This window comes from Neobacillus niacini, assembly GCF_031457145.1.
Classification (GTDB): domain Bacteria; phylum Bacillota; class Bacilli; order Bacillales; family Cytobacillaceae; genus Neobacillus; species Neobacillus niacini_J.
Genome location: NZ_JAVDVZ010000001.1, coordinates 634,387 through 692,057 on the forward strand (window position 1 = coordinate 634,387; position 57,671 = coordinate 692,057).

The window sequence follows — 57,671 nt, forward strand, 5'->3', positions numbered from 1 at the left end:
AAGACCGTGTTGTTCCTGTGGAGGTGGGTCAACGACTAGTTAGTGATTTACCGGATGCTCAGTTAATTACGTATGAAAAAACAGGACATTTAATTACCGAGGAACGACCAGAACTTGTTTTTAACAATATAATGATGCATACATTCTGAACATTAAAATGAACGATGATGTTTTAGGCGTTAAGGAAAAGGAAAAAAGCTAACTTAAAAAAGTGGTTCATCAAGAACCTTTTAAGTTAGCTCATTCCTATAAATGCCATTTAAGAATGTTTTTCTTTTGCCTCTTCATAGTAAGGATCTCCAACCTTTAGAATGAATTGCAGAATGTCCTCTGCTGCATTTGTATTTATAAAATTCCTTTGACTGATTATCATTTCATTTATTTTTTCGCCATTATTTTCGAGCAAATCGGTTAGTGTATATTTAATTTCCTTTGGATTTTTGCATACCACTCCCAAATTCAAATTCTCGGCAAAAGTAGGGTTATCCTCTTCCTGACCTGGCAAAGCCCCAGTAATGATTAACGGTGTATTGGTAGCTATTGCCTCAAACATGACATTGGGACTGCCTCTGGTAAAGGCAATATCAGAAGTTAGCATTAAATCTTGGATATTTTGGGTGAACCCATAAATCTCTACTCGATCACCATATTTGGCTTTTAAGGACATTTCCAGCTTGGTTTTAAGATTTACATTTTTTCCAGCTACTATTTTGACTGTACAATCAAAATGATTCAGGAGATTTTCGGCTATTTTCTTCATATTTCCTACACCTTCACCACCACTCATGACCAAGCATGTTAAAGATTGCCCAGGACTATAAAATTTTCGTTGATTATTGCTCTTAGGAAAAAATCGGGATCGGACTGGAAAACCGGAAACCTTTATTTTCTCATCTGGAATCCCAAATGCAATACACTTCGTTTGGGCTTCGAAAGTAGGGCTAATAATGTAATTGGCCCTCTTGTCTGCCCAAAGAGGAAAAATGTTTACAAGATCGGCAATGAGAGTAAAGAATGGGATATGGATATTTTGCTTTTCTAAAATGTTTAAGATGGAGCCATTAAAATTAGGATGAACAGATAAAATCATATCTGGCTTCACTTCTTCCAGTAATTTTAAAAAGTTATCCTTTATCAGTGATTCAATCATATTGTCTACTAAGTGGGGCTTCATAGCGGATAGTTTCCAAATCATTTTCCAAAGATTTTCTGAATTTCTGGTGATAGGACCGTAGGATTGGCCGATTTTTAAAAGCAATCGTTTACCAAGAGAAAACCCATCTACTACAAAAACTTTTACTCCATTATAAGTTTGGACTTTCTCACACAGAGATTCTGTGATACTTTTATGCCCGTGCCCGGTAACATCAGAGGAAATAATCAGTAATTTCTTTTCCATAAAATCACTCCTTTTTTAAGATTGAAGTATTTTTCAATTGTCTTATTACCTGCTTGTATTGTTTTAAGGAGTGTAATGTACCGATAAAACAATTCATAATCTTGTAATCGGACGATACAGCGATGATGGTAAGATTGGGAAAAAACTTATTGGTACGAAAACGAAGGTCCTTCCAATAGATTAAATAGCCACTTTTTCTTATGTGAACAAATGGATAAGCATAATGGGTACTAGAAAGAAAATCAGAAACAACAGGGTGTCTTTTACTGTCAGAGACTAGTTCAGGAAAGTCTATTTTCTTTGAAAGCGAATGATCGACCTTTAGTCTGCCTTTTGAGAAAACGCCAAATAAGTATTCTTCTTTAGTCTCAATGATTACGTCCCAATGAAACAAGAAAATGCGTGGGATCAATTTAATTCGGATTGAATTGTGGAATTGGAGATGTACATTTCTCTTTGTTACCACTGTCGATAGAGTCCGGACAGCAAGGTAAAGAAAAATAAATATATATATGATGAAAAAAACTTTACCCATTTGGAAAAATGAAAGAAGGAAAAAACCTAGCAAATGTACCAATAGAATAATAGGGTCCACTAATGGGAGCGAGTCAAACGCAATCCATTTTTTTGAGAAGGGAAGTAAAACTTGAGTTCCATGTACATTAAATAAATCAAAAAATACATGTAGAATAACAGCTATGAATGTCCAAAAAAATAAATGGAGAAAAGATGACGCCGGAAAAAAAGAATAAATAATACCCGAAACGGCGATACTCCATAGAGGCAATGCCAGAAAGGAATGAGAAAAGGCACGGTGATTCCGAATATAGCTGCCCTTTCCTTTCATTCGATAGATGAAGTCAAAATCAGGGGAATTCGAACCAATTACTGTACCGAACATGACGGCTTGTGACAGGGCAGAATGATTAGCGACAACTGGATCAATTTGAGCAAGGGCAGCTAATCCTAAACCCATAACGATGTGAGAACTCGTATCCATACAATCACTCCTTTATTTTGCTTGACAAACTCACAGCTATAGTAATGATTTTTTGGATCGAAACTAATGTACAATTGATATTAATATTTAAACGGTGCTATTATCCAAAGAATATTGATAAAACCACTTAGGAAATGTGTAATTCCTCTTAATTATACTTGGTGTTTGTTCCTTCATTCATAATTTAATGTAAAGATTATGTATAGATTCTGTATATTGGTATTGGTTCTTCATAGTTTGATATATGGGTTTGGTGAGGGGATCATTAGTATTTACTCCAGCCAAGATAACAGCACAATCTCGACGAGCTAAACTTTATAAAATAAATAATGAATGCCTTGCAAACAACTATGCAGTTTATGTAGTGAATGAATCACTTAATACGATTTTAAACAGCAACTTTGTGTACGAAAAGAGCATAAAGAAAAAAGGAAACTGCCTTTCTGGGCAGTTTTTCTTATGGCTTTTCCAAGGCAGACAAAGTCTAAATGTCTTTGTAGTTGTTGTATTTTTCCACTGTTCGTAATAGTTTGCTTAGGTGGATTCCTTCTATTCAAATTAGAAGATAGGATAGGAATTAGGAGGAGGAAATAATCACCATCTTGATATCACCTACATTATAATATTGATAAAATACAGTAACCGTTAAGGTGTGAAGGGGTTGGAAGTGGGGGTTAAATGGGGATGTAGTGAGAATGAAACCACAAAGAATGAGACTTGAAGAGCAGAATTTAAGGAGCTGTACAATAGAATACAAAAAAAGGGGCTAAAGGTATGCACTGGGGAAAAGTAGTGATGCATAGTTTGAGCTTAATTATCTTGTTTTTGGCAGCGGCTATGTTTGTGAATCCATTGACCGATGGGATTGATAACAGTACAATTCGAGTTGTTGTTAAAGAACTAATACGTATTGGCGTTACTGTTGGTCTGCTTTGGCTGTACGCGAAGCGATTCTTTAAAAAGCCGAATTCATACTATCGAATCCCAAAAAGATTCAAACTGAGTAAACTTTGGTTCTTGGTTGGATTTTCACTTCCACTTATCGTGGTCGTCTTTTATTTACTTACGGAAAATGTCGTGTTCGATCAGCAAAACAATCTTCCTATTACAACTTTACTAACGTTTATCATTGGAGCACTTGTAACGGCGTTTTCTGCTGGAGTGATCGAAGAGATTTTGTTCCGTTGCTATTTGTTTAAGCTAATCGAAGACAAATGGAATGTGGCGACTGCTATTTTCGTAACTTCTATCCTTTTTGGCGCTTTACATTTAATTACGGTCAATGGGCTTAAGATCCTTGATGTGTGCTTAATCCTGACCGCAGGTACATTGGCAGGTATATTGTTTTCACTTATTGTTTATAAGACAGGGAATGTATGGAATGCGGTTGTCGTCCATATAATATGGAACTTTTTTTTGAATTCTAAAATGGTACAATTTGTTTCCGAAACAGATAGAAATTCCTCACTGGTATTGTTAAGGCTTAAATCAGACAACGTATGGATAACAGGTGGAACTTTTGGAATAGAAGCTGCTCTTCCTGTTGTCGTACTGTATATTCTCACAATCGGCTGGCTCGTCAATCGCAAACCAGGATTCATGAAGCATGATAAAACTAAAACGTATGAATAAAAATATAACCATTTTTTTGGCTGTTTAGACAAGTTACCTTTTAGATTCCCAAAGCTGTCCGAATCGAAGTGAGAAGGCGGAGAGATTTTCAGTCACTATAGCCATAAGATGACAAAAACTTGTCTGAAATCTCCTTTATATGGACGTATTAGTACTGAGAGCATCAAAGTATACGAAAACAGCCTTTCTTTAAATTCTTAATCGTTTTTTATAAAGTTAGAGACACCAAGATATCAAATTGTCTTGGTGTCTCTTTTTTTTAGACTGTCCAACATTTCACATTCTGGCGGAGAAATGGAACTCAGTAATATCTATTTTTAAAGTTATTTTTATTTTGCTGATTAAACTAAAGCACCACATTAGTGAACTAGGGCAATTTTACATCTGATCTTTATTCATAAAATCAATTTCTTCTACGCGACCATCAGGATGAATGATTGTCTTCCTTGCGAATCCTTTCGCTGCCTTCTTCATTGTGTCATTAAGCATATTTTTTAGTTTGGTTGTAAGTGGGTGACTAGACGGACCAGAATGTTTTTCATGGCATTGTGTGACAGATAGATTCTCATCATCAACAATAACTGCAGTTGAGGCAAAAGTAAATCCACCTCCAGGGCTAGTACCAGAAAAAGTAAAATGTGCTATGTCAGGGCCACTTAATGTTTCAAATAGTCCCAGAGTATAAACTCCAAATGCATTCCCCATAACACCGGATCCCCCAGTCACCAGAATGGAACCCTGTGGCGTGAATTCACAAATTGGAGGATTTATGGACGTTGCAAGAAATTCATAAACCGGAACCGTAATCGTGCTGCCGGCAAATTTACAATTCGGACAAATATTCGCTACAATGTTGTCACTATCCACAAACCCTTTGCACTCACACTTATTTTTCTTTTTATCATGACATCCGCAATTTAAATCTATCACTGGCCTAAATTCTATGAGTGGCATATTTGCATCTTCTTTGTACTTTATCTTTTTATCATCATCAGACATTTTTCCCCTTCTCCTTTCACACACATTCTTTTTAAAATATGAAGATGTGAAAGAAAAGGCTTGTGCTAAATAAATATCCTTTATACAAATAGTGGTAACCTATAGTAGTGCGAGAAATTCAATTAAGAATGTAGCCCATTATGAATCACTGTCACTTCACAAAAAAGAATAATTTATTTCCTTTGAATATGTATTGAAGCAATAGATGGAGTAAGGTAATCTTTTTCACCTGTGGAAAAATCAAATTGTTGGCGATTTATTGCCCCATTTTTGAACAACCTCATCCCCCCTTTAGAAAAACCAATAGATAGATGTCATCTCTACTATCAATATTACTTTGGTCTATAAAATCAACAGCCAATTTTTCGTTAATACCTTCTTGAGTAGTATAGGGTGTAAAATGGAAAGCGAACAGTGACAGGCATCCCAAATCTATCATATAGTCTGAGACAATAATTTTGATTTAGTCTTAGTCGATATAGTGAAATTTTGCAAATCTTCAGACCTAAGTCGATAGGATATAACTTTTTTCTTGAACTGCTTGGCTACATCAACGTAATCAGCGTAACAAAACACAAAGATATTAATATCTTTCTTGCCTCTTTTTTTGTTGATCACAAATGGAGTAACATTTGTCTTTGGATGTAAATAATTTTTCATTGCCTATAAAATAACTACAAAAAAATAAAACTACCATCGCAGCAACAAGTACTAGTATTTGTTTATTTGTGTGATTATCAACACATTATGATCGATACTTTGGGCGTATGCTATAAGAAGTTACAAGCCATCATGATGATAAGAATCTCTTATGAATGGCGAAGGAAGGCTTAGGAGGTTTGACGATGGAGGCTTCGAACACTGAATTAAGTGCTCCACTACAACAATTAATGGACGAGCATGTGTCGCTCCGGGCAGATATGGATGATTTCTATGAAATCACGGAAGATATAGAATTCGAATCGGGTCCTGCTGTCGTTCTACTGTTTGCGAAATTGTATGAGCGGGTTTCGGCTTTCACTGATAAGCTAAAGGCACATTCCAAACGAGAGGAGGAAGGGTTGTTTCCTATGATGAACCTCCACCTCGGAGAGAATGATCGAACCATCGAAGTGATGGAATTTGAACATGAGAAAGCGGAGCAGCACCTACAGGACTTTCTGACGGAAACTGGTAAGAAGGGATTGAGCATTGATGAAAACACAGCACAATGGATTGCCGTTTACGCTGTCCAGGCTCATGCTACCTTAACTCAACACTTTGCGAAAGAAGAAAAAGTGCTATTTCCGTTGGCGGAGAATATCCTGTCGACTGAGGAAAAGGAGGAACTGGAACGATTTTTTCTGGCTTGATAGTATTGAACTTACGGGGCAGGCAAATTTCCAGATTAAGTACGGAGAGCCTTTTCATAAGTAAATGAGGTTTCTTGCCGAATGCCTCTCCTTAAGGTTGGAGAGGCTAGAACATAATAAGTTTTTTAACGGAAATAGAAATGATAAGAATGGTATTGCCGAATGATAAAGAATATGGATTGACAAATGTAATAATTCTATTAAACTAAAAATAGTTCTATCCTCAAAATATTCCTTTTATCTTAGCGACTCCGCAAGTCTTTATTTGTCGTTTACAATTCTCCAAACCTCTTTTTTTCACTCGCATTAACACTCATTAATTTTCAAAATCCGTTCGAAGTTCAAATGAATAAATAATGGAGATGATTCATTCGGGGCATCGATTATGTACCCTATTAAATGCCCATGTTGTGGATGTTCTACATCTTTTTGATATATTGTCTATCGTATATAAAGGGTGCTGTAAAAGACATGACCATTAGATAGGAGGAGGGATGCTATGGGATTTGAAGAAGAATACCAGACCTTTTTGAATACTCACTTGCAGGCAAGAACCGGTGAACGGTTGCGGCGTTTACAAGAAGGTCACAACCAGGCTGAAATGTTGTTTTTGAAGCAAGTGTGGTGGCCCTCATTTTCCCACTTTCGGTATCTTCATCCAGAGTATGAAGTTGATGATTTCAAAGATGGAAAAAGGTATTTGGATTTTGCTTATATTCGACCCGCCATCCGGATTTGTCTTGAGGTTGACGGGTATGGCCCTCATCTAAAGAACATAAGCAGATGGCAATTTTCAGACAACCTGGAACGTCAAAACCAGCTGGTGATTGATGGATGGACCGTGATCCGTTTTTCTTATGATCAAGTTAATGAGAAGCCTCGTCGATGCCAACAGATTGTTCAGCAAGTGATTGGCCGATGTCTGGGGGATGAATTGGACCAGACCTCTCTGTCCTTTCTCGAAAAGGAAGTGCTTCGGCTAGCGATTCGAAAAGGAGAAGCCATATCCCCTATAGAAGTCGAGAAGTATTTGAAGTTAAGTGACAAGACGTTAAAAAAAGTACTTTCTCAACTAGTCGATAAAAAGATGCTGATTCCCGCATCTGGAATCAGAAGGGTCCGCTCTTATCGATTGGGGGATCAGGTTAAGCACCCAATCTGTTAAATAGACGGAAAAATCCGCTTAATTATTAAATAAAATAAAAACTAGCTTAAATAGACGGAGAGATTCCGCCTATTGACTCGAAAAACGTGAAAATGGGGGATTTTGCTTTGCATAAGCGGAAAATCTCCCCTTATTTACCCCGAAACGAGCTTCATTCTGAATATAACCGGAAAATCTCCGCTTATTTTACGTTTGCTGGGTTCCTCAATAGAGGAAAGACTCCTTATTTAAAAGGAAGTGAGATGTTTTTGTTTACTCATTAAGGCTGTAGCAGGTTAGTATAATTCCTTATTCAATACAAAAACAGTTCAACTACAAAAACTGAAAAACTGGCCAATAGGGCAACACTCACCAGGCTGGCCCCCCGGTAGGCAAAAAGAATTGCAACAATAAAGCCAACTAGTGCGGACCATGGCGAAGCCGTTGCGTCTAAAATTGCTGGAAAAACCATCACTGCCAATGTCACATATGGAACATAGTATAAAAATGATCGGATAAAGACATTTTTGATTTCTTTTCTGATGATTGTAAGCGGCAGAACTCTAATGAGATACGTGACAACTGCCATCACCAAGATATAAAAAATAGCATTATTCATATTCATGAGTATGCTCCTTTACCGGAAAGACAACCGCTGCGATACCTGCAATCAAAATGGTTAAGATGATAATTTTTACTCCGGATGAGATAGACTGGAGGATTTGCAGCTCAGCAAATACCAGGCTTAGTACCATAGAAATGACAATCAGTCCCGTAAGGATTTTATTCCCTTTTGCCGGAGGGATAATGACAGCAAGTAGCATTCCGAACAGTGCAATACTTAATGCACTAATCATTCTTGGCGGCAGAATATTTCCGGAAATAACGCCAAATAATGTACCGAGTGCCCATCCTGGCACCGCAACACTCATCAAGCCATAAGCGTAATAAGGGCTTAACTTTCCAGGAACCGCAATGGACACTCCGAATACCTCATCTGTAATCCCATATGCCATGATTAATCGATGGAAAACGGGCGTGTTTGGATCGATCTTTTGAGATAAAGCAAAGGACATTAGAAAATATCTAGAGTTGATAATTAGCTGTGTGACAGCAATTTCGACAATTGCTGCGGCACTGGCAATAAGCGTAAGCCCAGCAAACTGTCCAGCGGATGTTAAATTAGTCACGGACATCAATACCGCTTCAAACGGATTTAGCCCGGCTTGCTTGGCAAGAATGCCAAAGGTAAACGAAACCGCAAAATAACCCATTGCAATGGGAATTCCGTTCTTTATCCCACTTTTCCATTCTCCTATTTTCGTTTTCATCTTCTCTCTTTCTCTCCTCTAATGATGCTACCATGAAAGGGTAATTTGATCAGAATTATTTCTATATCAATTGATTCGGTTGGCACTTTTTAATATAAAAATGATTCTAGCATACGTAATTGTATTAGTAAAATTAATAATTATAGTGTTATATAAGGAAATCAATCGCTTTAAAAGTATTAGTTTTAATTTTTCCAATACAAATATTTCAGATTTATAATCTAACATTAACTAAAAAGACTAAGCTAAATCATAAAGTTGTGGCTTTTCTAATAGCTTTTTTATAGATAAATTCGATATCCGTATTTTGGAAACACTCTCGTTAGTTGGGTAAAAAGTAGTGAGAATAAAGTTCCGGGTACCGTCCAATTTTATGGAAGGTGCCTGGCACTTTTTTGCCTTTTTTACTAATGGTCAGATTTTCTAAGTAACAAAAGCTTGAATTTTGTGTTAGAGTTTTTTTATTAGATATTTTTGATAGCGGGGATAATACAATTTAAATGGAAAAAAATTTAGCTTGTTGACAAAAAGGGGATAATACTAGATGAATGAAGCTAGCAATTTACATAAAAGTGCGAGAAACATGTTGAAGGCGACAAGCCGGACCTTCTTTATACCTATTAGTTATCTACCGTCAGGATTACGAGAAGCAGTATCATCTGCTTACTTATGCATGAGAGCGATTGACGAGATTGAAGACCACCCTCAACTCCAATTGGAAACTAAACATAATCTATTACATGCAATCAGCCTGCTCTTGAAAAAGCCCTTCAATAATCAGGAGTTAATGACTTTATTTCACCCATACCACACCCTTCTGCCGGAGGTTACCTTGCGATTTGGAGATTGGATAAATCTTTGTCCACCGACAATTGTTGAGAACATTTCGAATGCTACATCTACTATGGCGAAGGGGATGGCGGACTGGGTTTTAAAAGAGTGGCGGATACAGACTGAAGAAGATTTAAATGAATATACATTTTACGTCGCAGGGTTGGTAGGAGTAATGCTCTCAGATATTTGGAAGTGGTACGACGATATTGAAACGGACAAGGATTTAGCTATAGCTTTTGGTCGTGGCTTACAGTCTGTCAATATACTTCGCAATCATGCTGAAGATTTAGAACGAGGTGTGGATTTCTTTCCCGATGGATGGGAGTTAGAGGATATGTATAGGTACGCCCGATGTAACCTAGCATTGGGTGACATTTATATGGAGGATATTAAACCCGGTCCGATACTTAATTTTTGCAAAATCCCGATAGCACTTGCTCATGGGACTCTTGACGCTTTAACAGAGGGGAAGGAAAAAATGAGTAGAGCTGCTGTAATTAAAATAGTTAGTCAAGTAGTAAATAGAAAATAAGATTCCACCCATTTGAAGGTGGATTTCTCAATATTTTTGAGAGTTTTTTGCATAGCAAGCAAATACCTTTTTAACTTTCTCGACCGTTGATAGATCAGATTTTTTGGCTTGAATTCAATATGATTTGTAGAGCCATTAACAGCCTTATCGTTTAAAAAGGAATATTTTATGCTATTCTTAAAGAGGCGCATTTCCATATTTATGCTTTCCGGAGAAGGACAAAATTCTATGTTTTTCATTGTAAGCAATTAAGGTCTAGTTGAAGAATGAGTAATCGGGTGGTTTTTTGTTTCTTACTTGTTTGTTTGTTAACTTTTTTAAAAACTAGTAGATTGTTATTGACAAAATATATAAATACTAATATTATTAGAAATTATTTAGAAATAGTTATCACAATTAAAAAATTTAATAATTAGCAAGCTATGACTGTTATGGATCACACTATAGCATGAGCAGCTTCTGGAGAGACCGCGGAAATTCCACGGCGCCGAAGGGTTCACAATCTCAGGCAAAAGGACAGAAGAGTACTGAATATCTATTTGTTGTGCATTTTTAGCATAACAATGTTATTTGCTATTCTTAGACCTAAGAGATTGGAGGACATCCAATCTCTTTTTTTGTGGAAAAATTTATTGCTTCACGTTTCACATTAATAGTATTTTAGGAGGAGTTAGCATTGGCACAACAAGAATTAAAGCGAGATTTAAAAAATCGGCATGTTCAACTAATCGCAATTGGCGGTACCATTGGCACAGGATTATTCTTAGGATCTGGGAAAGCTATACAACTGGCAGGTCCCTCTATCATTTTTGCCTATTTAATCGTGGGTATGGCTGTTTTTTTCATTATGCGGGCACTAGGAGAACTCCTTTTATCTAAAGCGGGTTATCAATCATTTACAGACATTGCCGAAGACTATCTTGGACCCCGGGCGGCATTTGTAACTGGATGGACATACTGGTTTTGTTGGATTATGGTGGCGATGGCGGATGTGATTGCGGTTGGTGTATACGTACAATACTGGTTTGATATCCCACAATGGATACCTGCCATCGTCTGCTTAATTATTATTTTAGGACTTAATCTATTAACGGTTAAGCTTTTTGGAGAATTAGAGTTTTGGTTTGCTTTAATAAAAGTAATCACAATTCTTGCATTAATAGCTATTGGGGTTATTATGCTGGTGTTGGGATGGAAGACGGATGCAGGAACGGTCACGATTGATAATCTTTGGAAACATGGAGGACTTTTTCCAAATGGCATTACTGGTTTCTTACTTTCATTCCAAATGGTTATATTTGCCTATGTAGGTGTAGAATTGGTGGGTGTATCAGCAACGGAAACATCCAATCCAGAAAAAAATATCCCATCGGCTATTAATAAGATTCCCTTAAGGATTTTATTTTTCTACGTGGGTGCACTGATCGTCCTATTATCGGTTAATCCTTGGACGGGGCTAAATGCAGCTGAAAGTCCTTTTGTTAAAACGTTTAGTTTAGTCGGAATTCCGATTGCGGCAGGAATTATTAATTTTGTCGTGTTAACTTCTGCAGCTTCTGCCTGTAACAGCGGGATGTTTTCAACCAGCAGAATCCTCTTTAATTTAAGCAAAAATAACAAGGGGCCATCCATTTTTGCGAAACTGAATAAAAATTATGTACCAAGTAAGGCGTTATGGATATCTGCACTTGTCGTTTCAGTGGGGGCGCTTTTAAGCAAACTGATTCCGGAACAAGCCTTTAGCATCGTGACAACGGTTAGTGCCATTTGTTTTATATGGGTCTGGGGTGTCATTCTCATTTGCCATTTAAGGTACAAGAAAACCCAGCCGAAATTACATGCAAAATCAACATTTAAGGCACCATTCACGCCATTTATTAATTATGCTGTCCTGATGTTGTTTGCTATGATTCTCGTTATTATGCTAATTGCTGAAGAAACACGTCCGGCCTTGTTGGTGACACCAATATGGTTTATTCTATTATTTATTTTGTATCCGGTTAGAAGGAAAAAGGAAAAAAATATCAAAATATCAGCATAATTCCAGTGCCTGTCACCATCCGCTATGCCTACAAATGCCGGGAAAGTAAAGAATTGAAGCACTTGTTGGGTAACTAAGGAAGTATCTGAAACTCCTGATTGTCAGTATTGCACTGACAATCAGAAGTTTTATTTTTTTGGCTTGAAATCATTATTTTTGGGTCAGTCCCCCTGTGCGTTAAAGCTTTACTTCGCCGGGGGACTGACCTATTTTTAAAGATTAGTTACTGTCTCGTAAAAATTTTTCAATCGTTTCCTTATTTCGCTGAAAATCAACTTCCAACACTTCCCCAACACTCTCATAACGTTCATTCTCAAAACTACCATCTTCCGGAATCCGTAATGTTTCTATTTCTCCACTTTTCTCCGTCAATATGTCTTTTCCAATCCTCAAAAGGGTAGAGGTATTCAAATTCGTATCTACGTATGTATGTAAAATCTCTAATAACTCGGGAAGATTCGCAATACTATTGACACTGACTGCTTCTTCCTTTAATTTCGATATCACTTCTTGCTGTCTTTGGATCCGTCCGAAGTCACTTAATCGATCCTGACGAAAACGGACATATCCTAACATTTCTTTACCATGAAGTACCTGCGTTCCTTTTTCTAACGTCATCCCAATCCCCTCAGTCATTTCATAGGGAATTTCAACTTCAATTCCATTTGGAGCAAGGATATCGACGGCTTTTACAAATCCTTGAAAATCTACTGTTGCATAATAATGAATATCAAGTCCAAAATTTTCTTTAATCGTTTCCCTTAGTAAATCTGGACCTCCCAACGTAAAGGCAGCATTTAATTTTTGTTGCTGATGATCTGGAATCGAGACATACATATCACGCATAAGAGACATCAATTTGACCTTATGTGTTTGTGGATTATAATGAGCAACCATAATAGTATCCGTTCGAGCTTGTTCTTCTCCGCGTGAATCGCTTCCTAGTAAAAGAACATTAATAGGATCCGATTTATGTTGATTTTGCTCTCCTTGAAATGATTGAGTTGCTTCTACTTTTTTAAGTGGTTGGTTCACAGCTCTAATCGTCTTTTCTACGTACTGCACAACATTGATAAGACCAATCATAAAAATTCCTATAAAAAAGAGGGCAACAAAAATTCGACCCCATCTAAATCTTACTTTCTTTTTCAACCGTGCCAACTCTGCACCACCTAATCTTAAAAATAATAAAACTACAAATCTATAAATAGTAACCAAATGACCATTACAGAAAAGGTTAATTAAAATCTGATGAGTTTCGATCTTTTATATAAAATCGTTGAATAGTAATTATTTCATAATTAGATTTCAACTTATCGTAATTATGGTTACATTATTGTGTAATTATGGTTACATTTATTTTTTAGATAGGAGAATAAAGGAAAAATTTATAACAAATAATTGAAAGATATTGGAGAAAAATATTTTAGAATCATATAATAGAGTGGATTGATAAATTAGTATATACAAGAAGGAGCTGTTTGTTTTGGTACAATCTTTAACTGGTAAGGTAGCTTTTATTACAGGTGCAGGAAGAGGGATTGGAAAAGCAACTGCCATCGCACTTGCGAATGAAGGAGTTAACCTGGGTTTACTGGCAACAACTGAATCAAATTTAAAACAAGTAGCAAGTGAAGTGGAAAGACTAGGAGTGAATGTTGCATACTCGGCAGTGGATGTTTCGAACTTTGAGCAAGTCCAACAGGCGATTGAAAAAATAACAACCCAATTAGGCAAAGCCGATATTTTGATTAACAGTGCGGGAACTAGCAAATTTGCTTCCCTTTTAGACATGGATCCTGCTGAATGGAAAAGGATCATTGATGTGAATCTAATGGGTACTTATTATGTAACACGTACCGTTCTTCCGCAATTAATTGAAAAAAATGGTGGGGACGTGATCAATATTTCCTCTACCAGCGGCTTGAATGGGGCTGCGACATCAAGTGCTTATAGTGCCTCCAAATTTGGTGTCATTGGATTAACGGAATCATTAGCACAAGAGGTTCGTCGAAATAATATCCGTGTAACGGCTTTAACTCCAAGTACAGTCGCAACGGACATGGCACTTGATTTGAAATTAATCCCAGAAAATGATGAGAAATATATGCAGCCAGAAGATATTGCTGAACTAATCGTTTCTCAATTGAAATTAAATCAAAGAATCTACATAAAAACAGCTAGTGTAATGGCTACGAATCCATTCTAATCCATATTGTTTAAGATAAATAGGTGACAGCACCATCCAAATATGGATGGTGCTTGTCGCTTTTTATGATGAAGACAAGAGTGGCGGTTTATTTCTAATCAATTTAAATTCTATAAGACAAAGGGGGAGAAGATGGTATGAGAAAGGTTGAAGTGTGTTCATACAATGAAAAGGCGAATGAAATGTTTGCGGAAGAAGCAGAAAAACTGAATCTCATATTTGGAAAAGAAATGGTAGATATTTATCATATTGGCAGTACAGCCGTTCAAGGATTAAAATCCAAGCCGATTATAGACATGTTGCCTGTCGTAAAAGATATTGAAAAAGTTGATCAGTACAATGATGAGATGAAGAAAATCGGCTATCAACCGAAAGGGGAGAATGGAATCCCTGGACGAAGATACTTTAAAAAAGGTGGAGACAATCGCACTCACCACGTACATATGTATCAGCTTGGAAGTGATGAAATAAAACGACATTTAGTCTTTCGTGATTACTTACGAAACCATCCAGATGTTATGAAAAGCTATGGTGATTTGAAAGAGAAATTGGCAAAACAATTTCCATATGATATTGATTCGTACATCAATGGTAAAGACCCTTTTGTTCGAGAAATAGAGGAAAAAGAACTGAACTGGTTTAATGAACTTATTTAAATTTAAACAACGTTTAAATTTAGAACGACATTCAAAAAAATTCTTGCAAAGTAGGTAAGGAGCTGGTAAATTATAGTTAATACAAAATATTCAGATAATTAAAAGGAGTTTAAAAATAATAATTGTAAGCGGTTATGGCGTACTAATTTTAATTAAGCGGTGATTCTATGAAACTTTCTGAAAAGAAAATTCTCCGAAAGAAAGAACAAATTCTTGCTTCTGCAATTGAAATCGTTAATAGAAGAGGCTACAGCGGCGCAACGATGGTGGAAATTGCTGCTGAGCTTTTAATGACTAAAGGGTCACTCTATTATTATTTTAAAAACAAAAGTGATTTAATGTACCAATGTCACAACTTTGTCCTTTCACAGGCAATAGAGGACTTGGAAGAAATTCTAAATGACGAGGACAGCAGTGCAACAGAAATTCTAAAAAAAATGATTGCTACCCACATGGAGTTTGCGATCGAAGAAAAAGAAGTGTTCAACCTAATTATAGAGCCAAAACGCTTTTTTAACGAGGAGCAGCTTGAACTAGTGTTAAAGCTTAGAAAGAAATATGAGGATTTATTCAACCAAATCATCAAAAGGGGGGCTGCTCGTGGAGAATTCCAAGCAGAGGAACCTTCGATTGTAAGGATGATCATACTTGGAGCCATGAACTGGGTGCAACAATGGTATAACCCAAAAGGTCGATTAAAGAAAGATGAAGTGGTTGACTTATATACAAAATATATTTTAAAAATATTAATTTAAGGAAGAAAGAAGGAGAAACAATGTTAAAAGAAGTGTCTAGTCAAACAAAACAGCTTCGATCACAACTTATTGAGTTCATGGAGGAGCATATTTATCCGTACGAAATGGTATTTGAAGAAGAGTTGAACCACCAAGAAAACAGGTGGGAAATTCCGCAGATGATTGAAGAATTGAAGGAGAAAGCAAAGGCACAGGGGCTATGGAATTTATTTATACCGGATGAAGAATACGGAAAGGGACTATCAAACTATGAATATGCCCATCTATGCGAAATTATGGGCCGCTCTCTTCTTGCACCGGAGATCTTTAACTGCAATGCCCCTGATACAGGTAATATGGAGGTGCTCATCAAATACGGTACCGAAGAGCAGAAGAAGCAGTGGCTTGAGCCGCTGTTAGACGGGAAGATTCGTTCCGTTTTCTCGATGACTGAACCGGATGTGGCATCTTCAGACGCAACGAATATTCAAAGCAGCATTGTTCGAGAAGGCGACGAATATGTAATAAATGCTAGAAAGTGGTGGTCAACGGGGGCGTTAGATCCACGATGCAAAGTCGCTATCGTAATGGGGAAAAGTGATCCTAATGCCGAACGTCACAAACAACAGTCTATGATTCTCGTTCCATTTGATACACCTGGAGTGGAAGTGATAAGAAATTTACCGGTGTTTGGCTACGATCATGCACCAAATGGACATGCTGAAGTCCACTACAACAATGTGCGCGTACCAGTTTCCAATATGTTATTAGGCGAAGGAAGAGGGTTTGAAATTGCTCAAGGCCGCTTAGGACCAGGGCGAATTCACCATTGTATGCGTGGAATTGGAGCTGCCGAACGGGCCCTGGATTTAATGATCAAGCGTGCCAATAGCCGGGAGGCGTTTCGTTCGAAACTAATTGATAAAGATACGATAAGGGAACAAATTGCAGAAAGCCGGATTGACATTGAGCAGGCAAGACTTCTTACTTTGCATGCGGCAAACAAGATTGATCAAGAAGGTGCGAAAGCAGCAAGAAAAGAAATTGCCATGATAAAAGTTGCTGTGCCGCGAGTATCCATTCGAGTCATTGATCGTGCCATCGAGGTATTTGGCGGAGCAGGTGTCTCCGAGGATTTCCCACTTGCCGCTCATTATGCCAATGCAAGAACGCTTAGGATTGTTGATGGACCGGACAAAGTCCATTTAAGAGATATTGCTAGAATGGAAATTAAAGAACAACTATAGGAGGTTGCACCGAATGAGATCTTGGTTCGTGACAACTGTAGGAGACCCGGAAGAGGCTCTTGAATTTGCCTTAAACCAACTGGGCAGCCGGGAAACTTGGGGGAAATTAGTAGTTGAGACGAAAGGGGTAAACAGATGAATGAATTCGTTGAAATAAAGGTTGAACAAGGAATTGGTCATATTGCTCTCAACAGGCCAAGCAAGTTAAATGCCTTATCAAGGGAGTTAGTGCAGGAATTACGGGAAGAGCTTCTGAAACTTGAGCACAATCAAGATGTGAAAGTAATCATTCTATCAGGCAGTGGTAAATCCTTCTGTGCTGGTGGAGACATCGATTCCATGAAGAAATTGAAAAATCAAGCAAAGGCAGCCGAGTGGGTTGAATTTGTTTCAGGACTGACCAGACAGATTCTTGAACTCAATAAATACGTGATTGCCGCTGTCCATGGCTATGCTGCTGGGGCAGGATTTAGCCTTGCGCTTGCATGCGATTTCATTGTGGCTGAAAAGGGAGCAAAATTCGCTTTGAGTTTTTCAAATATTGGGTTAATTCCTGATTTGGGATTAATTAAGGTTTTATCTGAAAGGGTTTCACCACCTTTGGTAAAAGAATGGATTTCCGCAGGCAGAATCATTACCGCAGAGGAAGCAATGTCGTATCAAATGATTAATCGCCTGGTTGAAGGGGATGTTGTTAAGGAAGCGGTTACTTTTGCTGAGTTCATTGTGAACGGACCTTCAATGGCAAACAAGTACGTTAAGTATCTCGTCAATACCGCCCCATCTCTACATCATGAAACAGCACTGATGCAGGAGAATTCGATTCAGGCAATGTTGCTTCAAACGGACGATCACAAAGAAGGGGTTTCAGCCTTTTTGGAGAAAAGAAAAGCTAGTTTTATAGGTTCATAATTAACAAGAGGGAATTAGGTATGAGAAAGAGAATAGAGTGGTATTACGGACACTCATTTTTTAAAAAACTGGTGGAGAAAGAACCCTCCTTCATATTTAAAATAGAAAGAAATGGTTAATAGAATGAGAAAAATCCATGTAATAACGCAAAAGGAATTAGTAGATTCCGAAAGAATTCGTAATTGTACGGCGGTAGTCATCGATGTCTTATTGGCCACCTCCACCATTACCTATCTTCTCGAAAAGGGCTATGAATCTGTGTACGCAGTCAAAGACGCTCTTTCGGCACTCGATATAGGGAAGAAGCAGGATGGACCCTATCTGTTAATGGGCGAATGGCAGGGGGAGCCGATAGAGAATTTTCTTTATCCAGACCCCACGTTAATCGAGACAACAGTATCAAAAAAAGTGGCAATCATTTGCTCAACAAATGGAACGATTGCGATTGAATCAGCTAAACAGGCAAAGACATTATATACGTCCACACTTTTAAACGGGCACCGTATCGCAAAACAAATTGGGGACCAGGAAGATAGCGCGTCTATCGTTCTCATATGTTCCGGAAATGCTGGCCGCTTTTCGATGGAAGATTTTATAGGAGCTGGACAAATCGTTGACCACCTTATGAGGAAGGAAGCTTGCCAACTTTCCGACGCAGCAAGGTTAGCAAGAGATGCATTCGTTCATGCTAAGGCCAAACATTATGTTAACCTTCTAGAAAGCGAAACAGCAAATTTGTTAAGAAGAACCGGTTACGAGCATAGCACGCAATGGGTGATTGACCATGTTGAAAAAGTAGATGTCGTGCCTATTTATAAGAATGGGAAAATTTATGCCATTGGTAAGGAGTGGTCAGACTGTTTGTTACATACAAACAAATAGGATTTGTCATAAGCTGACCATTGCATTACGGCAGATAAGCAGGGGTGAATGAAAAATAATGAAAACAGCGAACCAATCTATTGATTCCGAACATATTAATTGGGGGTTGCTGGAAACCTTGATTCGCGAAACGAATCCAGGCATTCCAAATGAAGCAATGAAGGTAAGGAAATTTTCCGAAGGCTATTCCAATCACACCTACCTTCTAACGTTTGGGAAATGGGAGGCAGTGTTAAGAAGGCCGCCATTTGGAGAGATTCCGGCGAAAGCCCATGATATCAAACGGGAGTATAAGATTCTGTCAAGACTTCATGGAGTCTATCCCCTTGCTCCAAAACCATACCTATACAGCGACGACCCTGCCATTATGGGGAAACATTTTTACCTTATGGAAAAAAAGCAAGGTGTAGTCATTAACGATGCTCTTCCTGAAACGTATGGATCATCTGACTTGGTTGGTCCGGCCATTTCAAAAAGTATCATTAATAGCTTAGTTGAGCTTCAAAAAGTAGATTACAAGAAAGCCAACTTAATGGATATCGGGAAACCAGAAGGGTTTTTAGAAAGACAAGTTCATGGCTGGATCAAGCGTTACAGCGTTTCCAAAACGCATGATATTGCTGAAGTCGCAGAACTAGAGGCATGGCTGGTAAAGCAAATCCCAAAAACCGTCGATACGACAATTGTTCATAATGACTTTAAACTAAACAACCTCGTTCTTGACCCGCATGACCCTGGGGAGGTAAATGGGGTACTCGACTGGGAAATGGCCACCATTGGCGATCCGATGTCAGATATCGGCGCTGTTCTTGCTTACTGGGGAGAAGCGGGCGATCCAGACATGGGGATTTCGCTGGTGACCAACCAGAAAGGCTTCTTCTCGAGACGGGAAATGGCTGAACTGTATGCAAAGGTGAGCGGCCGAGATATCTCACACATTGACTATTATACGGCATTTGGATTTTACAAGCTTGCCGTCATTTTACAGCAGCTCTATTATCGCTGGAAAAAAGGCGCAGCGGATGACGAACGGTTTGCGAAACTTCATATCCCAATCGCGAATTTATTTGACTTAGCGAATGTAACACGTACAAACAAAATCTTGTAAATAAGGATGAGATAAAAATGGAAAAAACTCATCACTACAAACCATTTGAAAAGATAGGAGTGTTAGAACATGACTGAAGTTTATTTAGTTGATGGTGCAAGAACCCCGTTTACGAAGTTTGGAGGGTCCTTTGCACAAACGGGTGCAACGGAACTTGGGAAGACAAGTGCCATAGAAGCACTGCGCCGCTCGAATGTTGATCCGCTGCAAATTGATCATGTCATCTTCGGAAACGTGATCCACACAGAAAAAAACGCTTCTTACATCTCAAGACACATCGGATTATACAGCGGTGTTCCGCAGGAGGTTCCGGCACTTACATTGAACCGGCTTTGCGGGTCTGGTCTGCAAGCAGTTGTTTCAGCTGCCCAGCATATTTTAGTCGGCGATGCCAACATTGTCCTTGCAGGCGGGGCGGAAAATATGTCGCAATCTCCTTACTCTACATTCACGCAGCGTTTCGCCGGCGCAAAAATGGGGAACCTTTCGTTTAATGATATGCTGTTGGAAACATTAATCGACCAATACACAGGCAGTGGTATGGGGCTTACGGCAGAAAAACTGGCTGAAATGTATGAAATTACGAGGGAAGAACAGGATGCATTTGCAGTGGAATCAAACCAAAGGGCAGTGAAAGCGGCAGCTGCATTCCAAGAAGAGATTGTCGCGGTTGAAGTGAAAACAAGAAAAGGCAGCTTGATTGTCCGTGAAGACGAACATATAAAACCGGACGTGAACATGGAATCCTTATCCAAGCTCAAGCCTTCTTTTAAAAAAGACGGTACGGTAACGGCGGGGAACGCCTCAGGTATTAATGACGGTGCAGTATCACTTGTGGCAGCCGGGAAACAAGCTGTACAAAAAAACAACCTAAAGCCAATCGCGCGTATTGTATCTTGGGCTGTTTCAGGAGTTGATCCATCCATCATGGGCATCGGACCTGTCCCAGCAATCCAACAGGCCCTTGATAGAGCAAAACTCACTCTCGATGACATGGATGTAATTGAAGTGAATGAAGCATTTGCTGCACAATACTTAGCCGTAGAAAAAGCGCTGGGTCTTGACCGCGAAAAAACCAATGTGAACGGCGGAGCAATTGCCTTAGGTCACCCGGTTGGCGCAAGCGGGGCAAGGGTGTTATTGTCTGCTGCTTACGAGTTAAGACGTAAGAATGCACGATTTGCGGTTGTAAGCTTATGTATTGGCGGTGGTCAGGGTATCGCAATGGTGATTGAGAATGTCTAAACTGCCATCGTTTTTTAAACGCTGTTAACCAGTTCTATTTGGTCAGCAGGGCATAGGGCGGCTAGAAAAACGCCCTGAGCATTTTCCATTAAAAAACAATGATGTTCCAAATTTTTTTCAGGGGGGAGAATAAAGTAGATGAAAATTGCAGTAATAGGGTCAGGAATTATGGGAAATGGGATTGCACAGGTGTTTGCGACTAGTGGACATCATGTCACAATTCTAGATATATCAAACGAAGTTCTCAGAAAAGCCGAAAATACAATCGCAAAAAGCCTTATCAAACTCTCGCAAAAGGATGCGAAGATTGTTCCAAGTGAGGTGTTAGCACGCCTGAATTATACAACCGACAAACAGGAGTTACGTGATGCAGATCTTGTTATTGAAGCGATCACTGAAAATATCGAAGTAAAGAAAAAGGTATTTCGAGAACTTGATGAGTTATGTGAGCCAAAGACAATATTAGCCTCGAACACGTCTAGTTTAGGAATAGGGGACATGGCTGCTGTCACTAACCGAAAGGATAGGGTATGCGGCATGCATTTCTTCAACCCTGTGCCACTTATGAAACTAGTAGAAATTACAGCGACCGATGAAACATCGGAAGAAACGATTCAAATAGCGGAAATGCTTGTGAAGCAAATGAATAAAGAAAGCATTCATGTAAAGGACACCCCATTGTTTGTGGTCAATCGGCTGCTTGTACCATTTATTTGTGAAGCTATTACACTTGTTGAGGAAGGTACCGCATCCCCAGCGGATATTGATAAAGCCATGCAACTGGGTGCTAACCATCCAATCGGCCCCCTATGGCTGGCTGATATAATCGGCCTTGATACAATGCTCCATATACAGGAAGCTCTTTTTGTAAAGACGAATGACTCCAAATATCGGGTGCCTGAGTTATTAAGAGAAATGGTAGCCAGAGGTGAATTAGGAAGAAAAAGTGGAAAAGGGTTTTATCAATACTAATAAAATTGCATAGATTTTAAGTTTAGTACACTTTTGGCATAACGAAATAACGGCATAGAAAAAATAGTAGGAAAAACAAGGGGCGTTTTGTTCGTTTCATTTAAATATGAAACGGACAAAACGCCCCCCTTGTTTCTGTTAAAAATTTCCAATCTTACTGTTATTAATAGCAGTCCGATATCAAAGATTGGTAACACTTTTTTGTTGTGTTTTTAGTAAGGCAGATTCCTCTTCATCGTGCTTTAATAGTTCAATAGAAATAAATAGTTCAAACAAGTACATTATTTTCCCCCTCCTATCCATAGATGTACGAAACTCTCTTGATAACTAAAGATGTACGCACTAACATCTCTAATTAATTATTCAAATATATAACATCATGAGATAATGACATTAAATTATTAATGCCCACATTTAAAGTACTAAATCGATCATCTGCAAGAAGCCCTTCCATCCATCTGTAATAGATCTGCTGTAAAATGACTGCAATTTTAAAATAGGCGAAAGCTAAGTAAAAAGGAAAATTAGAAAGATCTCTATTACTTTGCTTAGCATACCGCTCGATAAACTCTTCTCTAGAAATAAATCCGCCTAATGTTGTTACAGAATTAATGGCTGTAAATGGGTCATTTTCATCTTTCCAATAAGCAATTGCAGATGCTAAATCAGTCAGAGGATCCCCAATCGTAGACAATTCCCAGTCAAAGACCCCAACAATTCTTCCTGGATTGGTTGTCGAAAGCATCATATTATTAAGCTTGTAATCATTGTGGACGATGGTTGGGCTTGGTGAATGTGGGATATTTGCCATAATCCACTTTTCGATAGCAGGATAAACGTTAATTTCATCGGTTTTACAATTGTGATATCGTTTAATCCATCCATGTACTTGTCTTTCTAAATAGCCATCTGGTTTCCCCATATCTTGCAATCCAGCTTTTTGATAATCAATTTCGTGAAGCTGAACCAATGTATCAACGGTCGATTCAGAAATGGTTTTTTTAATATTTGGTATCGCACTATATCCAGTAGGGATTGTATCGTCAAGAACTACCCCATTTTTTTTCTCCATTACATAAAAAGGTTTATCCATAATTGCAGGATTGTGCATACAAAAGTATGGTTTTGGAGCAAGCGGGAAAACTGGGTTGATTTTCTTTAGCAAACGATACTCCCTTTCAACATCATGAGCTTTAGGCGGGATTTTTCCAAAAGGAGGCCGTCTCATGACCGATTCCCATTTCCCAATTTTAATAAGAAATGTTAAGTTTGAATATCCTTCTGAAAATTGTTTGACTTCCATTGGCGCAGCATCAAGCTGGATTTGACTCCTTAAATACGTTTCAAACTCCGTCCAGTTAATTTCACTTTCTGATTGAGCCGAAACATTAATTTTTTGTGTTAACATTGTTTAACCTCCTATAAAACCTTACTTTATATAAATCTATGCAAAAACCATGCCAATCTTTAAATTTTGGAATATAAACGTTATCTACGGGATTGATATGGAATTGGGATGGTACCATCCTAACCTTCCGTTGATTACTTTTCAGACAAAGTCCTATTTAGTGTGTTGCAATATCAAACAGTTTAGGATGTTGAAGTGTTTTTATCTTGACTATTCCCCATTTTCAACAGATACTTTAGGAAAATACATATGGATGAAGAAGGAGATGAATGATTTGGAAAACGTTAGAAACCTTATGACCCCAATACAAGAATATTTACAACCAAATCAAACCCTGCATGACGCCATCTTCCTTATGAATAAATATAGGTTGAACACATTACCGGTAGTTGATACGTCAGAAAAACTCATTGGCGTTTTTACTCGAAGTGTTTTATATCAACAGCTTTTATTAAATAAAGAAATGGAAACAGCCATCGGGAAATTTATTAAAAAAGATATCGGTACTATTTCCGAAGACATTTCTGTGAAAGAATTGGAAAAACAGATTGCAGTAAGTGAAGTGGGTACTGGTTTTGTTGTAGATAAAACTGGAAAGCCGATTGGGGTCATAGATAAAGCGGATGCTGTCAAAAGCTATCTTCAGAAGACACAACTGCTTACAGAGCAATTAAAATGGAAAAGCCTGCTTCAAACAGTGATTGAGAACTCATACGATGGCTTTGTCATGGTAAATGAAAAAGGAAACATCACTTTTGTAAGCCCTTCCTTAATAGAGCTTTTTGATCTTAACCCAAAAGAAATCGAAGAAGTTCCCATTGACTCTATTTTTCCTCATTTTGAATTAACAAAAGTATTTAAAACAGGGATTGCGGAAATAAGTGATTTTATGGAAATTAAAGGAATCAACTATATTGTTCATCGAATTCCTGTGTACCAAGATGATAAAATCATCGGTGCTATCGGAAAAATTGTTTATCGTCAGCTTCAAGAGGTTCGTGAGAGATTTAGAAGTTATGAAAAATTGGAAAAACAAAATGATTTTGCAGCCAAGAATGCTGAAGCATCACGATTTACCTTTAATGAGATTCTCTCCCACAATTCTCAAATGGAAAAATTGTTTCGAAGCGGGATGAAAGCGGCAAAAGGGAAAACAACGATTATGATTCGCGGTGAAAGTGGTACAGGAAAAGAACTATTTGCCCACGCGATTCACAGTGCCAGCAATCGGAAAAATGGCCCGTTCATTACTGTAAACTGTGCAGCGATACCTGAGCATTTATTAGAGTCAGAATTTTTCGGATATGACGAAGGAGCTTTTACAGGTGCAAAACAAAAAGGGAAAGCCGGAAAATTTGAAATGGCGCATGGAGGAACCCTTTTCCTGGATGAAGTTGGAGATATGTCTCATCAGCTTCAGGCAAAGTTACTTCGTGTGTTACAAGAAAGAGAGTTTTACCGTGTTGGTGGGACAAATAGAGTATCCGTCGATGTTCGAATTATTACAGCAACCCATCAAAAATTAGAAGAAATGGTTGAAGCAGGAACATTCAGAGAAGATTTATTTTATCGGCTAAATGTCATATCGATTGAGATTCCTCCTCTGCGAAAAAGAAAAGAAGATATTGTAATGTTAAGTCATGCATTTATTAGTGAATTAAATAAACAAAATGGCACAAGTATTATTGGTTGGGATCCATTAGTAGAACAAGCTTTAATGGAATATGATTGGCCGGGTAATATTCGTGAACTCCGCAATGTATTTGAACGAGCAATGGTTTTTGCGGAAAATGGAATGATCTCCTTAGAAGATTTACCTGATTATTTACTAAAGAAAATCGGGATGAGTATATTTTTAGAAGAAGAGAATGAAAACTGTGATAAAACATTGCTAGAAAAGGCCGAAGAGATGGCGATAAAAGTAGCTCTAAGGAAATCAGATGGGAACAAAAGTCAAGCATGCAAACTATTAGGCATTAGTCGTTCAGTGCTATATGATAAGCTAAAAAAATACGATGATATAAAATTGCCTTAATATTTGTTCCCCATAAATTCTCTAAAAAAAAGCACTTGTGAGTGCTTTTTTTTTGTCCCCAATACATGCCAATCTAGCAACTGTTTGATTTTCAAACACAAAGATCAATCTGTTACTATTTTTCCTACATTTGCTCACCGCTTGTTTCAGATTTTTACTTTTTCCATTCTCCTTCATTACTAGTTTGAAGAGTGTTATATCAAAGGATAAGTAATTTTTGTTTGAAAAATTGGATTAAACTAAAAAGCTGGCACAGAATTTGCATTATAAGAAGTGACGGCTTAGATATTTTAATTTTGAAAATAGGAATCTTGTCATTTAATTTGTTGAAGGAGGAAAAGTATGCGTGAAGTAGTGATAGTGGAAGCGGTTAGAACCCCTGTTGGAAAAAGAAAAGGTGTGTTGGGTAATATTCGTCCTGATGATTTGGCAGCTGAAGTGTTAAGAGAACTGGTGAACCGAGCGGGAGTGTCTCCCGATTTAATTGAGGATGTTATTTTAGGTTGTGTCACCCAAGTGGGAGAGCAGGGAGTAAACATCGCTCGTACAGCTGCACTTACTGCTGGATTCCCAATACATGTACCTGGGACGACCATCGATCGCCAATGTGGGTCTAGTCAACAGGCTGTCCATTTTGCGGCCCAGGCGATTTTAAGCGGTGATATGGATATCGTGATTGCAGGTGGGGTTGAAAGCATGACACGAGTTCCAATGATGTCAAATTTTACAGGAACTTCATGGAGTGAAAAGCTTACCTCTCAACACGAAATCATTCATCAAGGATTGTCAGCAGAGCGAATTGCCAAGAAATGGGGAATTACCCGCGGACAGGCCGATGAATTTGCATTAGAAAGTCACAAAAAAGCGATAAAAGCTCAAGAAGAAGGTCGGTTTGATCGAGAAATCATGCCAATTGAAGTGACATTAGAAGACGGGACAAAGCAAGTGATTTCACATGATGAAGGTCCACGTAAAGATACTACAATTGAAAAGCTTGGAAATTTAAAACCCGCTTTTATTGAAAACGGAGTCATTAGTGCAGGAAATGCCAGTCAAATGAGTGACGGGGCTTCAGCATTACTGCTAATGTCAAGAGAAAAGGCGTTAGAATTGGGTCTTCGGCCCCGTTTTAAAGTTTTAGCCCGCACTGTAGTTGGCTCCGATCCAACCTTAATGTTAACGGGTCCGATAGAAGCAACGAGACAAGTACTTAAGAAGGCAAAATTGGAAGTATCCGATATTGATATTTTTGAAGTAAATGAAGCGTTTGCTCCTGTCCCAATGGCTTGGCTAGAAGAAATTAAAGTGGATCCATCTAAGCTGAATCCAAATGGAGGGGCGATTGCACTCGGCCATCCATTAGGTGCAAGTGGAACCAGAGTGATGATAACCCTTATCCATGAGATGGAGAGAACAGGTAGTAAGTTTGGTCTTCAAACGATTTGCGAAGGAAACGGAATGGCTAATGCAACCATTCTTGAAAGAATTGAGTAACAGAAAGACTTGATTAATGGAAAGAATAAAATTTTTAAAGGAGGACTTATTTATGAAAATGAATGAAGTAATTGCAGTGGTAACAGGCGGAAGCTCTGGTTTAGGAGAAGCAACCGTAACACGAATTGTTGAAAACGGTGGAAAAGCGGTCATTATTGATTTATCAGAGGAAAGAGGAGCAGATATTATTGAAAAATTAGGATCAGATAATGTCCTATTTACAAAAGCAGATGTTTCAAATGAAGAAGAAGTTTCACAAGCGTTATCACAGGCAGTTGAAAAGTTTGGTCAAATCAATACAGTGGTGAATTGTGCAGGTATTGGACCGGCTAAAAAAATATTGGGTCGTGATGGTGTTCATGATCTTGCTGGTTATAACCAAATTATCCAGGTTAATTTGGTTGGTACGTTCAATGTTACTCGATTAGCAGCTGAGAAAATGGTGAACAATGAACCGAATAGTGAAGGTGAGCGCGGGGTAATTATTAATACGGCTTCTGTTGCTGCTTTTGAAGGACAAATCGGTCAGGTTGCTTATAGTGCTTCAAAAGGTGGAGTCGTAGCTATGACGCTGCCAATCGCAAGGGAGTTAGCTCGATATGGAATCAGGGTAATGACGATCGCACCAGGTCTTATCCAAACACCGTTATTTGATACGCTTCCAGAAAAAGCAAGAGATGCACTAGGAGCTATGGTCCCGTTCCCATCCCGTCTTGGATACCCAGCTGAATATGCGCAGCTTGCCCAAAGCGTCATCGAAAACCCAATGCTAAATGGAGAGGTAATCCGGTTGGATGGTGCCATTCGGATGCAGCCTAAGTGAGATAATAGTAAGATGATAGATTTGATTAAATGATGAAGGAAAGGGGAATCAGAATGAGTCAACTCGTTCAATTTACAAAACAAGATGGTGTTGCTACGGTAACAATTGATAATCCACCAATGAATGTATTAAGCACTCGTGTAGCTCAAGCGATAAAAGATGTTTTCCTTCAGATAAAAGAGGATCCAGAGGTTATTGCGGTCATTCTAACAGGGAATGGAGATCGGGCATTTATGGCCGGAGCTGATATCAAGGAATTTCCAAGTTGGATTCAATTAGGGAAAGAAGAGGTAAGAAAGATTGCGAAGGCGAATCACGAAGTCCTCAATTTGATTGAAGAAATTCAACAGCCCACCATTGCTATGTTAAACGGCTTTACATTTGGCGGAGGCTGCGAATTAGCATTGGCTTGCGATATTCGGATTGCAGAAGAACATGCAAAGCTTGGTTTACCAGAGGTGAATTTAGGTTTATTCCCTGGAGCCGGAGGTACCCAGAGGCTGCCTAAACTGGTTGGACTTGCAAAAGCAAAGGAAATCATGTTTTTAGGAGAAGCAATCTCAGCAAATGAATCCTTGAGTATTGGACTAGTGAACAAAGTTGTACCGAAGGGAGAAGGCATGGCAGCGGCAAAATCTATGGCCCAAAAAATTGCTGGGCAGTCGTTGCAAGCCTTAAGCCGAATCAAGAAGGCAGTGAATGAGGGAGCGGATCAATCTTTAGAATCAGCCCTTGAACTTGAATTAAATCTTTTTGTAGATATTTTTAGTACAGAGGATGTTCGCGAGGGAGTTCAAGCGTTTATTGAAAAGCGTCCTGCCAAATTTACACATAAATAGAAGTGTGATTTTTAAGATAAAATCTTTACTAAAAAAACAACAGGAAAGGTGATATAAAATGACTGAAACTATTAATAAAGTAAATATATTTAAGCAAATCATGGGTGAATATCCGACAGGGGTAACGATCGTAACAACGATGGATGCAGAAGGAACACCAGCTGGACTAACAGTCAATTCTTTTGCTTCTGTCTCGCTTGATCCCCTTATTGTACTATGGAGTATTGATAAAAAAGTCTCCTCTTTAAATGCATTTATGGAGGCAGAGGGGTTTGCAGTACACACATTAGCAACTGATCAAATTGATGCGTGTTGGGCATTTGCCGGAAAAGAAGCGGATCGTTTTTCAAAGGTAAATTGGAAGGTTTCTGAGAATGGTCTGCCGGTAATTACAGATTCATTAGGAACACTAGAGTGTAAAATGATTCAACAAATCGATGCAGGGGACCATGTCATCCTGCTTGGTGAAATAATTGAATTAAAGAAAGCAGATAAGAATCCATTACTATACTACAATAGAAATATAGCTCCGATTCCAGCCAATTGGCCTGAGAAATAGAGATTAGCTTAGTCACCTAAAACATGAATAGGTGCCAAAAATCTCAAACTAGGGGAGTAGTGATGTATGAAAATATTAGGGATTTCGGGAACGATAACTGGGTCTAAGACATCAATTGTTATCAAGAAGGTAATAGAAGAAATAAAAATACTAAACCCTGAAGCAGAAACAGAAATACTAGACCTTAAGCAGTTTAATGTTCAATTTTGTGATGGCCGTCCACCCGTAGAGTATACAGGTGATACGAAAAAAGCGATTAATTTAATATCCTCTGCTGATTCCTATGTGATTGGGACCCCTATTTTCCAGGGGTCCTTTACCGGGACATTAAAAAATTTGATTGATTTGGTGCCTCCAGTTGAATTTAAAAATAAGGTAATGGGGTTCGTTGCTACAGGAGGGAACCACCAGCATTATCTTGTGATTGAAAATCAATTAAAGCCAATCGCAAGCTACCTAAATGCCTATGTGACCCCCAGTTTCGTATTTGCACATAATGAACATTTTAGTGCTACTAATGAAATCGAAGATGCGGAACTATTGAAAAAGATTAGAGAGCTTTCTCATCAGATTGTCTACATGCACGATAAATTAATTTACTCTAAATAAGAAAGTGGATGGTGGAGTATGAATGTGTTGTCGGCGGTTAAACTTCCGGTAAGCCAATTAAAAGATGGCGGATTAATAATCATGTATGATGATATTAAAACACACATGGGATTCATAGTTGGTTTAGGTGAGTACGTAAATGGGGAAAAAGTTAATTTGATGACAAAAATCGGCAGAGGGTTGGTTTATGCTTGTATTACCGAGGAAAGAGCTAAACAACTAGATATCCCAAAAATGGATGATAACATGGATGATACTAAACCGTTCGCTGTTTCAATTGATTTTAAAGACACAACAACTGGAATATCCAGCTTTGAACGATCGGATACAATTAAAGCATTGACTTTTGCTGAGGTTGAAGCAAATGATTTCAAAAGGCCAGGCCATATTTTTCCCTTAATAAGTAAAGAAAGAGATTTATTGGACCGTGTTGATCTAACGGAAGCGGTTATTCATCTGACAAAGTTGGTATCAAATATTCATATTGGATATATGTCAGAAATTTTAAATATAAATGGGGATGTAGCAAGTGAGGCAGAGGTTGAAGAGGTTTCAAGGGTATATGATTTACCTATTATACAAATGAGTGAAGTACTTAAAATGACAAAAGACCAAGAAATATGTTCATTTCATGCGATGGTTATAAATGGGAGAAAGCTTGGCAGAGGTATCGGTTTCCCTACAGCAAATCTTAATCCGCAAAAACAAATTGTAGATTTGTTTAAAGGGGTTTATGGAGTGAAGGTTTATATTGACGGTCAAGAATTTACTGGCGTTATGAATGTTGGATCAAGACCAACATTTAATGAAAATGGAGAATCCATTCATTATGAGGTCCATATCCTGGATTTCGACCAAGATCTATATTGGAAAAATATTGAGGTCAAAGTATGTTTTTACCTAAGAGATGAAATCTCCTTTCCTAGTATTTCTAACTTGGTCTCTCAAATAAACAAGGATATTAAATCGGTCAAAAAAAGATTTAATTTATTTGTATAAGAATAATGGACAGTCTTCAGTATCAAGGAGACTATAATGCAGCGCCTACAAAATTAGGCGTTTTCTTGTTAATTATGATTAGATAGCTTCAAATTTACGAAGGTTAACTGGATACCTTAAGAAAGAGAATGTATTGAAAAAAGAGAGAATGGAAGGTTATCCCTCCGTTCCCCCATACTCTTTATCAATCTTCACTTGAAAAGAATAATCTTTGTCTTTATCTGCGCCGTGTTTTAGTGAAAACATATATTTGGTCCTTTCACCAAGCACCACTCTTTTTTCCACTAATACAAGTTTTTTTTCAACATAGTACTGTCTTTCAACGGATAATGCAGGTTTTCCAGCTGTTGATTTTAGATATTGGGCATGAAAAGCATCTAATAAGACTGGTTCGATTTCTAATATTGAATGGGTGAAATGGATGTGATGATCATTCTCTAAGTGCTCGAAAAATACTGTTTTTTCAAAATTATTTTTTTCTATATTTGGTGCGAATTTTAAAGGAATGTAACTTATACCTAAAATGAGTGGGTCATCGTTAGCGCAGGCTACAGCACAAATCTTAAAAAAGCTTTCTGATGAATCAAGGTTAAAAAGATTAAAAATATGATTAGGTACATTTTTTTCAATGCCTGCTTCAATGACATTAACACTTGGGTGCAGACCCTGTTCACCAATTTGACTGGCAAAGGCTATTTCTCCGGTTAAATCCTGCAAAACCTTTTTTGGTGAGACAAATGTCCCGATCCCTTGTTTTCTGTCGATAAGTCCTTCAATCATTAGGTCATCCAATGCTTTTCTTGCTGTTGCACGACTAGTGCTGTACATTTCCATAAGTTCTCTCTCAGAAGGCACCATGTCACCTTCTTTCCAAGAACCATCCTTTATTTTTTCTTTTAAGATTTCTTTTAATTGATAATAAAGTGGGATTATACTTTTTTCATCTAACATATTATCACTCATCCATCTATATAGATTCTTATTTAAAAATTAACGTAATATATTATCCAGACCTTTATCTATATTTTAAATATTATAAATGATTAAAACAATAGAATTTATTTTAATCATCTCATCCATTTTGGTTAAGGAAGATACCCTAAAATAGGGAATTTCTTTATTTTAAAATTCTCGTTAAAATATATTTTAATATTCTTGCTAAAATTCAAAAAATAGCGTTTAACAATGGAACATCATGCACAAGGATACTGTTTTTTTGAGTATACGAGAATGAAAGAAATAGTAAGTAGTCATGAAGGGGGTTCCTTAAATGGATTTTATGAGCAGAGTGAGACCTGAATTAAAAGAAATTATTTCGGTTTTTCCACCCATTAAACTTCCCGAAGGTTTGATGGTAGCCAGGCAGGCACAAGCCGCTCCAATTGAAAGGTCAGAACAGGTGAAAATCACAGAAAGGACCGTTCCAGGTGGAGAGGCGCAGCCAATGATGGTTCGTATATATGAACCGGTAAAGCGAGATCAATCGAGGCTGGGAGCTTTGTTGTTTATCCATGGCGGTGGGTATGTCATCGGCAGCCCTGACAACAATGATACGACATGCCAATCGATTGTAGAGACTGCAAATTGTGTCGTTGTTTCTGTTGATTATCGTTTGGCTCCGGAGCATCCATATCCTGCACCACTTGAAGATTGTTATGCGGTTTTAGTATGGATGAAAAACAACGTGGAAGAGTTAAACATCGATGATGAACGGATTGCGGTAGCAGGACAAAGTGCGGGTGGAGGGTTAACAGCTGCGTTGTCTTTGTTGGCTCGTGATCGAGGAGGTCCGGCAATTGCGTTTCAGATGCCGCTTTACCCGATGATTGATGATCGAAATATCACACCATCTAGTTACGAAATTACAGACGAACGTGCTGTATGGAACCGTGGCAATAACTTAGCAGCATGGAGAATGTATCTCGGGGACCATATAAATGAAGAAATTTCTCCGTATGCCGCACCGGCACGAGCAAAAAATCTTTCTGGTCTCCCGCCAACATACACATGTGTGGGCCAACTGGACCCATTCCGCGATGAAACACTCGAATATGTCGCACAATTGGCGCGGGCGGGTGTACCAGTTGAATTCAATTTATATCCGGGGGCTTACCATGGGTTTGAAATGTTGAATCCTCAGACAGAAATAGGTCAACAAGCGGTAAACAGATATGTTCAAGCGCTAAACAAGGCTTTAAATTCAGAGCCCAAAGAAATTAAAATATAAAAGAAGGGCTGGTTCCGATGGAGAACCGACTTTTTATCCTCGAAAGATAGGTTTCCCATTTTCGAGACGCCAAGGCGTTGATTAAAGTTGGAATATGGAGCTTGTGACATGTTCTCCGTATAGCAATGATCGCTTTAACTTTTCCCTGGACAGCATGAAAATGAAGCAGAGGACCATCCCCTGCTTCACAATGTTGTACTAGAAGTCTTTTTCTCATTATTTATTACTGTTACTGCTGCTGGTTTACTATTTTGAGATCCCAGGAACACCCCAGAACCAATGAAGAGAAAACCAATAATTTGTAACACCAAAATAGGTTCATCTAATATCAGTAATGAGGCAATAGCTGTAACTAGCGGAATTCCGTTCATAAAAATGGCGGATTGACTGGGACCGAGAACACTAATCCCTCGATTCCACAGCAAATTCCCTACTCCTAGAGGAAAAGCACCTAGATAGAGTAACAATAACCAGGGAATTATACTAGTAGGCAAATGACTCCAACCTTCCATCGTTAGCTCCCAGAATGACAAAGGGAAGTAACAGATTGAAGAAATTCCGAAGAGGTAAAAACTAATGATTTCAGGTGAAACGTTCATGTCAATTGCTTTTTTTATAAAGATAAAGCTTATACTAAAAGTTAATAAGGCAATAACAATATAAAAATCACCAATGCTAAAGGATAAATGAATTAAATTTGTGATTGACCCTTTTAATACAACGAGCGTAACACCAAAAAAACCGAGACTAATACCAAGGATTTGCTTCCAGTTAAAAGGAACACTAAAGACTAAGTACGACATTAACGAAGTAACCAAAGGGGTTAAACCCATAATAAGTGCGGCATTCGTGGGTAGTGAATATTTTAGTCCAATTAGAAATATGGCGTTATTAATAACAACACCTAAAATAGAGGCACCTAAAATATAAACCCAAGCCCTTTTATTTCTTGGCAAAATAAAAGGGGAATTTCGAATAAACCAAATCAAAGCAATCGTTGCAAAAAGGTTCCGAATAAATAATAAACTCCAAAAAGGGAATTGCTCAACCAGTATTTTTGTTAGGACGAAATTACTGCCCCACATAATGATTACAATGGATAATATCCATTTTATTTTTGTATGAGTCAAGTTTTCACCTATTTTCAATTATTTTGAAGAAGAAGAGCTTGAAATGATCCGGAAGATGGTTATTACACGTTATAATTTTGTGAAAACCATTATAAAGCCGTATATCCACCATCCACTGCAATACTTGCGCCGGTAACAAAAGAAGCGGCATCGCTTGCTAAAAATTGAATCACATTGGCTACTTCATACGCCTGACCTAATCGTCCCATTGGGTGCCGATCTTTAAACAACCTCTGGGCTTCTTCAGGGACAAGGGGAGTTTCAATTACCCCAGGGCATACCGCATTTACCCGAATATTTTCTTTCGCATGCGAGGTCCCAGCGGCTCGCGTTAAGTTTACGACTCCACCTTTTGAGGCACTATAAGCAACACTACTGGGGGTCGCCACCAGCCCGAACATAGAAGCAAGATTTATAACGGAACCTCCATGACCTTGTTTTTGCATTTGCTTGATTGCGTATTTATTGCATAAAAAAACACCTGTATAATTCACATCATTTACTTTTTTCCATACATCAAGGCTTTGGTCTACGATATTTCCTGGACCGCCAATTCCCGCGCTTGCAACCAAGATATCAAGCTTCCCAAACATTTCAACTGTATACTGAACCATCTGCTTCACATCCTGTTCGTTTGTTACATCTGTTTGAACAAAGAGAGCACCAAGAAGTTGGGCTGTTTTTTTGCCTAACTCATGATTCAAATCTGCAATCATCACCTTAGCTCCATTTTTTATAAAATTCTTAGCCGTTGCTAATCCGATCCCGCTAGCTCCGCCGGTTATAATTGCTGTCATTCCTTGTAAATTCATCGTTTTTGCCTCCTTTAAAACTATTAGGTTACATAATAAAATCCCTATCACAGAATGCAAATAGGTCTGTATTCACCTCGAAGGACCTTTTTTAAGCGCTTCAAATGTTTTCATTATTAAACAAAAATAAACTAGTATATGTATCGTAATCTATTTTGGAAGATTCGAATATTCCCTTTTTTAAGGGGGATAGATACCCCTATAAGTAATGTGTACAGGGGAGGATTGCATTAAAGAAGGATAATGATGTTAACTAAAAGAGGGGATGACTATAGTTATCCATGCGGTTATAGAAATGAGTGAGAAGAGGATAAATAATAAAAACCGGGGCAAGGGTATGCCACGGTTTTTAGGTTTAGTAAATGATAAGTTACGAGAGGATCCCCCGACGAAACAATTCCGAAACCGCATGTGTTCGATTCTGAACTCCTAGTTTTCGTAAAGCTGTCTTGACATATTGTTTCACCGTTAATTCACTTATTCCCATAGAATCAGCCATATCAGATGTTGTTTCCCCATATGAAATTCTCTTCATAATCTCTAATTCTCGATTGCTTAACTGACCTGAATCATCTTCCTTCATTGAAGAATAAATAACTCTGCCAACTAATTTTCCATAATGTGTAAACAAAGAAAGCAGTTCTTCATCAAAAACGGGATACTCTCTAAAATGGGTCGTCCCAATATAACCTAATGCTACAGTATTAAAGGTGATTGGAACAATGAGACCGGATTCATGCGAATAAATATATTTCGTTCCCATTTGTTTTATGTAATCTAAACCTGTATAGTATTTTGCTCTTCTTTCCTGTATGGCTGAAAGGATCCCAGGTGCAACCCGAATGTCGTCCCGCTTCGTACTAATATTGATAGAATCTTCTTCTGTAAGGCAGATCAGCCCTTCAGCAATGAAACCTAATGGTGAATAACGATAGAGATGGGCATTTTTGACTGGAAATATCTCGATATATGTTTTTACAATCGATTGCAATTGTTCCTCGTGATTCGAAATTTCTTCTATTTCTCGTACTTTCTTTTCAATTTTAATGAATTTATCCTTCATTTTAGCCTGAATGGGATAGTGAGAGTTCACAAAGAATCATTCCTTTCAATAATATTATATAGGTGAATATTTAAAATAGTCAATAAATTTAGAACTATAAAACAGTTCTACTTTAAGTGATAGAAAGGAAGTCTTAAAGTTTGAGGACACCAAAAGGAGTATAGCCTTTAAAGATGATTACCCTATTAGGGGAGGAATTTCACTCTAAATTCGGTAATTTCCAACTTATAGCAGTCATTATATACTATAACGTATAGAACTGAACAACATAAGAAACGTGATAATAGTAAAAATGATTAAAAGCTGAAATGGCAACGCTTTCAGTTACGGTAATGAAAAATGGCCACGCTTTCAACGGAAAATCTAGAAATCTATTTTTAAAAATGGAGGAACTATAATGAATAACAAAAAACAAAGGGATAAAAAAACGGATTTTGATGCAGTAATAACCGGTGCTGGTTTTGCCGGGCTCTATATGCTTCATAGTTTAAGAGAGCAGGGGTTAACCGCTCGAGTATATGATACAGCCGATAATGTTGGCGGTGTATGGTATTGGAACCGTTACCCAGGAGCTCATTGTGACTCAGAGGCTGTATACTATGGGTTTACCTTTTCCGAAGAACTATACAAAGGCTGGACATGGTCAAAAAGATATGCTCCTCAGCCGGAAATTTTAGATTACTTGAATTATGTCGCTGACACATTAGACTTACGAAAAGACATTAAATTTAACACTCGTGTCAATACTGCTGAATTTGACGAAGAGAAGAATATTTGGCGAATCGAAACCAGTAATGGCTCGGTTGTAACTGCTAAATACTTTATTTCTGGTGTTGGCTGCCTTTCTGCATCAAATGTTCCGAATATTAAAGGTTTAGCTGAATTTAAAGGAGAATGGTACCACACGGGAAGATGGCCGCATACAAAAGTAGATTTTACTGGGAAGCGAGTAGGTGTCATCGGAACTGGGTCAAGTGGAATGCAGTTAATTCCGGAGGTTGCCAAAACTGCCGACCATTTAACGGTCTTTCAGCGGACGCCTCAGTATACAACTCCAGCAGGAAATCGTCCGTTAGAAAAAGAATATGTCGATGAGTTAAAAGCTAATTTACAACAATTAAGAAACGATATGCTAAGCTCGCCATCAGGTCAGCCGTTTAAACGCTCTCCGCTTTCGGTTTTGGATGATACACCTGAAGCACAGAATAAGAAATTTGAAGAGGCATGGGAAAAGGGACTGCCATTTTTCCCACTTTATAATGACATTTTGACAAATGAAAAATCGAATGAAATTGTGGCTGAGTTTGTCCGAAAAAAAATCGGTGAAGTTGTCAAAGACCAAGATACAGCGAAAAAATTAATGCCAAATTATTACTTTGGGACAAAACGCCCAGTAAGAGATAGTTATTATTATGAAACATTCAATCGTGAGAATGTTTCATTAGTAGATGTAAAATATGAAGAGCCAATTCAAGAGATTACCGAAAATGGCGTGCGTACGAAAAAAGGTGAATATGAGCTTGATATGATTATTTTCGCAACTGGCTACGATGCGATGACGGGTTCCCTAATAAAGTTTGATCTCATCGGTAAGGATGGAATCACACTGAAAGAGAAATGGGAAAATGGGGCAAGCGTCTCTACCTACTTAGGCATTGCACACGCCGGATTCCCGAACTTCTTTACGATTACGGGTCCAGAAAGTCCTTCGGTTATCACGAACGTACCAACAGCAATTGAACAGCATGTTGAATGGATTTCTAAATGTATTCAATACATGGAAGACAACCTGATTGAAGCGATTGAAGCCGATTCTGAGGCCGAAAAAGGATGGAGTGCACATTGCCGCGAAATGGCAGAATCGACGCTATATGTGAAAACAGAATCCTGGTATACAGGTGCGAATATCGAAGGAAAACCTAGAGGATTCTTAATCTATGTGGGCGGACTTAATAATTATAAAAAGATTTGCGACGAAGTGGCAGAAAATGGTTACAAAGGATTTTCAATCAAAACTTCATCTCATACAACAGTTTAAGAGTTTCATAGAACGATAGAATCTTTTTTAGCAATCGAAGCAAATCTATTGAACGCTTCATAAAGTGGATTCAGCTGTGAAACCACAAATAACAAGGTGATTAGTTAAAGGAGGATTTATACTATGTCAACTAATACGTTAATTCCATTAAATAGAAACGCAGCCGAGTTCATTTCAAAACCTAAAAAAATGCTCATAAATGGAAAGTGGGTGGAAGCCCTTTCTGGTGAAACATCACAAACTTATAATCCGGCTACGGGGGAGGTCATCACATCGGTAGCTAAAGGTGGAAAGGAAGATATTGACCGCGCCGTAAATGCTGCTCGAAAAGCATTTGAAGAGGGACCATGGCCTAAGCTAAAACCGAACGAAAGAGCGAAACTACTTTTAAAACTAGCTGACCTCTTGGATGAAAATGCAGAGGAAATCGCTCACCTTGAAACGCTGGAAAATGGTCGATCCGTAAAATTTTCATCATTCGTGGCGCCGAATGCTGCCGCACACTTCCGGTACTATGCAGGATGGGCAACAAGGTTGACAGGGGAAACCATCCCTACTTCACGCCCAGGAGATGTTTTTAACTATACAAGACGTGAACCGATCGGGGTATGTGGTGCCATTAACCCTTGGAACGGCCCATTTATGTCAGCGGTGATGAAACTAGCAGCACCACTTTCCACAGGAAATACCGTCGTGCTTAAACCAGCTTCAGAAACGCCATTAGGAACTTTACGCTTAGGTGAATTAATTCAAGAAGCTGGTTTTCCTGACGGAGTTGTTAATATCGTAACAGGTCCTGGAACAACTTTAGGAAACGCCTTAACTTTGCATCCAGAGGTAGATAAGATCGCCTTTACTGGTTCAACGGATGTTGGGAAACAGATTATGAAAAACTGCGCAGAAACGATAAAGAAAGTAACATTAGAGCTTGGTGGAAAATCGGCACACATTATTTTTGCCGATGCTGATTACGAAGTGGCATTGAAAAATGCAGCCAATGCGATTTTCATGAACTCTGGACAAGTATGTTTTGCCGGTTCAAGGCTTTTCGTAGAAGGAAAAATCTATGATAATTTTGTTGCCGACCTAGCAGATTACGCTAAGACTTACAAGCTTGGTAATGGTTTTGATCCAGATACCATTTTGGGACCTGTTATCTCTGCAAAACAGAAACAGTCTGTACTTAATTATATTGACATAGGTAAAAGTGAAGGGGCAGAGGTTATCACGGGCGGAGATGCTGCGGAAGATGGTCTTACACAAGGGTATTATGTAAAACCAACCGTGCTCGGTAATGTTCGAAATGATATGACAATTGCTCAAGATGAGATTTTTGGTCCAGTGGTTGCGGCCATTCCTTTCCATTCGGTTGAGGAAGTAATCGAAATGGCAAATAAATCAATCTATGGACTAGGCGGAGGCATCTGTACAACGGACGTTCGCAAAGCCCATAAAGTGGCGCACGCAATGAGAACCGGGAATGTTTGGGTTAATACGTATAGTCTAGTCGATCCAGCGTCCCCATTTGGAGGCTATAAACAAAGCGGAATTGGCAGGGAAAACGGTTCTGCCGCAATTGATGCCTATACAGAAATTAAAAATGTTTGGATCAATTTAGATTAACATTCCCAGTTCGTTAATCTAGTTATAAAAAGGGGATTATCCCCTTTTTATGATGAAGGTTTACTTAGCAAGTGTCTAAGACGATCTATATTAGGAGGAAATATAATGAAAGCTTTATTAATGGAAGAAGTAGGAAGGCCAATGACTGTGCAGAATGTTGCTGACCCAACGCTCAGTCCTGATGGTGTCATCATCAAAGTAGAGGCCAGTGGTGTTTGTAGAAGTGACTGGCACTTTTGGAAAGGGGATATGGAAATGAGAGCTCCCCTGCCACATGTACTAGGTCATGAGTTCACTGGCATCGTAGAGGAAGTTGGCAGTCATGTAACACAGTTTAAGAGAGGCGACCGAGTAGTTGTCCCTCCGATTCAAGCTGATAACACTTGTCCATATTGCTTAAATGGCCATCAAAACTTATGCGATAACAAATATACTTTAGGTGTCCGTCAGTGGGGGGGCTTTGCTGAATTTGCATTAATTCCAAAAGCAGAAGGAAATCTGGTTAAGCTTCCAGAGTCGATTGATTTTGTCTCTGCTGCTTCATTAGGGTGCCGGTTTGTTACGTCCTATTATGGAATGATTGATCAGATTAAAGTTCAAGCAGGCGAGTGGGTAGTTGTCCATGGTTGTGGCGGAATAGGTCTATCTGCGATTCAAATTGCAAATGCAATAGGGGCAAATGTCATCGCGGTGGATATTGCCGATGATAAATTAGAGCTGGCAAGAAGTCTCGGGGCCGTGTATACCATTAATGGGATGAAAGAAAATGCCGTTGAGGCGGTAAAAGAAATCACAAAAGATGGAGCCAATGTTTCTGTTGATGCATTGGGCATCACGGCAACCTGCCAAAATGCCATTTTGAGTTTAGGCAAAAGAGGCCGTCACCTTCAAATTGGGGTCACAACGAAGGAAGAAAAGGGCTTTATTCCTGTTCCAATTGATGAAATTGTAACAAAAGAGCTGCAAATTATCGGCAGTGTTACCATGCCGATTTCAAGGTACACTCCGATGCTTCACCTCATCGATACGTTAAACATCCAGCCAAGTAAGCTAGTGACAGAAAGAATTTCACTTGATCAAGCAGGAGATGTTTTTGAAGCAATGAGCAGTTTTTCAAACATTGGGATTTCGGTTGTAGATCGTTTTTAAAAAAAGGAGGGGAATAGGGTGCAACAAAAAACAACAAAAGACTGGCGTGACACCATCAAAGAATATGATCCTGAAATGGACGAAAAATTATTTAACTACATTGGTCACATTTTGGCTCGGGAGTCTGAAATACCAAGGAAATATAAAGAATTATTACTAGTCGCCACCTCTTCGGCCATGAGAAATCTGTCTAGTCTCGAGTCACATGCTCAAGGAGCTTTAAATCATGGAGCGACAAAGAAAGAAATTTATGAAGCGATTTCTTTAGCTTCCTTGTCAGCGGGAGTCCCTGCTTTTATCGAAGGGTTAAAGGTATTAGAACAGTTAAAATGATTGATAGAAATAACCTTATATATTATAGAAGGAAACTCTCGAAGGGAACTCTAAGTAGTTCAGTTTCTATTGAGAACCATAACAAATTGCACATCGGGAATTATGATGTACGAATGTAGGAGTTAGGATGCTTATGTTTCTTAAATTTTGGGAGGAGAATGAAAATGTATAGTGGATTGAAAACATTTGGAAAAATTATTGAACATCGTGCTAAAGAAAAGCCGGATGCCCGGTTTATTCGTTTCGAGGAGGAAGAACTTACATTTGGCCAGTCAAATGAAAATGGCAACAAGATGGCCAATGTGATGATTGGATTAGGGCTAAGCAAGGGAGATACTTGTGCAGTAATGCTGCCTAACAGCCCTGAATTTTTAGCTGCTTGGGTTGGTTTGGCGAAGCTTGGTATTATAGAGGTGCCGATTAATACAGCTTATCGTGGAGATCTTTTTTCTTATATTCTGAACAAAGCAGAATGTCAAGCGATTGTCATATCATCTCAGTGGCTGGATCGATTAAGAGAAATTAGCGGGAGTTTAACCCATTTGCGTCATATTATCGTCGTAGGCCATGGTTATGAACCATTACCAATCCCCCTAATTACTCACTCCTATGAGTATGTTATGGCGAATGCTAGTGACCGAGAGGTGGATGTGGAGATCAAGCCAAGTGATACTTCCCTAATTATGTTTACATCTGGGACGACAGGACCGTCCAAGGGGGTCATTCTCACTCATAGTGCCAATTTTAAGCTGGCTGAACATCAATGCGTCTATAGAGAGATAACACCTAATGATCGGATCTTCACTTTTTTCCCGCTATTCCATATCAATGCTCGCTATACACAGATCCTTGCCGGGCTTGTTGCCGGAGCTGACGTCGTGTTACATAACCGCTTTTCAGCTTCTAAATTCTGGGACATCTGCAGGAAGGAGAATGTCACCCAATTTGGCTATATGGGTTCCGTATTAACGATTCTCTTAAAACAGCCGCAGCGTCCTGATGATGCGGATAATCCGGTTCAACAAGCATGTGGAGCTCCTGCACCACCGGAAATTTACGAGGAATTCAAAAGACGCTTTGGTGTCAAAATTCATGAAGGCTACGGTGCTACGGAGTTGGGTACCGCAGCGATTAATCACGCAGATTCGTTCCGCCCAGGTTCTTGTGGGAAAGCAAACCCACATTATGAAATTGAAATACATGACGACAATGATCATCCTTGTCCACTAGGGGTAGAGGGAGAGATTGTTGTACGACCGAAGGAGCCAGGTGTCATATTTTCAGGGTATTATGGAAGCCCCGAGGAAACGGTCAAAGCGTGGAAAAACTTATGGTTCCATACTGGCGACAGAGGACGGATGGACGAAGATGGCTATATTTACTTTGTCGACCGGAAAAAGGATGCCATCCGCAGACGTGGGGAGAATATCTCATCGTTCGAAGTGGAACGCGTCATTAACGATCATCCAAAGGTCCTTGAAGCGGCCGCAATAGGTGTTCCGTCTGAACTCACAGAAGAAGAAGTGATGGTGGTGGTATTGCTTAAGGATGGAGAAGAGATGAATCCTGAAGAGCTGCTAGACTTCTGCCAGCCCCGAATGGCTCATTTCGCGCTTCCACGCTACATTCGGTTCGTTTCACAGCTTCCAAGAACACCAAATGAAAAAGTCGAAAAGTATAAGCTACGGGAGGAAGGGATTACCACTGACACGTGGGACCGTGAACTTGTGGGGTATAAAGTGCTGCGTTAAAAACGATTTCAATCCTCTAGGGAATCATTATAGGTGAAACCCAAGCTAGTTTACAGCTTGGGTTTTTAAAGTTTTTGTCATTACTTCCTTAATTTGTATGCTTCTAAGGATGAATTACTAATCATATAGGGGCGGGACCGAACCAAATTTCATGATATCACTAATATTCATCAGATGATAAAAAATATTCTGAATATATTGTTAGTTTGTACCTTTTGTGTTAATATACAAACATCAGGTGGACCTAATAACCTAATCGTATTTATGAGCTCATACTAACTAACTGTATGTTGCGTTTGAGAAGTCTCTAAACTATTACTTTTTCAGATGTGGTGAAAGTGTTTAGAGGAGGGGTGTAATTGTGAAGGCGGTTGTTTTGAAAGAAGCAGGTGGTCCGGAAAAACTAGTATATGAAGAAGTGAATACACCGACTCCCGAAGCAGGTGAAGTGCTAGTTAAATTAAATTACGCCGCATTAAACCGGAGAGATCTTTTTAATACCTATGGTGTACCTGGAGTAAAACTACCTGCAATTCCAGGTTCAGATGGTACTGGAACCATTGTTGAATTAGGAGAAAATGTAAGGGACATTGAAGTAGGCAGTAATGTAATAATTAATCCGGGTGTGGGGTGGGGAGTAGATGACAAGAAACCTGATCCTAACTTTTATCTCTTTGGATTACCTAAACAATTTCAAAATGAAATAAATAAAAAGATATATGTTGACGGAACATTTGCTCAATACATGGTTGTCCCTGTGGAAAATATTCACCCAAAGCCTAATTATTTGACTTGGGAGGAGGCTGCTGTCCTATCGTTAGCTGGGATAACGGCATACCGTGCTCTGATATCGAAGGGACAGGTGCAAAAAGGGGAGACAGTGCTAATACCTGGTATTGGGAGTGGGGTAGCCCTTTTTACCCTGCAAATGTGTGTGGCATTAGGGGCAAATGTGTATGTTACATCTGGAAGTGAAGAAAAGATCGAACTTGCAATACTACTTGGAGCTGTTGGTGGAGTGAACTATCAATCGCCGGATTGGTCAAAAGAGCTTCGGGAAATGATGGGTTCTGCAGATCTAATTGTTGATGGTGTAGCTGGGGAGGGTTTTAAAATCCTATTTGATCTAGTTGCAGAGGGTGGTCGAATTGTAACGTATGGGGAAACGAATGGCTCAGTTTCGCAGTTCATGTTATCTAAAATTTTTATGAAAAATTTAGATGTGAAAGGGACAAAGATGGGCAGCCCACGGGAATTTGTAAAAATGCTAGAATTGTTTGAGAGCTATCACATTCACCCAGTCATTGATCGTTGTTATCCACTTGATCAGGCAGCTGAAGCTTTAACATATATGCAACAGGGAGGAAACTTTGGGAAAATTGTTCTCCGTGTTCCAGGTTAAACAAGGACAGATGAATCATATGAGTCACTGATATGTTAGGTAATTACATGTTTCGAGACATTGAATTGAACAAAGTAAGGGAACAAAACAATTTTTGTTCCCTTACTTATTATAAGGTTGATAAGTAAGCAAACAAACAGTTTGTTCTATATTACATAAAATCATCAATTGCTCACGAGATAAAAAGTATTAAAAATAATCAGAAAATATTGTCAACTAAACCTAGCTGTATTATAATACAAACATAAGGTTGACCTAACAACCTAATTATCTGTCAGGAGTTTTTCTTGCTTACTAATAGCTCATTATAGGTGCAGAATAGCTGTATTTGGGCTATAGGGTTTGTCTGCTAAACACCAGTTCGAATTACCGAAGAGTTGAATATACAGGGGAAATCCTATGTTGGTTTTGAAAATATAAGAATCCGTGGGCTTGGTAACTTGCATTTTTTAATAACACCATTGAGAAAGCGCTTACTTAGGAAGGGGATTAAAATGTACAACGGATTGAAAACGTTTGGAAAAATAGTTGAACATCGTGCTAACGATAAGCCAGATGCACGGTTTATTCGTTTCGAGGAGGCGGATATTACTTATGGCGATTTAAATAGAAGTGGCAACAAGCTGGCAAATGTGATGGCAAAATTGGGACTAATCAAAGGAGATACAGCAGCGGTTATGCTACCTACCTGCCCAGAATTTTTAGCATCCTGGTTAGGTCTGACAAAACTTGGCGTAATTGAAGTTCCGATTAATGTGGCGTTTCGCGGTGAGCTCCTTACACACATCCTCAATACAGCTGAGAGCAAGGCTATTTTTATCTCATCGGAATGGGTTGATTGCATAAAGGACATCTCAGAAGAATTGCTGCATCTCAGGCACGTCATTGTAGTGGGAGAGGACTATGAGCCGACGCCTGGCCGAATCTCTTGGCACTCTTATACAAGAATTGTGGATGCAGCAAGTGATCAGCCAGTGGATGTATCTATCCAACCTACGGATCCCTCGCTCATTCTATTTACATCGGGAACGACGGGTCCGTCTAAGGGTGCTATCATATGTCATCAAGCAAATTTTAGAGCGGCGGAATTACATTGCAAATTTAGAAAATTGGGGCCGAACGATAGGTTATTCACTGTTTTTCCACTTTTCCATGTCAATGCCCGCTATACAACCATCCTCCCCGCTCTCATAGCGGACTGTGAGGTTGTAAATGCATAACAAGTTTTCGCTTCGAGATTCTGGGACATATGCAGGAGAGAGGGAATCACCCAATTCTCTTATATGGGCTCAATGCTGACCATTCTTTTGAAACAGCCGCCGCGGCCTGAAGACGCGGACAATCCAGTTCAACAAGTGACCGGAGCACCATGCCCTCCGGAAATATACGATGAATTCCGAAGACGATTTAATGTCAAGATTCATGAAGGCTACGGTTCAACGGAGACAGGTTCTGTGGCCTATAATCATGCTGATACGTTCAAAAAAGGATCCTGCGGCCTGCCTGTTCCGACATATGAGGTCGAGATCCACAACGACAATGATGACCGTTGTCCGGCTGGTGTAGAGGGTGAAATTGTTATAAGACCGAAGGAGCCCGGGATCATGTTTTCAGGTTATTATGGTATGCCTGAGGCTACAGTCAAAGCGTGGAAAAACTTGTGGTATCACACTGGCGACCGTGGCCGTATAGATGAAGATGGCTATCTATACTTTCTCGACCGAAAAAAGGATACCATCCGACGTAGAGGTGAGAATATATCATCGTATGAGGTCGAGCGCATAATCAACAAACATCCTAAGGTCTTAGACTCGGCGGCAGTTGGTGTTCCTTCTGAAATCACGGAAGAAGAAGTACTTGCGGTAGTAATCGTGAAGGATGGAGAAGATTTGAAACCAGAGGAGCTGCTTGACTTCTGTCAGTCCCGAATGGCTTATTTCGCAGTACCACGCTATGTCCGATTCGTTTCAGAATTCCCGAGAACGCCGTCCCAAAGGATACAGAAGTATAAGCTCCGTGAGGATGGAGTCACCCCTGACACGTGGGATCGTGAACATATTGGGTATAAAGTACTGCGTTGAATAAGTTGAAAAAGACTCAAGATAGAATGGTTCTGAAAGCACAGCATATTTATCGGCAAACCAGAAGGTGCTACAGAAATCAAGAATGATTTATAAACCAACAATTGGAGGTGGGAAGATATGAAGCCATCATTACGGGGTAAAGTGGCAATCGTGGGTGCTGCAGACACTGAGGTAGGGGTTGTACCTCACATGACTTCGACTCAGATGTGTGCCGAGGCGGCTCTTCGTGCAATGGCCGATGCCGGCATTAGTAAAGATCAAATCGATGGATTAATCACATGCAATTCGAGGGCGGAGTCTTATAAGTACCATGCGGAAGCCATGGCTGAATACTTACAAATATTTCCTAGTTATTGCATCAATGTTGCAACGGGGGGTGGAACGACTTTTTCTATTCTTCATCATGCAATAACTGCTATTGCTACAGGAGTTTGCAATACCGTACTAATAACCATGGCAGAAAGTTTAAGAAGCGGTTTATCAAAGGAACAGACCATGTCAGGGCAGGCTGCTGTTGGACATTCTCAGTTTGAAGTTCCATATGGTCCAACCGTTCCTTCTTTATATGCCTTAATTGGCCGCGCACATATGGAAAAGTACGGCACAACCCCTGAACAATTTGCAGCAATTGCTGTCGCTTGCCGCAAACATGCAAGTCTGAATCCTAACGCCCAGATGAGGGATTTAATAACGGTAGAAGATGTATTAAATTCGCGTATGATTGCTGACCCGTTGCACCTATTAGATTGCTCGCTGATTTCTGATGGGGGTTCAGCCGTTATTTTAACATCTGCGGAACGAGCTAGAGAGTTTTCAAGTAAACCTGTGTATATATTAGGGTTTGGAGAGGCTCATAGCCACGAACATATTAGCCAGGCACGGAATCTCACTACATCGGCTGCAGTCGAGTCTGGAAAGCGTGCATACGAAATGGCAGGTTTAGGTCCCCGGGATATGGGTTTCGCTCAGCTTTACGATTGCTTCACTCCAACGGCTTTGATTGAGCTCGAAGACCTGGGCTTTTGTAAGAAAGGAGAAGGAGGGGCATTCGTCGAGAGCGGGTCCATCGAGCTAGGTGGTTCCTTGCCAATGAACACACACGGAGGATTGCTGTCTCACTGTCATCCAGGTAATCCAGGTTCTATGTTCTTATTGACTGAGGCAGTCTCTCAGCTGCGGCATCAAGCGGGCGAACGTCAGGTGTCCGGAGCACAAGCGGGTTTAGTGCATGGTCAAGGTGGCATTATGTCCAGCCATACCACACTTATACTAGGGAAAGAAATAAACTAAAGATAGGGTGGAGCATATGATCGATCATTCAGGAAAAAATTTCCCGAATATAAACGTAGAGACCGAGCCCTATTGGCAAGGTTGCCGTAATCATGAACTGCTCATTCAGCAATGCTCAGATTGTGGCAGGCACCAGTTTTATCCTCGAATCATTTGTACAGACTGTTCGAGTAAAAATGTGAAGTGGGTGCGGGCTTCTGGTAAGGGAAAGGTACTCAGTTATACCATCGTGCATCGAGCAATATCGAAGGCATATAAGTCGGAAGTCCCTTATGTCATTGCATTAATTGATCTTGATGAAGGACCAACGATGATGAGTAATGTAATTCAGTACGATCCTCAAAATGTCAAAGTGGGAATGAGAGTTGAAGTAGTTTTTGAGGATTGGTCCGAAAAAATTTCTATTCCTAAATTCCGTCCCGAGAACTTGGATCAAAACGAGTAACCAACAAAAGCGATAAACCACAAAAGAGGGCGGAAAATTTAAGGACACCTGAATACCTACTTAGAAAAGGATCATTTACCGGGCTTTGGTGCACCGAATTAAAGGTTCAGTGTACCCATGTCCCATGCAGGGGAGGGAGAGTAATATGTACACTGGTTTAAAAACGTTTGGAAAAATAGTTGAACATCGAGCAAAAGAAAAGCCGGATGCACGGTTTATTCGTTTCGAGAATTCTGAACTCACATATGGAGAGTTCGATAGAAGTGGAAACAAGATGGCAAATGTAATGAAGGAGTTGGGGTTATCCAAGGGTGATACTTGCGCGGTTATGTTACCTAACAGCCCGGAGTTCTTAGCCGCCTGGTTAGGTTTGGCAAAACTGGGCGTAATTGAAGTACCGGTTAATGTGTCATATCGCGGAGATCTCCTTGCACACATTCTCAATACAGGTGAGTGCCAGGCTCTCATAATTTCATCGGAATGGGTAGATCGTGTAAAGGGTATCTCAAATGAATTGTTACATCTTCGCCACGTCATTGTGGTAGGAGATGTCAATGAGCCTATGCCAGGCCTGATCTCTTGGCATTCTTATACAAAAATTATGGATGAGGCAAGCGACCTTTCATTAGATGTGTCCATCCAACCGATGGACCCATCTCTCATTCTCTTTACATCAGGAACTACCGGTCCGTCCAAAGGTGCCATCATCAGTCATAGTGCAAATTTTAATCTGGCAGAAATCCATTGCAAATTTAGGGAAATAGGTCCTAACGATCGTTTATATACCGTTTTTCCACTTTTTCATTCCAATTCTCGATATACGACCGTCCTTCCGGCACTGATCGCAGACGGTGACGTGGTCATGCATAACCGATTTTCGGCTTCTAGATTCTGGGACATATGCAAGGAAGAGCAAATCACCCAATTCAACTTTATGGGCTCAATGCTGACAATTCTTCTAAAGCAGCCGCCGCGCCATGACGATTCGGATAATCCGGTTCAACAAGCACACGGGGCACCAATACCCCCAGAAATATATGAAGAGTTCCAGAACCGCTTTGGCATCAAGCTTCACGAAGGGTATGGTTCAACGGAAACCGGTTCAATGACCTTTAATCCTGCTGAATCGTTTCGAAAAGGATCTTGCGGTCGGCCTGTTACGAGTTATGTTGTCGAAATCCACGATGACAATGATAAACGTTGTCCCAATGGTGTAGTAGGTGAGATAGTGGTAAGACCAAAGGAACCTGGTGTATTGTTTTCAGGTTATTATGGTGACCCTGAGGCAACTGTAAAAGCATGGAAAAACTTGTGGTATCACACAGGCGATCGAGGGTACATGGATGAAGAAGGCTATCTCTACTTTGTCGATCGTAAAAAGGATGCAATCCGCAGGCGGGGAGAGAATATATCTTCTTTTGAAGTCGAGACCGTTCTTAACAAACATCCTAAGGTTCTTGACTCAGCAGTAGTCGGCGTTCCTTCTGAACTCACAGAAGAAGAAGTGCTTGCAGTGGTTGTCGTGAAGGACGGAGAAGATTTGAGACATGAGGAGTTGCTGGACTTCTGTCAATCCCGATTGGCTCATTTCGCGGTTCCACGCTATGTCCGGTTCGTATCAGATCTCCCAAGAAATCCGTCCCAAAAGGTCGAGAAATATAAGCTGCGTGAGGAAGGGATTACCCTTGATACGTGGGATCGTGAACTTACGGGGTATAAAGTTTTGCGTTAAAATAGCTGTAGATTTGAGATGTTTTTGCTATTGTGTAAGATCGGAGTGTATAGTGGTTGGTCTTCAGCATATGTAAGACCAACCAAAATAAGTTTCGGTCGTAACCACTAGTCTTTTTGCAATAGTATTTGTAATAGATTTTTAGGTTTACATAATAGCATCTTCAATGAATAAGGTTTTAAAGAGTCGGAAAATTTGGAATAATACCACAAATAAAAAGAGGTGTTGTTTTTAAAAAAATGACAAAATGGTCCGTACATTATAATGATATGATTTAACAACGAAAATACTAAAACTGTTCCAGGTCTTAAATCAAAAATTCTTTAATGTAATAAGGGCTGCCAATGATTTGAAAGCGCTTTTTTAATTCTTAAATGATGAATAAATTGGAAGATAACAGAAAAAGAAAATTAGGAAACCAGCATATGAGGAGAACTAATAAAGCCAGAAAAGGTGGCTGAAGTAGTAGCATGCTTATTTTCTTCTAGTTCAAGCGCAAATTAACGGACAGATTATTCCAGTAGATAACGGATATTTAAATTTTAATGAAGAAATTCATATAAACATAGTTTCATGCAGTTTATCCTGTGATCTTAGAAATGGGGCGGTAGATTTGGGCTATTTTAATTTTACAAATAAAGTTGCTATCGTAACAGGGGGTGGCGGCGGAATTGGCCGTGCAGCAAGTCTTAAGATAGCCGCAGGTGGAGCAAAAGTAGTAATTGTTGACTTACAGGAAGAGAGCGGAATGAATGTTGTAAATGAAATAAACGAAGATGGTGGAGAAGCCATCTTTATCAAAACAGATGTAACAAAAGAAGAAGATGTAAAAAATTATGTACATGTAACGATTGATAGATATAGTAAAATAGATATTCTCTTGAACAATGCAGGCTGGTTAGGAGAAGTAGTTCCCATTGTTGATTATCCAGTCGATGTGTTTGATAGAGTGATGGATATAAATGTAAGAGGTGTGTTTTTAGGAATGAAATATGTTCTGCCCCATATGATGACCCAAAAAAGTGGCGCAATTGTTAATACGGCATCAGCTGCCGGGCTGCTTGGTACTCCCAATTTGGTGGCTTATGGTGCTAGCAAACATGCTGTTCTTGGTATGACAAAGTCGGCTGGGGTCGAAGCAGCACCTCATGGGGTTCGCGTAAATGCGATCTGCCCTGGGGGAGTGGATACATCCATGTTAGATTCCGTGGTATTTGGTTATTCAAAAGGAAATGCGGAGGAAGCTGAATTAAAAAGAATGGCTATTAAAGCCTCTTCTCCAGATGGAAGGTATGCAGATCCAGAAGAAATTGCCAATTTAATGCTATATCTAGTAAGTGATTTATCCTCTCACATAGTTGGTCAACACATTGTAATAGATGGAGGAGCAATATTAACTTAATTAAATTTGATAAAAAACGAAAGGGGAGTATTTATGAAAAATAGTAAAAATTTAATTATTATTGGCCTCTTATTAATGTGTATGATTGTTGTTACCGCTTGTGGAGGAAAAGCCACTCAAACTGTCAACAAAGATAAAGTATTTACATTAGACCTAAATATACCTGCACCAGATAATTCCGCTAACAGTAAAGTCCAATATTATTCATATAAGTGGTTTGTAGAAGAGATTGAAAAAAGAAGTGAAGGCAGAATGAAAATTAATGTATATTTTAATGGACAGCTGGCTCAACTTCCGGAATTGTTAGATGCAACAGCCAGCGGTAGTGTTGACTTGGGGTATGTAACAACATCGTTCTATGGAGATCTTATACCAGAAGCATTTATTACCAACATGCCGCTATGGGCTAAAGATGTTAATGAAGCCTATGATTTATGGCATAACACTGAAATCGGAGAAATCTATAACAATGCATTTAAAGAATATGGCGTAACGCCAATAATGAACAATTTCGTTGGAAATGGCGGTTGGTTATTGAACAAGCCGGTTCATTCTGTAGAGGATATGAAAGGACTCTTAGTAGCAACTTTTGGGGGATTGTTTAACACCTGGCTTAAGGGATTAGGAGCAACAGGAGTTGATATGCCAAATGCTGATTGGTATGATGGCATGTCAAGAGGAGTTATTGATGGAATACCAACTTCATATAGCACGTTAAAAAATTTAAAACTAAATGAAGTGGTTGATTATGTCATCGCTCCTCCTTTCAATAATGCCTTGATGTTAACCATGTTTATTAGTAATAAAACATTAGAAGAACTTCCAAAGAATCTGCAGGACATTCTCCTTGAGACTGCAAAGGAAGCAGAGACCAATGCATTACAAGGCAGTAATGAGGATAGTGAAAAGGTATTAAAAGAAGTGAAAGAATTTGAAAAAGCAAAAGCATTTGAGGTCATAACTTTATCAAAGGAAGAAGAACAAAGATTTTATGATAGCGTTCAACCAATGTGGGATGAATTTGCTTCATTAAGCGAAGGAAATGCAAGAATCATAGAAATTATTAGAGAAAATAGAAAAGAAAGATAATATAATTCGTTGATTTTCATAGAAAAAAGAGCGTTATATTAGTCTGTTTCACAATGAAGTATATTATATAAAAAAAGGTGGAGTGTCTATGAAAAATTTTAAAAGTGTCATTCATAGAGTGATCTTATTAATGAGTATCCTTGCTTTAACAGCGTGTGGGTCCAATGCTACTTCATCTGAAAAAGGATCTGAATCTCGTGATAAGGAAAAAGTGTATAACTTAAAATTTAATATTCCTTACCCTGATAACCAAGACCCTAATAACCCGCGTTATTATGCTATGCATTGGTTTAAAGAGGAGATTGAAAAAAGAAGCGAAGGAAAAGTAAAGATAGAATTATATTTTAATGGTCAGTTAGCTCAAGTTCCCGAAATGTTAGATGCATTATCCAGCGGTACAATCGATATTGGATATGCGACTGCATCGTATTATGGAGATCTCGTACCAGAAGGGTTTATCACATACTTCCCCTATTGGGCTAAAGATGTCCAGGAGGCCTATGATTTATGGAATAACACAGAGATAGGTGAGATTTATAACAATGCTTTCAAAGAATATGGTGCTACACCGTTATTGAACACTTATGCTGCTCTTGGTGGCTGGTTAGTAAACAAGCCTGTCCACTCTGTTGAGGATATGAATGGACTATTAATGGTAACAATGGGAGGATTATATAATTCCTGGTATGAGGAATTGGGGATAAATGGTGTTGAAATCCCTCATTCAGATTGGTACGACGCACTTTCGAGAGGAATCATAGATGGAATACCTACTGGATTTCAAGCGTTGACCATCTTTAAACTAAACGAAGTAGTTAAATATGTCATCGATCCTCCGTTTGTTGATGCTCAGATGGGCAATATGTTTATTAGTAATAAAACTTTGGAAAAACTTCCTAAGGATCTGCAGGATATTATTTTCGAGGTCTCAAAGGAAGCTGAACTCAAAGCGTTAGATGCAACTAAAAAGGATAAAGATAAGGTTTTACAGGATTTGAAAAATTACCAAAAGAAAAATGGCATTGAAGTAATTAAGCTGTCAGAGGTAGAACAACAGAAATTTGTTGAAAGTGTTCAGCCTATGTGGGATAAATTTGCTTCTTTAAGCAAGGGTAACGCAAAAATAATAGAAATTATAAGAAATAATATTGAAGAGAGAAAGAAAGAGTAAAGGAGGAACTTAGATTTTTTCGAAAGTCGGTACCCAAATTTTTATAAAAAATATTCAGAATTATCATGAAATAAAAATGTAAAGGGAAAATCGTTTGCCTGAAAATAAAAAATGCTCGTTTAAATAAAAACCGAAATGATAAGAATCGGCATAAACATCATTTCCGTTTTCTTTTAAAATACATTTCTATAAGAATATTGAACGGAGAGGGTGTCCCATGAAAATTGTAAATAAAACGATTCGATTTATAAATTATATTAATCAGCAAATGTATGTGGTAATTGGAGTAATTATCACTTTTCTATCATTAATGATCTTCTACGATGTAATTGCCCGTTATTTTTTTGAAAGACCGACTAGATTTGGGTTTGACACTTCTGTTTGGCTGACAGCGGTTATGGCGTTTATAGGCGGCGGGTATGCCATATTGAAAAACGAACACGTACGAGTGGATATGTATTATGCTAAATTTTCTGATAAAGGAAAAGCTATAGTGGATCTAATCTCTCACCTGTTCATTTTTTTAACGGTAATTGCACTGGTTTTTTGGGGCGGGCAGCACGTTTTGGATTTGTATAAAAAAGGAGTTGTTGCGACAACCGGCCTGAACATACCAATGTGGATTAAATGGAGTATCCTTCCTATTGGAGGAACCCTGCTGGGACTGCAGGCATTGGTGACTTTGTTTAAAGATATCTACTTACTTATAACAGGTAGAAAATATGAGGTTGACAATGATAAGGAGATCTACCTGCTTAATACAGATAGAAAGTTTGACCTGGATAATACTAAAGAGATTTACCTGCCTAATACAGATATAAAGGTTGAGGAGGGGAAATAAATGGAACCTTATGTTATCGCTCTTATCATGTTTACGGCTCTAATGACAGGAATTATGCTGGGAATTCCGATTGCCTTTGTTATGTCCGGCATTTCCCTTATCGCTGGCTTTATAATATGGGGCGGACCTGCAAGTGTGAGCGGGTTTATCTTATCTGCATTCAATGATGTCAATCAATTTATTTATACCGCAGTACCCTTATATATTTTCATGGCAGGAATCTTGAGATACAGTGATTTGATAGATGGAATGTATGAAGCATTTTACCGCTGGTTTGGGGGAATGAGGGGCGGACTTGCTGTTGGTACAACGGCCATCGCTACATTGTTTTCGGCAATGGTTGGGACAGCCATGGTATCTACAGCCACGCTCGGAGTTACTGCCCGTCCATCGATGCTCAGCCGTGGATACAATGATAGATTAACGCAAGGAATCATCTTGGCAGGCAGCGGATTAGGAATTCTAATTCCACCCAGTCTTGTAATGATTATATACGCTGTAATAGCAGAAGTTTCTCCAGGACAGTTGTTTATGGCTGGGATTATTCCCGGCCTTATGATGGCCGTGATTATCGCGCTATACGCTTTAGTTCTTTGTTGGATCAGACCTAACTATGGTCCTGCCCTCCCAAAAGAGGAGAGGTTTACTTGGAAAGAAAAATTTGTAGCCTTAAAGGGCGTTATTTTACCATTAAGTGTTATTACTGTGGTTCTGGCTAGTATTTTTTTGGGAGTTGCCACCCCAACCGAGGCTGCGGCAGTAGGAGTTATCGGGTCACTAGTTAGTGCGGGAATCAATCGGAAGCTGACATGGGGAAATATTAAAAAGATGTTCAGTATGACGATTGGTTTGTGTGCAATGGTGTTTTGGATGGTCATTGGCGCCACTGCCTATGCCAAAATAATCAGTGTTACAAGAGTGGGTGAACAGCTGGCTGGGTTAATTGAAAATATGAATTTGTCTCCAACTATGTTTTTGATAGCAGTCCTTATTTTCTTTTTCATCCTCGGCATCCCACTGGACGCTGTACCTATTTTGTTCATGACTGCGCCGATTATCCTGCCAATCTTAAATAGTATGGGAGTGGATATGGTATGGTTTGGTGTTATTTTTGTAATCAGTGCGATAACAGCAAATTTATCACCGCCATTTGGAATGCAGTTATTCGTTTTAAAAGGAGTTGCCCCGGATATAAATTTACGTGATACGTTTGCAGCGTGTTGGCCAATGGTGGGATTATTTACAATAGGTACGGTTATCTTATTTATTTTTCCTGAAATTGTAACATGGCTTCCGGAACAGATGTTTAATAATCGGTAGGTTTAGAAATTTCAAAACGGGCTGTATGCACTTTTTGGGGAAATTGTTCTTCCTTTTTAAGGAAACAGTTAATGCCGGAAAAACTGCATATGGCTTAATGGTTCAGATTGATAAGAGATGGGATGTAACTATTTAAATAGATTTTAAACTTAAAAATGGAGTAACCATTTTTGGATTTTAGGTTAAACAAAAAAACAAAGGGGTGGAGTTTTTGTGAAAAATGTCAAAAAAATGATTATTAATGTTGTATTAATCATATGCATCATTACTTTAACAGCATGTGGTTCAAATGCTTCTTCTGGAGACAGTTCAAAAACTTCCGGCGGCAAGGAAGAAAAGTATAATTTAACTTTTAATGTTCCTTTACCGGATACTACAAAAAATAGTAAACCGATGTATTATGCTACTCATTGGATTAAAGAAGAGCTTGAAAAAAGAAGTGAAGGTCGATTAAAAATTGATCTATATTTTAATGGGCAGTTAGCACAACAGCCTGAAATGCTGGATGCATTAGCCAGCGGCACAATCGATATGGGTAACCTGACTCCTACGTTTTATGGTGATACCGTTCCAGAGGGGTATATATCCTATTTTCCATATTGGAATAAGACTGCACAGGAAGCTTATGATTTAATGAATAAGACAGAGATTGGCGAGATTTTAAATAATGCTATGATGGATAACGGTGTTCAACCATTAATGTACACTTTTTTAACAGATAATGGCTGGTTATTGACAAAACCCGTCCACTCTATGGAGGATATGAAGGGACTGTTAATCGCATCTATGGGAGGTTTGTGGAATACTTGGTATGATGAATTAGGGGTAGTAGGTGTTAATATCAGTGTTGCTGAATGGTATGACGGGCTGCAAAGAGGAATCATAGATGGGGTGCCAGTAGGATATCAAACGTTAAAAACCTTAAAACTAAATGAAGTAGTAAAATATGCTGTGGATCCTCCGGTTGTTAATGCTAATATGGCAAGTACGGTTATAAGTCAAAAAGCTATGGAAAAACTCCCTAAAGATTTACAGGACCTTATTATAGAGGTTTCAAAGGAAGCTGAACTAAAAGCGTTGGAAGCTGGTAAAGAGCATACAGCTATGGTAAAACAAATTCTTGAAGAAAATGAAAAGTCAGGTAATTTGGAGGTCATTCACTTATCAAAGAAAGAGGAGCAAAAATTCTATGAAAGCGTACAGCCTATGTGGGATAAATTTGCGTCCCTTAGCGAAGGTAATAAGAGAATGATAGAAATTATCAGGAAACATAGAGAGAAAGAAATGAAGAAATAATAAATAAATCCTCATCAATAACAGGGCTGCTTGAGCGGATGTTCTATGCCAGATAGATTAAAATTTTTGTAATAAATGTATTAAATTGGTAATTAGATATTGAGGAGGAATAGAAATGGTTGAACATTTAACGTTTATTAATTTTGGAAATGAAGAAATAGAGGATAAAAAAGTTGATTTAATAGATAAAATAAAAGCATTTAATAACCATATACCTGGAGTTATTGACGCTCAGGCAGGGGAAAACTTTAAAGAAGGTTTTGACTTTGGAATTTCGATCCGATTTAAAGATAAAAAATCATTTGAAGAATACATTCCCCATCCAAAACATCAAGAGGTAGCCTCTTTATTAAGAGAAATGGAGATGAGTGATTTTACAGTAGTAGACTTTGAATTTTAATTTTATTCTAGAAACCCTATAAATGCTAAACACCCAATCTTATACAGCTTGGGTGTTTAAAAGATGTTGTCAGTCGCC

Annotated in this window: 53 protein-coding genes, 1 pseudogene and 1 riboswitch (1 of these 55 running past the window's edge); of the genes and pseudogenes, 42 read left to right on the forward strand and 12 right to left on the reverse strand. The window is 38.9% G+C overall.

The window, feature by feature from the left end:
* On the forward strand, positions 1-149 hold the final stretch of the coding sequence (locus J2Y03_RS03410; protein WP_310190660.1) for an alpha/beta fold hydrolase. Its footprint begins 673 nt before the window's first position; the window shows 149 of its 822 coding nt (coding positions 674-822); its start codon lies off the left edge, out of view; its stop codon occupies positions 147-149.
* A 110-nt stretch (positions 150-259) separates the two neighbouring features.
* Here J2Y03_RS03410 and J2Y03_RS03415 read toward each other — a convergent pair whose 3' ends face one another.
* Positions 260-1,399, reverse strand: coding sequence for an MGDG synthase family glycosyltransferase (locus J2Y03_RS03415; RefSeq protein WP_310190662.1), 1,140 nt, complete (start codon positions 1,397-1,399; stop codon positions 260-262).
* Between the two features lie 4 nt (positions 1,400-1,403).
* Complete coding sequence (locus J2Y03_RS03420; RefSeq protein ID WP_310190663.1) at positions 1,404-2,399, reverse strand: metal-dependent hydrolase; 996 nt, start codon at positions 2,397-2,399, stop codon at positions 1,404-1,406.
* A 774-nt stretch (positions 2,400-3,173) separates the two neighbouring features.
* Between J2Y03_RS03420 and J2Y03_RS03425 the strand changes: the two genes are divergently transcribed.
* On the forward strand, positions 3,174-4,031 hold the full coding sequence (locus tag J2Y03_RS03425; protein WP_310190665.1) for a CPBP family intramembrane glutamic endopeptidase: 858 nt from the start codon (positions 3,174-3,176) through the stop codon (positions 4,029-4,031).
* 378 nt (positions 4,032-4,409) lie between these two features.
* Here the strand turns inward: J2Y03_RS03425 and J2Y03_RS03430 are convergent, their stop codons facing one another.
* Both J2Y03_RS03430 and J2Y03_RS03435 read right to left on the reverse strand, forming a co-directional pair.
* On the reverse strand, positions 4,410-5,030 hold the full coding sequence (locus J2Y03_RS03430) for a hypothetical protein (RefSeq protein WP_310190666.1): 621 nt from the start codon (positions 5,028-5,030) through the stop codon (positions 4,410-4,412).
* A 435-nt stretch (positions 5,031-5,465) separates the two neighbouring features.
* The gene (locus J2Y03_RS03435; RefSeq protein ID WP_310190668.1) at positions 5,466-5,690 is read right to left on the reverse strand and encodes a YfmQ family protein; all 225 of its coding nucleotides are present in this window, start codon (positions 5,688-5,690) and stop codon (positions 5,466-5,468) included.
* Positions 5,691-5,875: 185 nt separating this feature from the next.
* Between J2Y03_RS03435 and J2Y03_RS03440 the strand changes: the two genes are divergently transcribed.
* Positions 5,876-6,382 (forward strand): hemerythrin domain-containing protein, encoded by a 507-nt coding sequence (locus tag J2Y03_RS03440; RefSeq protein ID WP_310190669.1) that lies wholly within the window; start codon positions 5,876-5,878, stop codon positions 6,380-6,382.
* 499 nt (positions 6,383-6,881) lie between these two features.
* Complete coding sequence (locus tag J2Y03_RS03445; RefSeq protein ID WP_310190671.1) at positions 6,882-7,547, forward strand: DNA-binding response regulator; 666 nt, start codon at positions 6,882-6,884, stop codon at positions 7,545-7,547.
* Between the two features lie 292 nt (positions 7,548-7,839).
* Here the strand turns inward: J2Y03_RS03445 and J2Y03_RS03450 are convergent, their stop codons facing one another.
* Together J2Y03_RS03450 and J2Y03_RS03455 are read right to left on the reverse strand one after the other, a co-directional pair.
* Entirely contained in the window at positions 7,840-8,151 is a 312-nt protein-coding gene (locus J2Y03_RS03450) for an AzlD domain-containing protein (RefSeq protein WP_310190672.1), read from the reverse strand.
* Positions 8,138-8,857, reverse strand: a complete 720-nt coding sequence (locus J2Y03_RS03455) for an AzlC family ABC transporter permease (protein WP_310190674.1) — start codon at positions 8,855-8,857, stop codon at positions 8,138-8,140. Before J2Y03_RS03455 ends, J2Y03_RS03450 begins: the two co-directional genes overlap by 14 nt.
* Before the next feature lie 544 nt (positions 8,858-9,401).
* Here J2Y03_RS03455 and J2Y03_RS03460 point away from each other — a divergent pair.
* Positions 9,402-10,223, forward strand: a complete 822-nt coding sequence (locus J2Y03_RS03460) for a phytoene/squalene synthase family protein (RefSeq protein WP_310190675.1) — start codon at positions 9,402-9,404, stop codon at positions 10,221-10,223.
* Between the two features lie 449 nt (positions 10,224-10,672).
* Positions 10,673-10,753: riboswitch (glycine riboswitch) on the forward strand.
* 146 nt (positions 10,754-10,899) lie between these two features.
* Positions 10,900-12,264 carry an amino acid permease gene (locus J2Y03_RS03465; RefSeq protein ID WP_310190677.1) on the forward strand — a complete coding sequence of 455 codons (1,365 nt, stop codon included), beginning with the start codon at positions 10,900-10,902 and terminating at the stop codon, positions 12,262-12,264.
* Positions 12,265-12,483: 219 nt separating this feature from the next.
* Here J2Y03_RS03465 and J2Y03_RS03470 read toward each other — a convergent pair whose 3' ends face one another.
* Positions 12,484-13,425 (reverse strand): LCP family protein, encoded by a 942-nt coding sequence (locus J2Y03_RS03470; protein ID WP_310190679.1) that lies wholly within the window; start codon positions 13,423-13,425, stop codon positions 12,484-12,486.
* Positions 13,426-13,750: 325 nt separating this feature from the next.
* Between J2Y03_RS03470 and J2Y03_RS03475 the strand changes: the two genes are divergently transcribed.
* The 10 genes from J2Y03_RS03475 to J2Y03_RS03520 all read left to right on the forward strand — a co-directional run bounded on the left by J2Y03_RS03475 (position 13,751) and on the right by J2Y03_RS03520 (position 22,229).
* Positions 13,751-14,473: a 3-ketoacyl-ACP reductase gene (locus J2Y03_RS03475; protein WP_310190680.1), complete on the forward strand. Its 723-nt coding sequence runs from the start codon at positions 13,751-13,753 to the stop codon at positions 14,471-14,473.
* A gap of 137 nt (positions 14,474-14,610) precedes the next feature.
* Positions 14,611-15,129, forward strand: a complete 519-nt coding sequence (locus J2Y03_RS03480) for a GrpB family protein (RefSeq protein WP_310190682.1) — start codon at positions 14,611-14,613, stop codon at positions 15,127-15,129.
* A 167-nt stretch (positions 15,130-15,296) separates the two neighbouring features.
* On the forward strand, positions 15,297-15,884 hold the full coding sequence (locus J2Y03_RS03485; protein ID WP_310190684.1) for a TetR/AcrR family transcriptional regulator: 588 nt from the start codon (positions 15,297-15,299) through the stop codon (positions 15,882-15,884).
* 20 nt (positions 15,885-15,904) lie between these two features.
* Complete coding sequence (locus J2Y03_RS03490) at positions 15,905-17,110, forward strand: acyl-CoA dehydrogenase family protein (RefSeq protein WP_310190685.1); 1,206 nt, start codon at positions 15,905-15,907, stop codon at positions 17,108-17,110.
* A gap of 13 nt (positions 17,111-17,123) precedes the next feature.
* On the forward strand, positions 17,124-17,249 hold the full coding sequence (locus tag J2Y03_RS03495; RefSeq protein WP_310190686.1) for a hypothetical protein: 126 nt from the start codon (positions 17,124-17,126) through the stop codon (positions 17,247-17,249).
* Positions 17,246-18,022 carry an enoyl-CoA hydratase/isomerase family protein gene (locus J2Y03_RS03500; RefSeq protein WP_310190687.1) on the forward strand — a complete coding sequence of 259 codons (777 nt, stop codon included), beginning with the start codon at positions 17,246-17,248 and terminating at the stop codon, positions 18,020-18,022. The genes J2Y03_RS03495 and J2Y03_RS03500 overlap by 4 nt, the downstream gene beginning before the upstream one ends.
* A 123-nt stretch (positions 18,023-18,145) precedes the next feature.
* On the forward strand, positions 18,146-18,904 hold the full coding sequence (locus J2Y03_RS03505) for a 2-phosphosulfolactate phosphatase (RefSeq protein ID WP_310190689.1): 759 nt from the start codon (positions 18,146-18,148) through the stop codon (positions 18,902-18,904).
* 58 nt (positions 18,905-18,962) lie between these two features.
* Positions 18,963-20,012 (forward strand): phosphotransferase family protein, encoded by a 1,050-nt coding sequence (locus tag J2Y03_RS03510; protein WP_310190690.1) that lies wholly within the window; start codon positions 18,963-18,965, stop codon positions 20,010-20,012.
* 69 nt (positions 20,013-20,081) lie between these two features.
* A complete protein-coding gene (locus J2Y03_RS03515) occupies positions 20,082-21,257 on the forward strand; it encodes a thiolase family protein (RefSeq protein ID WP_310190692.1) in 1,176 nt (391 codons plus the stop codon).
* A 138-nt stretch (positions 21,258-21,395) separates the two neighbouring features.
* Entirely contained in the window at positions 21,396-22,229 is an 834-nt protein-coding gene (locus J2Y03_RS03520; RefSeq protein ID WP_310190694.1) for a 3-hydroxyacyl-CoA dehydrogenase family protein, read from the forward strand.
* A 355-nt stretch (positions 22,230-22,584) separates the two neighbouring features.
* Here J2Y03_RS03520 and J2Y03_RS03525 read toward each other — a convergent pair whose 3' ends face one another.
* Positions 22,585-23,637 carry a phosphotransferase family protein gene (locus tag J2Y03_RS03525; protein WP_310190695.1) on the reverse strand — a complete coding sequence of 351 codons (1,053 nt, stop codon included), beginning with the start codon at positions 23,635-23,637 and terminating at the stop codon, positions 22,585-22,587.
* Positions 23,638-23,911: 274 nt separating this feature from the next.
* On the opposite strand from J2Y03_RS03525, the gene J2Y03_RS03530 reads away from it, so the two are divergent.
* The 7 genes from J2Y03_RS03530 (at position 23,912) to J2Y03_RS03560 (ending at position 30,995) form a co-directional block, all read left to right on the forward strand.
* Positions 23,912-25,672, forward strand: a complete 1,761-nt coding sequence (locus J2Y03_RS03530) for a sigma 54-interacting transcriptional regulator (protein ID WP_310190697.1) — start codon at positions 23,912-23,914, stop codon at positions 25,670-25,672.
* 342 nt (positions 25,673-26,014) lie between these two features.
* Positions 26,015-27,166 (forward strand): thiolase family protein, encoded by a 1,152-nt coding sequence (locus J2Y03_RS03535; protein WP_310190699.1) that lies wholly within the window; start codon positions 26,015-26,017, stop codon positions 27,164-27,166.
* 52 nt (positions 27,167-27,218) lie between these two features.
* Complete coding sequence (locus tag J2Y03_RS03540) at positions 27,219-27,989, forward strand: 3-hydroxyacyl-CoA dehydrogenase (protein WP_310190700.1); 771 nt, start codon at positions 27,219-27,221, stop codon at positions 27,987-27,989.
* Between the two features lie 47 nt (positions 27,990-28,036).
* Positions 28,037-28,828 (forward strand): enoyl-CoA hydratase/isomerase family protein, encoded by a 792-nt coding sequence (locus tag J2Y03_RS03545; protein ID WP_396954168.1) that lies wholly within the window; start codon positions 28,037-28,039, stop codon positions 28,826-28,828.
* Positions 28,829-28,886: 58 nt separating this feature from the next.
* Entirely contained in the window at positions 28,887-29,387 is a 501-nt protein-coding gene (locus J2Y03_RS03550) for a flavin reductase family protein (RefSeq protein WP_132090504.1), read from the forward strand.
* A 66-nt stretch (positions 29,388-29,453) separates the two neighbouring features.
* Positions 29,454-29,996 carry an NADPH-dependent FMN reductase gene (locus J2Y03_RS03555; protein WP_132090506.1) on the forward strand — a complete coding sequence of 181 codons (543 nt, stop codon included), beginning with the start codon at positions 29,454-29,456 and terminating at the stop codon, positions 29,994-29,996.
* An 18-nt stretch (positions 29,997-30,014) separates the two neighbouring features.
* The gene (locus tag J2Y03_RS03560) at positions 30,015-30,995 is read left to right on the forward strand and encodes a 3,4-dihydroxy-2-butanone-4-phosphate synthase (RefSeq protein WP_132090509.1); all 981 of its coding nucleotides are present in this window, start codon (positions 30,015-30,017) and stop codon (positions 30,993-30,995) included.
* A 156-nt stretch (positions 30,996-31,151) separates the two neighbouring features.
* On the opposite strand, the gene J2Y03_RS03565 is transcribed toward J2Y03_RS03560, so the two are convergent.
* Positions 31,152-31,946, reverse strand: a complete 795-nt coding sequence (locus J2Y03_RS03565) for a GntR family transcriptional regulator (RefSeq protein ID WP_165903085.1) — start codon at positions 31,944-31,946, stop codon at positions 31,152-31,154.
* 319 nt (positions 31,947-32,265) lie between these two features.
* On the opposite strand from J2Y03_RS03565, the gene J2Y03_RS03570 reads away from it, so the two are divergent.
* On the forward strand, positions 32,266-33,222 hold the full coding sequence (locus J2Y03_RS03570; RefSeq protein ID WP_310190703.1) for an alpha/beta hydrolase: 957 nt from the start codon (positions 32,266-32,268) through the stop codon (positions 33,220-33,222).
* A gap of 185 nt (positions 33,223-33,407) precedes the next feature.
* On the opposite strand, the gene J2Y03_RS03575 is transcribed toward J2Y03_RS03570, so the two are convergent.
* The 3 genes from J2Y03_RS03575 to J2Y03_RS03585 form a co-directional block, all read right to left on the reverse strand.
* On the reverse strand, positions 33,408-34,352 hold the full coding sequence (locus J2Y03_RS03575; protein WP_310190706.1) for a DMT family transporter: 945 nt from the start codon (positions 34,350-34,352) through the stop codon (positions 33,408-33,410).
* An 89-nt stretch (positions 34,353-34,441) separates the two neighbouring features.
* Positions 34,442-35,164: an SDR family NAD(P)-dependent oxidoreductase gene (locus J2Y03_RS03580; protein WP_310190707.1), complete on the reverse strand. Its 723-nt coding sequence runs from the start codon at positions 35,162-35,164 to the stop codon at positions 34,442-34,444.
* A gap of 370 nt (positions 35,165-35,534) precedes the next feature.
* Positions 35,535-36,257 carry a response regulator transcription factor gene (locus tag J2Y03_RS03585; RefSeq protein ID WP_310190710.1) on the reverse strand — a complete coding sequence of 241 codons (723 nt, stop codon included), beginning with the start codon at positions 36,255-36,257 and terminating at the stop codon, positions 35,535-35,537.
* A gap of 367 nt (positions 36,258-36,624) precedes the next feature.
* Between J2Y03_RS03585 and J2Y03_RS03590 the strand changes: the two genes are divergently transcribed.
* The 18 genes and pseudogenes from J2Y03_RS03590 to J2Y03_RS03675 all read left to right on the forward strand — a co-directional run bounded on the left by J2Y03_RS03590 (position 36,625) and on the right by J2Y03_RS03675 (position 57,593).
* Entirely contained in the window at positions 36,625-38,265 is a 1,641-nt protein-coding gene (locus tag J2Y03_RS03590) for a flavin-containing monooxygenase (protein ID WP_310190711.1), read from the forward strand.
* A gap of 123 nt (positions 38,266-38,388) precedes the next feature.
* Complete coding sequence (locus tag J2Y03_RS03595) at positions 38,389-39,888, forward strand: aldehyde dehydrogenase family protein (protein WP_310190713.1); 1,500 nt, start codon at positions 38,389-38,391, stop codon at positions 39,886-39,888.
* A 105-nt stretch (positions 39,889-39,993) separates the two neighbouring features.
* The gene (locus J2Y03_RS03600; protein ID WP_310190716.1) at positions 39,994-41,037 is read left to right on the forward strand and encodes a zinc-dependent alcohol dehydrogenase family protein; all 1,044 of its coding nucleotides are present in this window, start codon (positions 39,994-39,996) and stop codon (positions 41,035-41,037) included.
* 18 nt (positions 41,038-41,055) lie between these two features.
* The gene (locus tag J2Y03_RS03605; protein WP_310190718.1) at positions 41,056-41,370 is read left to right on the forward strand and encodes a carboxymuconolactone decarboxylase family protein; all 315 of its coding nucleotides are present in this window, start codon (positions 41,056-41,058) and stop codon (positions 41,368-41,370) included.
* Between the two features lie 164 nt (positions 41,371-41,534).
* Positions 41,535-43,121 (forward strand): AMP-binding protein, encoded by a 1,587-nt coding sequence (locus J2Y03_RS03610; protein WP_310190720.1) that lies wholly within the window; start codon positions 41,535-41,537, stop codon positions 43,119-43,121.
* 361 nt (positions 43,122-43,482) lie between these two features.
* Positions 43,483-44,523, forward strand: a complete 1,041-nt coding sequence (locus J2Y03_RS03615) for a quinone oxidoreductase family protein (RefSeq protein WP_310190721.1) — start codon at positions 43,483-43,485, stop codon at positions 44,521-44,523.
* A gap of 494 nt (positions 44,524-45,017) precedes the next feature.
* A pseudogene (locus J2Y03_RS03620) lies at positions 45,018-46,133 on the forward strand (AMP-binding protein); the annotation flags it as partial.
* Positions 46,134-46,148: 15 nt separating this feature from the next.
* A complete protein-coding gene (locus J2Y03_RS03625) occupies positions 46,149-46,604 on the forward strand; it encodes an AMP-binding enzyme (protein WP_396954169.1) in 456 nt (151 codons plus the stop codon).
* Between the two features lie 120 nt (positions 46,605-46,724).
* Complete coding sequence (locus tag J2Y03_RS03630; RefSeq protein ID WP_310190723.1) at positions 46,725-47,897, forward strand: thiolase C-terminal domain-containing protein; 1,173 nt, start codon at positions 46,725-46,727, stop codon at positions 47,895-47,897.
* Between the two features lie 16 nt (positions 47,898-47,913).
* Positions 47,914-48,342: a Zn-ribbon domain-containing OB-fold protein gene (locus tag J2Y03_RS03635; RefSeq protein WP_310190726.1), complete on the forward strand. Its 429-nt coding sequence runs from the start codon at positions 47,914-47,916 to the stop codon at positions 48,340-48,342.
* 145 nt (positions 48,343-48,487) lie between these two features.
* Positions 48,488-50,074, forward strand: a complete 1,587-nt coding sequence (locus J2Y03_RS03640) for an ATP-dependent acyl-CoA ligase (RefSeq protein WP_310190728.1) — start codon at positions 48,488-48,490, stop codon at positions 50,072-50,074.
* 613 nt (positions 50,075-50,687) lie between these two features.
* Positions 50,688-51,476, forward strand: coding sequence for an SDR family NAD(P)-dependent oxidoreductase (locus J2Y03_RS03645; protein ID WP_310190731.1), 789 nt, complete (start codon positions 50,688-50,690; stop codon positions 51,474-51,476).
* A gap of 33 nt (positions 51,477-51,509) precedes the next feature.
* Entirely contained in the window at positions 51,510-52,565 is a 1,056-nt protein-coding gene (locus J2Y03_RS03650; RefSeq protein ID WP_310190732.1) for a TRAP transporter substrate-binding protein, read from the forward strand.
* Between the two features lie 88 nt (positions 52,566-52,653).
* Positions 52,654-53,736 (forward strand): TRAP transporter substrate-binding protein, encoded by a 1,083-nt coding sequence (locus tag J2Y03_RS03655; protein WP_310190734.1) that lies wholly within the window; start codon positions 52,654-52,656, stop codon positions 53,734-53,736.
* Positions 53,737-53,953: 217 nt separating this feature from the next.
* Positions 53,954-54,577 (forward strand): TRAP transporter small permease subunit, encoded by a 624-nt coding sequence (locus tag J2Y03_RS03660; protein ID WP_310190737.1) that lies wholly within the window; start codon positions 53,954-53,956, stop codon positions 54,575-54,577.
* Positions 54,578-55,897 (forward strand): TRAP transporter large permease, encoded by a 1,320-nt coding sequence (locus J2Y03_RS03665; protein ID WP_310190739.1) that lies wholly within the window; start codon positions 54,578-54,580, stop codon positions 55,895-55,897.
* A 213-nt stretch (positions 55,898-56,110) separates the two neighbouring features.
* Positions 56,111-57,193 (forward strand): TRAP transporter substrate-binding protein, encoded by a 1,083-nt coding sequence (locus J2Y03_RS03670; protein ID WP_310190740.1) that lies wholly within the window; start codon positions 56,111-56,113, stop codon positions 57,191-57,193.
* Between the two features lie 115 nt (positions 57,194-57,308).
* Positions 57,309-57,593: a Dabb family protein gene (locus tag J2Y03_RS03675; protein ID WP_310190742.1), complete on the forward strand. Its 285-nt coding sequence runs from the start codon at positions 57,309-57,311 to the stop codon at positions 57,591-57,593.
* Positions 57,594-57,671: the final 78 nt, after the last annotated feature.

Excerpts from the sequence above, each read along its gene's own strand:
- J2Y03_RS03415 (WP_310190662.1), bottom strand. The coding sequence starts at position 1,399 with ATGGAAAAGAAATTACTGATTATTTCCTCTGATGTTACCGGGCACGGG.
- J2Y03_RS03420 (WP_310190663.1), bottom strand. The coding sequence starts at position 2,399 with ATGGATACGAGTTCTCACATCGTTATGGGTTTAGGATTAGCTGCCCTT.
- J2Y03_RS03425 (WP_310190665.1), top strand. The coding sequence starts at position 3,174 with ATGCACTGGGGAAAAGTAGTGATGCATAGTTTGAGCTTAATTATCTTG.
- J2Y03_RS03430 (WP_310190666.1), bottom strand. The coding sequence starts at position 5,030 with ATGTCTGATGATGATAAAAAGATAAAGTACAAAGAAGATGCAAATATG.
- J2Y03_RS03435 (WP_310190668.1), bottom strand. The coding sequence starts at position 5,690 with ATGAAAAATTATTTACATCCAAAGACAAATGTTACTCCATTTGTGATC.
- J2Y03_RS03440 (WP_310190669.1), top strand. The coding sequence starts at position 5,876 with ATGGAGGCTTCGAACACTGAATTAAGTGCTCCACTACAACAATTAATG.
- J2Y03_RS03445 (WP_310190671.1), top strand. The coding sequence starts at position 6,882 with ATGGGATTTGAAGAAGAATACCAGACCTTTTTGAATACTCACTTGCAG.
- J2Y03_RS03450 (WP_310190672.1), bottom strand. The coding sequence starts at position 8,151 with ATGAATATGAATAATGCTATTTTTTATATCTTGGTGATGGCAGTTGTC.
- J2Y03_RS03455 (WP_310190674.1), bottom strand. The coding sequence starts at position 8,857 with ATGAAAACGAAAATAGGAGAATGGAAAAGTGGGATAAAGAACGGAATT.
- J2Y03_RS03460 (WP_310190675.1), top strand. The coding sequence starts at position 9,402 with ATGAATGAAGCTAGCAATTTACATAAAAGTGCGAGAAACATGTTGAAG.
- J2Y03_RS03480 (WP_310190682.1), top strand. The coding sequence starts at position 14,611 with ATGAGAAAGGTTGAAGTGTGTTCATACAATGAAAAGGCGAATGAAATG.
- J2Y03_RS03485 (WP_310190684.1), top strand. The coding sequence starts at position 15,297 with ATGAAACTTTCTGAAAAGAAAATTCTCCGAAAGAAAGAACAAATTCTT.
- J2Y03_RS03490 (WP_310190685.1), top strand. The coding sequence starts at position 15,905 with ATGTTAAAAGAAGTGTCTAGTCAAACAAAACAGCTTCGATCACAACTT.
- J2Y03_RS03495 (WP_310190686.1), top strand. The coding sequence starts at position 17,124 with ATGAGATCTTGGTTCGTGACAACTGTAGGAGACCCGGAAGAGGCTCTT.
- J2Y03_RS03500 (WP_310190687.1), top strand. The coding sequence starts at position 17,246 with ATGAATGAATTCGTTGAAATAAAGGTTGAACAAGGAATTGGTCATATT.
- J2Y03_RS03505 (WP_310190689.1), top strand. The coding sequence starts at position 18,146 with ATGAGAAAAATCCATGTAATAACGCAAAAGGAATTAGTAGATTCCGAA.
- J2Y03_RS03510 (WP_310190690.1), top strand. The coding sequence starts at position 18,963 with ATGAAAACAGCGAACCAATCTATTGATTCCGAACATATTAATTGGGGG.
- J2Y03_RS03515 (WP_310190692.1), top strand. The coding sequence starts at position 20,082 with ATGACTGAAGTTTATTTAGTTGATGGTGCAAGAACCCCGTTTACGAAG.
- J2Y03_RS03520 (WP_310190694.1), top strand. The coding sequence starts at position 21,396 with ATGAAAATTGCAGTAATAGGGTCAGGAATTATGGGAAATGGGATTGCA.
- J2Y03_RS03525 (WP_310190695.1), bottom strand. The coding sequence starts at position 23,637 with ATGTTAACACAAAAAATTAATGTTTCGGCTCAATCAGAAAGTGAAATT.
- J2Y03_RS03535 (WP_310190699.1), top strand. The coding sequence starts at position 26,015 with ATGCGTGAAGTAGTGATAGTGGAAGCGGTTAGAACCCCTGTTGGAAAA.
- J2Y03_RS03540 (WP_310190700.1), top strand. The coding sequence starts at position 27,219 with ATGAAAATGAATGAAGTAATTGCAGTGGTAACAGGCGGAAGCTCTGGT.
- J2Y03_RS03550 (WP_132090504.1), top strand. The coding sequence starts at position 28,887 with ATGACTGAAACTATTAATAAAGTAAATATATTTAAGCAAATCATGGGT.
- J2Y03_RS03555 (WP_132090506.1), top strand. The coding sequence starts at position 29,454 with ATGAAAATATTAGGGATTTCGGGAACGATAACTGGGTCTAAGACATCA.
- J2Y03_RS03560 (WP_132090509.1), top strand. The coding sequence starts at position 30,015 with ATGAATGTGTTGTCGGCGGTTAAACTTCCGGTAAGCCAATTAAAAGAT.
- J2Y03_RS03565 (WP_165903085.1), bottom strand. The coding sequence starts at position 31,946 with ATGTTAGATGAAAAAAGTATAATCCCACTTTATTATCAATTAAAAGAA.
- J2Y03_RS03570 (WP_310190703.1), top strand. The coding sequence starts at position 32,266 with ATGGATTTTATGAGCAGAGTGAGACCTGAATTAAAAGAAATTATTTCG.
- J2Y03_RS03580 (WP_310190707.1), bottom strand. The coding sequence starts at position 35,164 with ATGAATTTACAAGGAATGACAGCAATTATAACCGGCGGAGCTAGCGGG.
- J2Y03_RS03590 (WP_310190711.1), top strand. The coding sequence starts at position 36,625 with ATGAATAACAAAAAACAAAGGGATAAAAAAACGGATTTTGATGCAGTA.
- J2Y03_RS03595 (WP_310190713.1), top strand. The coding sequence starts at position 38,389 with ATGTCAACTAATACGTTAATTCCATTAAATAGAAACGCAGCCGAGTTC.
- J2Y03_RS03600 (WP_310190716.1), top strand. The coding sequence starts at position 39,994 with ATGAAAGCTTTATTAATGGAAGAAGTAGGAAGGCCAATGACTGTGCAG.
- J2Y03_RS03610 (WP_310190720.1), top strand. The coding sequence starts at position 41,535 with ATGTATAGTGGATTGAAAACATTTGGAAAAATTATTGAACATCGTGCT.
- J2Y03_RS03625 (WP_396954169.1), top strand. The coding sequence starts at position 46,149 with ATGCCTGAGGCTACAGTCAAAGCGTGGAAAAACTTGTGGTATCACACT.
- J2Y03_RS03630 (WP_310190723.1), top strand. The coding sequence starts at position 46,725 with ATGAAGCCATCATTACGGGGTAAAGTGGCAATCGTGGGTGCTGCAGAC.
- J2Y03_RS03635 (WP_310190726.1), top strand. The coding sequence starts at position 47,914 with ATGATCGATCATTCAGGAAAAAATTTCCCGAATATAAACGTAGAGACC.
- J2Y03_RS03640 (WP_310190728.1), top strand. The coding sequence starts at position 48,488 with ATGTACACTGGTTTAAAAACGTTTGGAAAAATAGTTGAACATCGAGCA.
- J2Y03_RS03650 (WP_310190732.1), top strand. The coding sequence starts at position 51,510 with ATGAAAAATAGTAAAAATTTAATTATTATTGGCCTCTTATTAATGTGT.
- J2Y03_RS03655 (WP_310190734.1), top strand. The coding sequence starts at position 52,654 with ATGAAAAATTTTAAAAGTGTCATTCATAGAGTGATCTTATTAATGAGT.
- J2Y03_RS03660 (WP_310190737.1), top strand. The coding sequence starts at position 53,954 with ATGAAAATTGTAAATAAAACGATTCGATTTATAAATTATATTAATCAG.
- J2Y03_RS03665 (WP_310190739.1), top strand. The coding sequence starts at position 54,578 with ATGGAACCTTATGTTATCGCTCTTATCATGTTTACGGCTCTAATGACA.
- J2Y03_RS03675 (WP_310190742.1), top strand. The coding sequence starts at position 57,309 with ATGGTTGAACATTTAACGTTTATTAATTTTGGAAATGAAGAAATAGAG.